Annotated in this window: 44 protein-coding genes and 1 tRNA gene; 20 read left to right on the forward strand and 25 right to left on the reverse strand. The window is 50.5% G+C overall.

The window, feature by feature from the left end:
• Positions 1 to 1,107, forward strand: a 1,107-nt coding sequence (locus KK078_RS12345) for a hypothetical protein (RefSeq protein ID WP_254090585.1), incomplete at its 5' end; no start/stop codon positions are given.
• Between the two features lie 131 nt (positions 1,108 to 1,238).
• A complete protein-coding gene (locus KK078_RS12350; RefSeq protein WP_254090586.1) occupies positions 1,239 to 1,688 on the forward strand; it encodes a hypothetical protein in 450 nt (149 codons plus the stop codon).
• A 12-nt stretch (positions 1,689 to 1,700) separates the two neighbouring features.
• Here the strand turns inward: KK078_RS12350 and KK078_RS12355 are convergent, their stop codons facing one another.
• Complete coding sequence (locus KK078_RS12355; RefSeq protein WP_254090587.1) at positions 1,701 to 2,447, reverse strand: LuxR C-terminal-related transcriptional regulator; 747 nt, start codon at positions 2,445 to 2,447, stop codon at positions 1,701 to 1,703.
• A 245-nt stretch (positions 2,448 to 2,692) separates the two neighbouring features.
• Here KK078_RS12355 and KK078_RS12360 point away from each other — a divergent pair, with 245 nt between their 5' ends.
• Both KK078_RS12360 and KK078_RS12365 read left to right on the forward strand, forming a co-directional pair.
• Positions 2,693 to 3,208 (forward strand): DUF1772 domain-containing protein, encoded by a 516-nt coding sequence (locus tag KK078_RS12360; RefSeq protein WP_254090588.1) that lies wholly within the window; start codon positions 2,693 to 2,695, stop codon positions 3,206 to 3,208.
• 4 nt (positions 3,209 to 3,212) lie between these two features.
• Positions 3,213 to 5,546 (forward strand): ABC transporter permease, encoded by a 2,334-nt coding sequence (locus KK078_RS12365; RefSeq protein WP_254090589.1) that lies wholly within the window; start codon positions 3,213 to 3,215, stop codon positions 5,544 to 5,546.
• 27 nt (positions 5,547 to 5,573) lie between these two features.
• Here KK078_RS12365 and KK078_RS12370 read toward each other — a convergent pair whose 3' ends face one another.
• Together KK078_RS12370 and KK078_RS12375 are read right to left on the reverse strand one after the other, a co-directional pair.
• Positions 5,574 to 7,364: a CocE/NonD family hydrolase gene (locus tag KK078_RS12370; protein WP_254090590.1), complete on the reverse strand. Its 1,791-nt coding sequence runs from the start codon at positions 7,362 to 7,364 to the stop codon at positions 5,574 to 5,576.
• A 314-nt stretch (positions 7,365 to 7,678) separates the two neighbouring features.
• Entirely contained in the window at positions 7,679 to 8,452 is a 774-nt protein-coding gene (locus KK078_RS12375; protein ID WP_254090591.1) for a LuxR C-terminal-related transcriptional regulator, read from the reverse strand.
• Positions 8,453 to 8,621: 169 nt separating this feature from the next.
• On the opposite strand from KK078_RS12375, the gene KK078_RS12380 reads away from it, so the two are divergent.
• Both KK078_RS12380 and KK078_RS12385 read left to right on the forward strand, forming a co-directional pair.
• Positions 8,622 to 10,139 (forward strand): hypothetical protein, encoded by a 1,518-nt coding sequence (locus KK078_RS12380; RefSeq protein WP_254090592.1) that lies wholly within the window; start codon positions 8,622 to 8,624, stop codon positions 10,137 to 10,139.
• Entirely contained in the window at positions 10,136 to 10,687 is a 552-nt protein-coding gene (locus KK078_RS12385) for a YceI family protein (protein WP_254090593.1), read from the forward strand. Before KK078_RS12380 ends, KK078_RS12385 begins: the two co-directional genes overlap by 4 nt.
• A 134-nt stretch (positions 10,688 to 10,821) precedes the next feature.
• Here KK078_RS12385 and KK078_RS12390 read toward each other — a convergent pair whose 3' ends face one another.
• From KK078_RS12390 to KK078_RS12445, 12 genes are all read right to left on the reverse strand, one after another.
• Positions 10,822 to 11,583, reverse strand: coding sequence for an alpha/beta fold hydrolase (locus tag KK078_RS12390; protein ID WP_254090594.1), 762 nt, complete (start codon positions 11,581 to 11,583; stop codon positions 10,822 to 10,824).
• A 107-nt stretch (positions 11,584 to 11,690) separates the two neighbouring features.
• Positions 11,691 to 12,563 (reverse strand): helix-turn-helix domain-containing protein, encoded by an 873-nt coding sequence (locus tag KK078_RS12395; protein WP_254090595.1) that lies wholly within the window; start codon positions 12,561 to 12,563, stop codon positions 11,691 to 11,693.
• Positions 12,564 to 12,714: 151 nt separating this feature from the next.
• Positions 12,715 to 13,074 carry a DUF4844 domain-containing protein gene (locus tag KK078_RS12400; protein ID WP_254090596.1) on the reverse strand — a complete coding sequence of 120 codons (360 nt, stop codon included), beginning with the start codon at positions 13,072 to 13,074 and terminating at the stop codon, positions 12,715 to 12,717.
• Between the two features lie 1,604 nt (positions 13,075 to 14,678).
• Positions 14,679 to 14,798, reverse strand: a complete 120-nt coding sequence (locus tag KK078_RS30930; protein WP_449508538.1) for a hypothetical protein — start codon at positions 14,796 to 14,798, stop codon at positions 14,679 to 14,681.
• Between the two features lie 59 nt (positions 14,799 to 14,857).
• Complete coding sequence (locus KK078_RS12410; protein ID WP_254090598.1) at positions 14,858 to 15,988, reverse strand: hypothetical protein; 1,131 nt, start codon at positions 15,986 to 15,988, stop codon at positions 14,858 to 14,860.
• A 150-nt stretch (positions 15,989 to 16,138) separates the two neighbouring features.
• On the reverse strand, positions 16,139 to 17,509 hold the full coding sequence (locus tag KK078_RS12415) for an alpha-amylase family glycosyl hydrolase (protein ID WP_254090599.1): 1,371 nt from the start codon (positions 17,507 to 17,509) through the stop codon (positions 16,139 to 16,141).
• Positions 17,510 to 17,537: 28 nt separating this feature from the next.
• A complete protein-coding gene (locus KK078_RS12420; RefSeq protein ID WP_254090600.1) occupies positions 17,538 to 19,193 on the reverse strand; it encodes a SusF/SusE family outer membrane protein in 1,656 nt (551 codons plus the stop codon).
• Positions 19,194 to 19,202: 9 nt separating this feature from the next.
• Positions 19,203 to 20,807, reverse strand: coding sequence for a RagB/SusD family nutrient uptake outer membrane protein (locus tag KK078_RS12425; protein WP_254090601.1), 1,605 nt, complete (start codon positions 20,805 to 20,807; stop codon positions 19,203 to 19,205).
• Positions 20,808 to 20,825: 18 nt separating this feature from the next.
• Positions 20,826 to 23,783 (reverse strand): SusC/RagA family TonB-linked outer membrane protein, encoded by a 2,958-nt coding sequence (locus KK078_RS12430; RefSeq protein WP_254090602.1) that lies wholly within the window; start codon positions 23,781 to 23,783, stop codon positions 20,826 to 20,828.
• 482 nt (positions 23,784 to 24,265) lie between these two features.
• Positions 24,266 to 25,864, reverse strand: a complete 1,599-nt coding sequence (locus KK078_RS12435; RefSeq protein ID WP_254090603.1) for a DUF6377 domain-containing protein — start codon at positions 25,862 to 25,864, stop codon at positions 24,266 to 24,268.
• A 121-nt stretch (positions 25,865 to 25,985) separates the two neighbouring features.
• Positions 25,986 to 26,363 (reverse strand): VOC family protein, encoded by a 378-nt coding sequence (locus tag KK078_RS12440; protein WP_254090604.1) that lies wholly within the window; start codon positions 26,361 to 26,363, stop codon positions 25,986 to 25,988.
• A gap of 354 nt (positions 26,364 to 26,717) precedes the next feature.
• Complete coding sequence (locus tag KK078_RS12445) at positions 26,718 to 27,470, reverse strand: DUF899 domain-containing protein (protein WP_254090605.1); 753 nt, start codon at positions 27,468 to 27,470, stop codon at positions 26,718 to 26,720.
• A 154-nt stretch (positions 27,471 to 27,624) separates the two neighbouring features.
• Here KK078_RS12445 and KK078_RS12450 point away from each other — a divergent pair, with 154 nt between their 5' ends.
• Complete coding sequence (locus KK078_RS12450) at positions 27,625 to 28,614, forward strand: GlxA family transcriptional regulator (protein ID WP_254090606.1); 990 nt, start codon at positions 27,625 to 27,627, stop codon at positions 28,612 to 28,614.
• Between the two features lie 4 nt (positions 28,615 to 28,618).
• Here KK078_RS12450 and KK078_RS12455 read toward each other — a convergent pair whose 3' ends face one another.
• Both KK078_RS12455 and KK078_RS12460 read right to left on the reverse strand, forming a co-directional pair.
• Positions 28,619 to 30,727, reverse strand: a complete 2,109-nt coding sequence (locus KK078_RS12455; protein WP_254090607.1) for a PAS domain-containing sensor histidine kinase — start codon at positions 30,725 to 30,727, stop codon at positions 28,619 to 28,621.
• Positions 30,728 to 30,826: 99 nt separating this feature from the next.
• Entirely contained in the window at positions 30,827 to 31,216 is a 390-nt protein-coding gene (locus KK078_RS12460) for a response regulator (protein ID WP_254090608.1), read from the reverse strand.
• A gap of 134 nt (positions 31,217 to 31,350) precedes the next feature.
• Here KK078_RS12460 and KK078_RS12465 point away from each other — a divergent pair, with 134 nt between their 5' ends.
• A complete protein-coding gene (locus KK078_RS12465) occupies positions 31,351 to 31,818 on the forward strand; it encodes a hypothetical protein (RefSeq protein ID WP_254090609.1) in 468 nt (155 codons plus the stop codon).
• Between the two features lie 10 nt (positions 31,819 to 31,828).
• Here KK078_RS12465 and KK078_RS12470 read toward each other — a convergent pair whose 3' ends face one another.
• The 4 genes from KK078_RS12470 to KK078_RS12485 form a co-directional block, all read right to left on the reverse strand.
• Complete coding sequence (locus KK078_RS12470; RefSeq protein ID WP_254090610.1) at positions 31,829 to 33,289, reverse strand: serine hydrolase domain-containing protein; 1,461 nt, start codon at positions 33,287 to 33,289, stop codon at positions 31,829 to 31,831.
• Between the two features lie 100 nt (positions 33,290 to 33,389).
• Complete coding sequence (locus tag KK078_RS12475; RefSeq protein WP_254090611.1) at positions 33,390 to 36,152, reverse strand: WG repeat-containing protein; 2,763 nt, start codon at positions 36,150 to 36,152, stop codon at positions 33,390 to 33,392.
• Positions 36,153 to 36,241: 89 nt separating this feature from the next.
• Positions 36,242 to 37,516, reverse strand: coding sequence for an ATP-binding protein (locus KK078_RS12480; RefSeq protein WP_254090612.1), 1,275 nt, complete (start codon positions 37,514 to 37,516; stop codon positions 36,242 to 36,244).
• Positions 37,517 to 37,558: 42 nt separating this feature from the next.
• Positions 37,559 to 37,631: transfer RNA gene (locus KK078_RS12485), tRNA-Lys, on the reverse strand.
• Between the two features lie 202 nt (positions 37,632 to 37,833).
• Between KK078_RS12485 and KK078_RS12490 the strand changes: the two genes are divergently transcribed.
• From KK078_RS12490 to KK078_RS12530, 7 genes are all read left to right on the forward strand, one after another.
• Positions 37,834 to 38,124 carry a hypothetical protein gene (locus tag KK078_RS12490; protein WP_254090613.1) on the forward strand — a complete coding sequence of 97 codons (291 nt, stop codon included), beginning with the start codon at positions 37,834 to 37,836 and terminating at the stop codon, positions 38,122 to 38,124.
• An 85-nt stretch (positions 38,125 to 38,209) separates the two neighbouring features.
• Positions 38,210 to 40,465, forward strand: a complete 2,256-nt coding sequence (locus KK078_RS12505; protein ID WP_317195899.1) for a TonB-dependent receptor — start codon at positions 38,210 to 38,212, stop codon at positions 40,463 to 40,465.
• 296 nt (positions 40,466 to 40,761) lie between these two features.
• Complete coding sequence (locus KK078_RS12510; RefSeq protein ID WP_254090614.1) at positions 40,762 to 41,136, forward strand: CHC2 zinc finger domain-containing protein; 375 nt, start codon at positions 40,762 to 40,764, stop codon at positions 41,134 to 41,136.
• A 158-nt stretch (positions 41,137 to 41,294) separates the two neighbouring features.
• A complete protein-coding gene (locus tag KK078_RS30460; RefSeq protein ID WP_262898667.1) occupies positions 41,295 to 41,504 on the forward strand; it encodes a helix-turn-helix transcriptional regulator in 210 nt (69 codons plus the stop codon).
• A 31-nt stretch (positions 41,505 to 41,535) separates the two neighbouring features.
• Positions 41,536 to 42,726, forward strand: a complete 1,191-nt coding sequence (locus KK078_RS12520) for a hypothetical protein (RefSeq protein WP_254090615.1) — start codon at positions 41,536 to 41,538, stop codon at positions 42,724 to 42,726.
• Positions 42,727 to 42,734: 8 nt separating this feature from the next.
• A complete protein-coding gene (locus KK078_RS12525; protein WP_254090616.1) occupies positions 42,735 to 45,101 on the forward strand; it encodes a hypothetical protein in 2,367 nt (788 codons plus the stop codon).
• 385 nt (positions 45,102 to 45,486) lie between these two features.
• Positions 45,487 to 47,181 (forward strand): hypothetical protein, encoded by a 1,695-nt coding sequence (locus KK078_RS12530; RefSeq protein ID WP_254090617.1) that lies wholly within the window; start codon positions 45,487 to 45,489, stop codon positions 47,179 to 47,181.
• A 114-nt stretch (positions 47,182 to 47,295) separates the two neighbouring features.
• Here the strand turns inward: KK078_RS12530 and KK078_RS12535 are convergent, their stop codons facing one another.
• The gene (locus KK078_RS12535; protein ID WP_254090618.1) at positions 47,296 to 48,195 is read right to left on the reverse strand and encodes an Abi-alpha family protein; all 900 of its coding nucleotides are present in this window, start codon (positions 48,193 to 48,195) and stop codon (positions 47,296 to 47,298) included.
• Positions 48,196 to 49,064: 869 nt separating this feature from the next.
• On the opposite strand from KK078_RS12535, the gene KK078_RS12540 reads away from it, so the two are divergent.
• The 5 genes from KK078_RS12540 to KK078_RS12560 all read left to right on the forward strand — a co-directional run bounded on the left by KK078_RS12540 (position 49,065) and on the right by KK078_RS12560 (position 55,234).
• Positions 49,065 to 50,246, forward strand: a complete 1,182-nt coding sequence (locus KK078_RS12540; RefSeq protein ID WP_254090619.1) for a caspase family protein — start codon at positions 49,065 to 49,067, stop codon at positions 50,244 to 50,246.
• Between the two features lie 68 nt (positions 50,247 to 50,314).
• Complete coding sequence (locus KK078_RS12545; protein WP_254090620.1) at positions 50,315 to 51,634, forward strand: hypothetical protein; 1,320 nt, start codon at positions 50,315 to 50,317, stop codon at positions 51,632 to 51,634.
• Between the two features lie 22 nt (positions 51,635 to 51,656).
• Positions 51,657 to 52,727: a ComEC/Rec2 family competence protein gene (locus KK078_RS12550; protein ID WP_254090621.1), complete on the forward strand. Its 1,071-nt coding sequence runs from the start codon at positions 51,657 to 51,659 to the stop codon at positions 52,725 to 52,727.
• 97 nt (positions 52,728 to 52,824) lie between these two features.
• A complete protein-coding gene (locus KK078_RS12555) occupies positions 52,825 to 54,183 on the forward strand; it encodes a patatin-like phospholipase family protein (protein WP_254090622.1) in 1,359 nt (452 codons plus the stop codon).
• Positions 54,167 to 55,234, forward strand: a complete 1,068-nt coding sequence (locus tag KK078_RS12560; RefSeq protein ID WP_254090623.1) for a ComEC/Rec2 family competence protein — start codon at positions 54,167 to 54,169, stop codon at positions 55,232 to 55,234. Before KK078_RS12555 ends, KK078_RS12560 begins: the two co-directional genes overlap by 17 nt.
• A 27-nt stretch (positions 55,235 to 55,261) precedes the next feature.
• Here KK078_RS12560 and KK078_RS30810 read toward each other — a convergent pair whose 3' ends face one another.
• The 3 genes from KK078_RS30810 to KK078_RS12570 all read right to left on the reverse strand — a co-directional run bounded on the left by KK078_RS30810 (position 55,262) and on the right by KK078_RS12570 (position 56,802).
• The gene (locus KK078_RS30810; protein ID WP_394370562.1) at positions 55,262 to 55,585 is read right to left on the reverse strand and encodes an ATP-binding cassette domain-containing protein; all 324 of its coding nucleotides are present in this window, start codon (positions 55,583 to 55,585) and stop codon (positions 55,262 to 55,264) included.
• Positions 55,586 to 55,664: 79 nt separating this feature from the next.
• Positions 55,665 to 56,459, reverse strand: coding sequence for a reverse transcriptase family protein (locus tag KK078_RS12565; RefSeq protein ID WP_254090624.1), 795 nt, complete (start codon positions 56,457 to 56,459; stop codon positions 55,665 to 55,667).
• Positions 56,460 to 56,511: 52 nt separating this feature from the next.
• Positions 56,512 to 56,802 carry a helix-turn-helix domain-containing protein gene (locus KK078_RS12570; RefSeq protein WP_254090625.1) on the reverse strand — a complete coding sequence of 97 codons (291 nt, stop codon included), beginning with the start codon at positions 56,800 to 56,802 and terminating at the stop codon, positions 56,512 to 56,514.
• Positions 56,803 to 57,671: the final 869 nt, after the last annotated feature.

Consider the following 57,671-nt stretch of genomic DNA (forward strand, 5'->3'; position numbering starts at 1 on the left):
TTACGTGACAGCATCTACATATTCAAACAAACCGACTATGCCCTGGCCGGCACCACCCAAACCCCGATCAACAACCACCTCACTGCCCACAACAACTACGGCCAGCCGATGTACGTAAGCGTAAACCAGTTTTACTCGGAACTGTTCCACGAGCTCCACCACGTATACCAACGCACCGCTATCAAGGGGCTAAAATTCGACAACCCCGCCGAGCTGCTGACATATCCCGAAGACCCGCACAACGACGCTTTGAGACAATACGAAAACGAAGCCCTCTTGGAAATGCTCCTCGGCCCCGCCGACAACTTCAACGACAACCTGAACAGGTTCCATACCTGCCGTACGCTGCGCAAGGCGATCATCGGTGAGAAATATAGCAACTACGAAAAGAGCGTCGAGTCTGCCGAAGGGCCTGCTACCTACTGCGAGTATGCTTACATGAAAAAGTATGGCACAACAGCAGCTGAGCAGGAATTTATTCACAAGCGCTTCTATTACTCGCTGGTGGAACCTACCTACGGACGGGACGGCCTGCGCAACAAGCACCTGCTCAGCGGCATGGCGCAATGCATCATCCTGACCCGGTGTTTTAAGGGCTGGCAGAAAGAGTACTATAATTCCGGCATGCAGCTGAACGACTTCTTTTTCTCAAAGCTCCCGGGCAGACAGGTAAAGCTGCCTTCCCTTGCCTCGTACGAAGCGAAAGCGGAATACTTCACTGCTCAGGAGAGAGAGAAGCACAGTAAGAATCTGGAAGCCTTCAATAATCAGGCTGGGCGTAAAATCACGTTGATCTTCAACACGCAGCCCGAGTTCCGCGGGTTTGACCCGATGCATGCCGAGGCGGTGAATGACAGTCTGATCATTCACTCGACGTTGTTCAAACTCGGCAAAGGCGCGAATAGCTTTACCGCAATTAACCAGCCCATACTTGCGCGGATTAACAAGCAGGTATGGTTTGTGAAGCAGGTAACATTCTTTGTTCCGGAAAATACCGTGAAGTTTGAAAATGGCTTATTTACTTGCGCAAACGAGGCGGTATCTGTGCACTGGAAGTATTTTAAGAGAGACGAGCGCGAAAACGAATATATCATCACGACTGAATAGTCAGTCCCCGCGCCACGTAAAAAGAAACCAGTTTGTAAGGAACATGATCGCAGCCCTTGATTGATTCTTTCGAGCTATTTGACTGCCCGCGTACCGGAGCGACCTTGCAGCAAAATCTAAAACATAACACTATGTCTGCATCGAAATCCGGTCATTTGAATTTTCATATTTTTTGCGCGCTGTCGTTCTTTAGTTTCGGCACAGCGATGATGGATTACTTTTTAGTGTATCCGTCACGTGCCCTTGTGGGCAACGAAGAATTTGTCGCGTATCACGCATTACTGGAAGCTGCCATTCTCCCCGTCAGCGTAGTACCATTCTTCATCATCACGATACAAAATGTGTTTTTGTTCTGGTCGAGACCGGAAAATATTGAAAAAGGACTCGTTGTGGTCTCGCTGGTTTTTCTCCTGCTGGATTGGGCCTCGTCGATCTTTTTTCAGATTCCCATGAACCTGCAACTGAACGAAGGGAAGAACATGGCGCTGATTCAAGAAGTGATTGACTCGAATTGGGGAAGAGTGTTCTTTGAGTCCACGCAGGCTTTTTTTGTTTTGATCATGATGGTAAAGGCCGAGTAGCGATAATGTTCGTCATACGATGTTCTTCGGTCTTGCAAATCGCAGAAGTTCCATCGTGTTCTTGACGTGTGTTTTCCTGAACAAACGTTGTTTGTGGTTCTTTACCGTGAAGATGCTTAGCGAGAGTTGGTCGGAGATCTCGGCATTGCTAAAACCTTTGTCGATAAGTTTTATGATGTCCATTTCGCGTGCTGAAAAGTCTTCTTGACGATCTCGAAGGATATAGCGTTTGATTCTGACCTTCTTGCTGTTGAATAGCTGGTATACGTCCAGTGTCGCCGTCACTTTTTCAGCCGTTTTCGTATAGGTACAAAAGTGGGCGTAATTTCCGCTACTGGTTTTTATGACAACTTTTTCGTCTTCGATCGCGTGATATTGTCCATCGGGGCCTTTCATTCTATAGATCAGCGTAAACCGGAGCTGACTGGGATCGTACCCTGCGCTGTGCTCATCCATCAATCGTTGTACACCAGACATGCTCGCTATATCTTCCGGGTGGATGAGATCGAGGTATTCGCTCATGGTAAGAAATTTCATTCGCTTCGCAGCAATGCCCCAGAATTCCTTACAGTTCTTGCTCACATAAAATGCTGCTTCGTGATGCTGCCGGCAGATCTGTATCACTTTGTCCGGATAGAACTGCTCGAGCATATGAGTGTATCCCATGATCGTCTGGAGGTCTGTTTCTGTTTGAAAAAATTCCTTTGCCGGGGTCCGGGAAGGGGATGCCTTCTCATCAGAAGCCTGTCTTTTTTCCATGCTTGTTCGTGTAATCAACTAAAGATACGATTTCCGTTCCAAATTGTTTAGGAGCTATTTTCGGGCCTGGATCACCTCTTCGGCACCCATCCGGTTCGGAGCGCGCTTCCGGCTGGTAGTATCGTTCCGGCACGTACCGACGCCGGGAATTCAGTTGATGTTCACACGCGCGATTCTGACTTATAAATTAGCACTAAAGAACTATTGAGCGAGGACAACGCCGGTGCGTGTTTTGTGACAAAAACATGATGCGTCTATCATTGATAAGTTTGTTCCTGGTGATTCTGCTGACAGGATTTAACGCAGGAATCGGGTTTGGAAATGCCGTTGGTTACATGCCGGGGTTTGAAGATACACCTGCCGCCCATGCGCTTTCGTACTGGCAAAATGCAGATCATTATTTCCGTACGCGTATGCCCGCTTTCGGAAATATCATGTTGCTTTCCCTGGTGCTGGCGATTATCTTTCAGAGCAGGAACTTTAGAGAAGTGGGCTACTGGCTATTGGTATGTGCGTTGTGTTTCTCCATCGGAGACCTGATTGTAATTCTCACCTTAAATCTTCCATTGAATGAGACGATGCAGAAGCTCGATCCCGCACATGTAAATGTGGGCCAGTTCGAATCTCTTCGAAGAAACGCCCTCAAAGCATATCATCTCCGATCGTTTCTAACCATCGGAGCCTTTGTGCTGGCCAATCTCGGAGCATTGTCTTTAACAAGAAAAGTGGCTGTCGAAAACTTTCCTCAAAGAAAAACGTGACCCTATGATACGGTATAGCATAATCTTTGCTAAACGCTTGTTTTTTCGGAATCTCTCTTATTCACTCCTTGCACTGGGCAGCCTGTGCGTAGGCATCACGTGCGCGCTGATCATCTTCCTGTGGGTCCAATACGAACTGCGCTACGACCGCCAGGACCCCGCGGCAGACCACGTGTTTGCCGTGCTGAACAATGAGAATATCGACGGAGATATCGAAACTCAGGAAGAGACTGTTGTTCCATTGCTGGATCTGCTGCCGGACATGCCGGAAGTGAAGGCGATGACACGACTGGACAACACCCGGGAGCAACTTACAAATGATACGATTACCGTTACACGACGCGGAGTCTTTGCCGACAGCACCTTCTTTGACATCTTTCCGAGCCCGTTCCGCGAAGGATCGCCGGTGGGCACACTTAAGGACAGTAGGTCGATCGCGCTCTCACGTGAGCTGGCCCGGTTACTTTTTCCACAGCAGCAGGCCGTAAATCGTTTTGTCGTTCTCGGTGCACGCGGTGAGTATAAGGTAACAGCTGTGTTCGAAAATTATGCACCCAATAACAGCCTGCATTACGTTAGCTTTGTTGCATCCTGTCACGCACAACCACATGAAGCAGAAGCGCGGCAGAATTATTATGTACGGCTGCATCGGCCCGAATTTGCCCCTACGGTAGAGCAACGCATCGATCGAACGTTCAAAGCGTATTTCAAGAACGATCACGTAAAAGCAAAACTCTTCTGCCTGACTGACTGGAGACTGCACTGGAATTTTGAGAACGGCGAGGTCTCCGGTGGACGCATTGTCTATGTAGTCTTGTTCGCGACAATTGGCGTGTTCATTCTGGTGATGGCCTGCGTGAATTACATAAACCTCGCCACCGCCCGGGCATCCAGGAGGGGGAAGGAGATCAGTATCCGCAAGGTGAGCGGCGCCCAACAGAAAACACTGATCCTGCAGTTTCTGATGGAGAGCGGCGGCCTTTCGTTTGCCGCCACCGCGGTATCCGTGCCATTGGTATCCCTGGTTTTGCCTTTTTTCAATTACATTTCTCAACTGCCACTCACCCTGGATCTGCATCAACCAGCGTTGTTAGCGGCGCTGGTTATTATCCCCATCTTGACCGGCATTTTAGCCGGCGCCTTTCCGGCTTTCGTAATGTCGTCACTCAGACCTGCGGCAGTGATAAAAGGTAACTACGCGATGCTCCTGACTGGCGCAAGCTTACGACAGGGGCTGGTAGTTTTTCAATTTGTGTTATCCGTCATGATGATCTTTGGATCATTGGTGCTGTGGCAGCAAACTGACTTTCTGGTAAAGAGAGAAGTAGGGTATGATCGGCATAACGTGATCAATGTCTGGCTGCCCGGCAGGCCATTTCCGATGGAAGCCCTGAAGGATCAGATCACACAGCATGCCTCCATCGTGGGTGCGGCCTATGGTGGAGCAAGCCCCATGGAGATCAATGGTTATGCGGATGTAACATGGGCCGGCATGCCAACCGGAAAGAAAATATACTTTTATGGTGCCTCAGCAGACTTTGATATGATCGAGGTTTTAAAGATAAAGACGATCGATGGTCGGAATTTTTCACGCGCCTTCCAATCTGATTCGGCTAACTATGTGGTGACGAAGCAGGCCGCCGAGCTGCTGGGCTTTTCAAATCCTATAGGCCAGAAGATCACCTATACGATGTTTGGCGAAAGAGAAGGCGAGATTGTGGGCGTTATCGAAGACTTTCACAATGACGACATCCATCTGCCGATGGCTCCGGTCATCTTCAGCATCGGCAAGCGACATGAGCTTACCAATCTTTTTGTACGCTATCGGGAAGGAAAAGCTGAGGAAGCCGTAGCGCATGTAAGAAAGGTTTTCCATCAGGTTGTGCCCGATGAATTGCTCGACTATTCCTTTCTTGATCGCGATTTTCAGGATCAACTATACCAGGAGTACTTCGTAGGAAGATTGTCACGCACGTTTACAGTAGTTTCCCTGGTCATCGGATGCCTCGGATTGGCCGGTCTTTCACTCTTTCAGAATGAGCGGCGCGCCAAGGAAGTCGGAATCCGCAAAGTGCTCGGGGCCTCCACACGCCAGGTGATCTCTGTATTGTTGCGGGATTTTGTAAAACCGGTGGGCCTGTCATTGGCCATCGCATTACCGCTGGGAGGCTATGTGATGCAACGATACCTTGAACGTTATCCTTACCGCGTTCCGCTGACTATTTTTACGTTCCTCATCGTAGCAGGCATGTTAGTTCTTTTGGTGCTGTCGGTCGCCATGTCCGGTGCGTACATTGTTGCCACGAAGAATCCGGTTGAGAATCTGAAAGCGGAGTAAGGACCTGCCGTCCTTACTCCCATGGAACTACTGCGCCGGATGTGCGCCGGGAAAATAGATCCTGGACCCACGCGAGCCGCCACTATGAACTTTCAATTTTCCTTTCCGGGAATCACGCAAGGTTTCCATAAACTTGTGTTTTCGACTGCTATAATTCTTTTGTGTCGCTGCCTCATTGATAGGCCGAAGCACTGCCCGTATTTTAGATCCCCTGGCAATGCGCTTTGCCATAAAAAATGAATTATCGAGCATGAAGCGCATGACCCGCCCTTCTTTCAAAAGCTCTATCCGATCACCTGCCACACTTAACCGCTGCCCGACAAACGACAGGGGATAACTCTTTCCTTCCGCCGTTACCTCGTAGTAACGGAGCTCGACGTCGGCGTCATAGATGCCTTCGACACTTAAGTAAAGGTCCGCTACCGGCGATCCGATCAGATCGAATGCTTTGTCAAACCTGGGAGAATCGAAGACAAGTTGAGGTGTCTGATTCAAATAATTTTCGTTACCGCCCGCAGCGATCGGAAATTCGTCACTAAACGGCATCACGCCGCGGTGTGTATAGTCATTTTGTATGGTGTCGACCAGCTGGGTCGGATCGATGTCAAGACTCAATGCCGATACGTCCTTCGAGGCCCCCGACAACGCATGCCCGGACATGTAAAAGGCAAGCGTATCGTGGGCCATCGCCGCCAACGACGGACTGTGACGCCAGCCGTCACCGATCACATAAACATTCACTTTGTCTTTTAACAGCTTGGGCAATGGGCTTCCTTTCAGAACGTGGTTGTACCAGTCTACATTGAGCATAGTTTTGTTGACATAGGCGGTACTATCGAACGTGTAATAGTGATAACGACTAAAATGCCGGCCAGTCTGCGCAGTAAAATGATCATATGGACCGATCAGCAGGTAGTGCCTGTTATCGGGGCGATTTTTTACGTGCATATTATAATAATAGAAAGCACCGCGCTGATCAGAATCGAAGTAACCGGTTATCGTCAGAATAGGAACAGTAATGTTACTGAATTCCCGATCGGTCGATGGGTATTGGGATGACCAGTACGAGTCGAACGTAGGATGTCTCAACCATTCCTGATAGTTTGCATTTTGCTTACCGGCCACCGAATCTAATTTTGTCGCTGCAAGCCCGCTTCGGTAATGGGTATTGTAAACACTCCGCCACATTGCGGAATTATCAAAAGAACTGTCGTCACAATATGCGCCATCGATAAATGACAGCCATCGCAAAGCATAGTTCATGGGGATCCCATTCAATATCGGAAAGTCCTTTCCGGGCGCCGCCGCCACCATCGGGATAATGGTTTTTAGTGCAGGGTGTGGTGTTTTCATCGCAGCCCATTGTGTAAAGCCCAGATACGAGCCGCCACCCATGGCCACCTCGCCGTTACACCAGGGTTGTTTACTTAACCAGTCGATCACCTCGTATGCGTCCCGGCCATCGTGTACAAAAGGCTTTTTGGCGCCCTCTGATTTGCCCGCCCCCCGGGTATAGATCATCGCAAAAGCATATCCCTGATTTGCCGCCAGCTGAAAAATAGACGTGTTGGTCTTCACGTCCTCCGGACGTGCATAACAATTGAACATCAGCACCACCGGCACGCGTTCACTTGTAGGAATGGACACATGTCCGGCTAATTGTGTACCGTCTCCGAGCTTTATCCGTACATTTTCGATCACCTGGTAAGGCCGCTGTTGCCCGGAGGCAACACCGGTAAAACTCAATAAGAAAAAAAGAAATGAATATCTTCTCAGCGCCTCCGTCGGGCGCTCCTTACGATTGTAGTCCCTGTTCATTTTGTTTCTTGGTAATTTGTTTTAGTGCTGTTTATTTAATTTGGTTCTCTAAAAAAACGAGGCAAAGATGCAGATCGGATTTTTCTATGTCATTAGTACTTTAGTGTCATTTTAACCAAAGCACAGCACGTCACGTAGATACAGAAGGAATTGGTCCAAAGGCGCTACTGGGCCTGAGGAATAGAAAAAGTATTCTTGCGGAAAGGACTGGATGAAGCGTCGGCCACACGGAAGGAACTTCCGGTCACATGGCAAACGGTGGCACTGCTCACGGAAGCCACTTCGTTTATCAGTGTACTATTACTGGCGAAATCTTATGATATCGCTGACCTTTGCACATAGTTGGCCAGCTCGACGCTGTTCCTGACGTTTACCTTTTTAAACAACATTTGTTTGTGATTCTTGACGGTATAAATGCTGATGCCCAACTGCTCTGCAATTTCTCGGTTCGAGAATCCTTTGATCACAAGCGTTGCAATATCGTTTTGTCTGGGGGTGATATCCTTATCTTCCTGCTGCGGATTGTAGGTATGGATCTTCCGGTAATTGCCATTGATCCTTTTGTATACCTCCATCTTTACGTGATAGAACTTTTCTTCCTTCGACATATCCTGGTACACCATCATGAAGATGTAATTTTTCTCCCTGATCCTGACCGCAACCTGCTCGTTTCTGATATGAACATACGTACCACTGCCGTTCCTGATCCTGTAATGAATGGCAAAACGATGAAGCTCAGGGTCGCCCGGCTTTTGGGCTTTGATAAAGCCGAAACATTGCTGCACCGCGGGGAGGTCGTGCGGATGGATCAGTCCGAAAAAATCCGGCAATGACATCTTCACAAGCTTCGCCCATGCGTGTCCCAGGATCTGCTCACAGCTCTGGCTGAAGTATTGAATTCTGGCATGCGATACCGGGCACAAGCCCAGGCCGCTTCCCGGAAAGAGCTTTTCAGCAAATTGTAAATGGCTGAGAATGATCTGCTCATCCTCTTCTATGGCAAATGCCGGAACGGGGTGCGAAGATATCTCTTGTCCCGCAAACAGATCTACGAAAGCCTTCGATGCAGTTTCACTATTTATTCTCATAACCATCCATTGAAAGATCTTACCTGAACGCGTTCTCAGTAGCCTGTAAACGCTGGCAATCCCGGCTGGGTTGTGTACCCGCCCCATACATGAAAATTGATTCTTTGGTACTATACCACGGGCACCCCCACAAAACGACATTTGTGCCAAAAAAACAAAGTTGTTGCTGATGAAAAAGATCTGGATTACCGCTATGGCCTTCCTGGGTGTCACCTTATTGGTTTCGTTCACCCATCATTTTGAGATCGATATTCCCAGAACCTGGGATCTGAAAGCCATCAAGGATTTTCACTTACCACCTCCTGATACTTCTGTTGAAGTAAACTATGCGCCCGAAGCCTATTATTATGCGTTACCTGAGCACACCATCACAAAGGTTTATCCGATGTACATCCGGGAAGCCGAACGACCCGGTTATCTGGATTCTTTACGACAACTGGACCCCGAGCTTGTCTTTGACCCTTCGAGGCTAAAGACCCAGGAAGACTGGATAAAAGCCGGCGAGCTGGTTTTCCACTGGCCGGTCGCCTATACGCCTGTCAGCGGCAAGGTTTCAGGAATCGACTCCAGTCTCTTCAGAGGCTCAAAGGGAAGGATCACGAAAGAGGGCATCTACCCGTTCAGCAGCTACGTGATAAACGAAAAAGGCAGCCTCCTCGTAGGCTCACTATCGTGTGCATCGTGCCATACCCGCGTAACGAAGTCGGGAGAGGTGATCCCCGGGGCGCAGGGCAATGTCTATAACAATGTCAGGTTTGTAAAAATGATCTTGTCCGGAAACGTTCCTTTTCCGTTTTTTCAGGAGGCTACATTCAAGCTCACCCACGCTCCGTGGGCGCCAAAAAGTCTCGCCAGCAAACCTTCTACCGTGGAGGAGCTTGCTGATTTTTTTAACGCGGGCAGGCCCGGGGTCTCCGACCGCCAGGGCACGGCATACCAGTATCCCGCCATTATACCAAGCCTCATCGGTATCAAAGACATCCGGTACCTCGACCGCACCGGTCTCATGAAACATGACGGCCCGGCTGACATGATGCGTTATGCCGCATTCAATCAGGGCATGGACATGCTTACCGCTTATAACGGATATATTCCGGGAGGGAAAAATGCCAATGCACAATTGCCGGCACCCGCGGAATGGAGTCATCCCTTCGGCTACACCGGAAAGCGCTATAGCGACGAGCAACTTTACGCACTCACCCAATACATCTACTCCCTCCAGCCACCGAAGAATCCGGAGACATACTCCCGGAAATTAATCGCCCGTGGCAAAGCGATATTCAATCAGTCCGGCTGTGTCACCTGTCACACGCCGCCGCTCTATACCAGCAACAAGCTTACACCCGTCAATGGATTTGAACCACCGCAAGACCACTTTGACAAATACGATATCTTTAACGTTTCCGTGGGAACAGATTCTGTTACGGCATTGTACTCGCGCAGAGGAACGGGCTACTACAAAATACCTTCCCTGAGAGGGGTCTGGATGCAGGATGCATTTTTTCACAACGGCAACCTGACTACGCTGGAAGAAGTTTTCGACCGCAAGCGCCTTATGCCCGGCTATGTGCCATCGGGATACAAGCCACCCCATCGGAAAACGATGGCCGTGAAAGGACATCCATTCGGGCTCGACCTGAGCGAAGCCGATAAAAAAGCGCTGATCACCTTTTTGAAAACCTTATGATGCCAATGTCCGTGACGCTGCATTTTTTTGCAGCACTGTACCTGGTAAGTCATACCATACATGCACAAAATAAACCGGCCGCCACCACAGAGTCCCTTGTGCGCTTCAGTATCTTGAATGCTGGGATCGAAGTAGAAGGCACGATGGAAATATCAAACGCCGATATTCTTTTCAACCCAAAAGACCCCGCGCAGAGCACCATTTCAGCCAGCGCAGATCCCGCCACGATCAATACGGGAATCCCGATACGTGATGCTCATCTAAAAAAAAGCGACTATTTCAATATTGAAAAATATCCGGACGTCCGGCTGCAGTCCACAGGATTCCGAAAAGCGGGGCGCAGATTCATCGGATATTTTGATCTCACCATCAACGGTATAACTAAACCGGTGATCCTTTATTTCACCTGTAGCGCCAACAACAATGTCCTTTTATTCAATGGAACCCTGGATATCAACAGGCTGGACTACAACCTGGGGGAAAAAAGTATAATACTGCACGAACACGTAAAAATTCGGATTACATTCTCGGACAGGACAGCATTCTAACTGCGACTGAATCAGACACCGCGTTCGATTTCCGCGAGACCATTTCAACAGTAATTCTTCCAGATCCGAGCGCCATGCAAATAGCCGGTTAGCACGTAAATCACTAACCGGCTATGTCCCAGCGTTTAATGCGATTATTGTATCGCGTTTAAGATCTCCACAAGTTTTTCAGGCATGGAGAAAAAAGGAGAATGGCTGCTTGCCAGCGTATACACTTTCTTACATGGCACATGCGTCGACAGGAATGTCTTGTCCATATCCCTGCCTTCGGTGCAAAGAATATAGTATTTTGGTATCTTCCCGTAAACGTCGTCTGTCAAACGAACTGGAGTTGCCAAAGGAGCAATCGGTTCTTTTGAAATCCGGGGTAGTGCAAACTCTCTATCCTCTTCGGAACAATCGTGATAAAAGATCTCTGCCGCCATCCCGGGATTTACAAAATTTGTTTTGTGATCCTCCGAAATGATAAGATTCTCGACAAGGCCGGGCTTACGTGAACGAGGGGTCAAACTTTTCAACGTCGCCTCCACCAACGCGAACAGCGATTCCCCGTCCCTGGGAAGGAATGCATCGAGATAGACCAACGCCGCGATCTTTTTCCCGCCAAGCTTTTCCGCTGCTTGTGAAATTACGATGCCCGACATGGAATGTCCAACCAATATTACCGGCCCGTTTTGATCCTCGACAGCCTTCACTACTTCGTTTACGTAGTCGTCCAAACCGATATCCGATGTACGCCCGAGATCCCGTCCGTGCCCCGGAAGATCGATCGCTATGGCTTTATGCCCCCGGGCTTGTACCAGCGGAATCACTTTATCCCAACACCAGGCGCCATGCCATGCTCCGTGGATTAGAAGATAAGTTTTACCAGATGGAGAAAATGCTTCATTCGTCATTGTTACTAAAAGTAATGGTAGAAAAATAGATTGACTTCACACTGAAATAAATGTGAAGCAAAATTGAACGTTCTCTACCAATAACAGGTGGTAAAAAAAAGACATTCTTAACCCGGGAAGACAGGTGACTCAGCACGACTTTTATAAATTTCAGATGCCAGGCCAAGCCGTCGCTCAGGCGAGTTGCTTTCCAGGCGGTGGAAGTCGTTAGGTGTATGCTTTGTGAATTCTTTATAATCTTTGATCAGGTGCTGATAATCGAAATATCCGCAATCAAACGCTATCTGCAACCAATCCCTATCCGGGTAAGCATTTTTTATATTGAATGCTTTCGTGAAGCGAACGATCCGCAGGTATGTTTTAGGATTAACGCCGGTCCGCTCATAAAACTTCCTCGTGAATTGTTTGGAAGATAAGCATGACTCCGCCGCGAGCCAGTCGAGAGAGGCCTTGCCACCGGAATTTATCATCAACCTGCTTACGGCATCCAGCCGGTGAGCATCTTTCCGCGCATGGCGTGCTACGGCATTCATAAACCGGTCGGCTATCAATATCATCTGGTCGTAGCTCACGGCACTTTGCAACTGCTCAAGCACTAAGCGGATAGTTGCTGAAAAGATCTGCTCAGCATCAAGATATTTGTCGGTTAACTCAAAGGAAGAAATGCCGGTGAGTCGAAACAATGCCGTTGGCTGAAAAACGATGTTGAATGTTATAAAATTCTTGCCCTGCAGATATCGATTAATAACCGAGGTTTGTTGACCCGCAAGGACTACCGGAAATTTATAGTCCATTTTGGGGCCATTACCCAATTGAACAAGCTCCCGCTCGCGAAGAAAAAAGTGCAGGCATACTTCCGGCCTTGGCGCGTAGGCTTTAAAGACAGGCTCCGGCATCTTCACAAAGTCAAAGTGAACGATCCGGTAACACCGCACAAATTCTCTCAGCGATGGATGAGGTGCAAAATCTTTCAAAATCATCCCAATGAAATTAAGGCATAACTTGAAACGTAAATCCCTAAAATCAGTTTTCGAATGTGTGCTGAAACGCGAAATAGGTTACACAACTTTCTCTAAGAAGAACGATAAGCCGAGTCAAATTCAAGAACTAGCGAAAGTTACCAAACCCGCATCATCCTACATCAAAACCGTACAGCCACGTATTTAAAATGCCACCGGAACTTTCCACCCCGACGGCATCCATCATTTGTTGAAAATAAAGGCCAACGCGCTCACGATCTTCTGTATCTATATAAAGACCTGACTCATCAAAATAAGACAGCCCTTTACGTATGGCTTCCCGATAGGCCTCATCGCCGCCGCTATGTACTACGTTTGTAAATTCATCGATCCCCTTATTAACCAAGCCTGTCAAGGTTTCTTTATCAGCCTCATCGGCAATGCCCGGATAAAAAATGTTCATATCCTCCAGGAACTTCTCGTCCATCCGGAGCTGACGCAAATTTGCAAGTGACTCTTCTTTCGATTTCATAGAATATTGATTCTTTACTAATTATTTTCCTTTATCACAAATATTCTTGAACACTTTAACAATTTATTTTTACCGATGCTATTTGCGGCCATTGGAAATAAAACCATCCCCGCCAGGGTTTCGACTCTCGAACCGTTCGATCGACCAATTCCCGGATTTCGTTGTCAATTCCATCGACAGGCCCCGAAAAGATCGGAGCCATGTCCGTCAAATTCCAGGATATTCAATAGATATCCAATAGTTTATAAAGTTATTATTAATATATACTCAACCATTATATAGCTATTCAACATCCTTTGCATATAGCTATTTCCTTAAAATTTAATTTATACAATTGATTGACCGAAAACATCCATCGCCTATCTTCGGTCCAGACACCGCTCGTTAACCGCGGCTGTTGGCTAAAATCCTCTCGTTACCTTAACTAATCGACTATGCCATTTCTCGAAGGACCTTTCGCTTTTACCGGAAAACTGGACATGCTCAGCGCGTATCGCATGCGCGGCGTGGACGGGATCGTTATTCGCCGCAAGGGCGGCCCGAGCCGGGAAAAAATTAAGACCAGTCCCAGCTTTAAAAATACGCGGCACACCATGTCCGAGTTCGGCGGCTGCTCGCGCCTGGGCAGCTATGTGCGCCTGGCAATGCACTCTATCCGGCAGCTCTCAGACTATAATTTCGGCAGCGACATCAACAGCATCATGCGCCAGGTACAGCTGCGCGACGATACCGGCGCGTGGGGACGTCGTAAAATTACACTCTCCGAGCATGCCCGGATCCTCGAAGGTTTCCAGACTACGAAGAAAGCTCCCAGCTTCGACTCCATCATACGCACACCGGTATACTATACCATGGACCGGGCCAATCGCGCGGCGCGCGTGGAAATCCCGGAGCTGCTGCGCGATATTAATTACTTTCCGCAAAACAACCATGCTATGTTCCGCCTGACGATTACGTTGGGGATTGTGCCCGACTTACGCTACGATGTACCGGAAAAAGAATACCTGCCGGCGAAGTGGTATGATCAGGCGTGTTATGCCAAGTCTGTGTCGACAGCTTGGAACCCTTCGCTGGAAGGGATGGGAAGCACAGCGTTGGATTTAGCGATGGATATGCTGCCCCCTGAAGGTGGGTGGACGCTGATGCTGGCGATTGGAATACAATACGGGTCGTTTCGCGAAAATGGGAAGATTGATGAAGTGAAGCGGTTTGGGGCGGCGAAGATATTGGCGCTACGTGGGAAGGACGGTGCATCTGCAGGTGGTGCCGACGACGGTGGGCATCAGGAGGCTGAAGTGGACTTTGTCGATGAGGTTGTGACAGAGGATGCTGTGACGGAGGATGTCGCCGCGGACGGAAATGAGGTGGAGCAGCGCGGGTATCGGGAACCGGAAGTGCGGTATGTATATACGATGAAAGATGTTGCGGGCGAAAAGAGAGAAAGTATTGTTTATTGCTACACGATTTCGACTTCTGATACGCGTGTAGCGACCACAACGGACGCGGACGCCGGAGAATTGAACGATACGAAAGATCAATCTTTACAGCTTGTGGAGTCTGAAGGCAGTCGGAAGACCGCGGCCGTCCGCCGGTGGTCAGACGAGTTACCCGTAAGTCTGTCGCGTCGCCACTTCATGCACGTCGATTCCGTCAAAGAAGATCTCGCTAATGACGGTGTCGTCGTATTTGGCTCCTTCGTAAACCTCCAGGATTTCAAACTTCAGGCTCCACGGTGGGAATGCTGCGAGCTTTTTGCCATCGACGCGATCGGCGTTGCCGACGTCTACGGTACCATGCGTTTTAACGGTCCGGCTACCTTACATTCGTCGATGGTGATGGGCAGGCTGGCTTTGCCGGCGGGGTCGCTCCAGTGGCCGGAGAGGTAAAGAATGCCGGAAGGGTTGTGGTGCAAATTATAGGCGCCTTCTTTGTATTCGCGGTCGATCTTTATATTGAATTTGCCGGTGGGGCGTTTGTTGACCGTTTCGATCAGCGTGATGGTTTGGGGAGTGTGCTTGCCCGTGAGGATCAGGGGCTGGAGCTTGTCGTCGTAGTAGTAATAACCGGTGACTTTGTCGGATCTGGTATCCAGGTTGATGGCCATGGTGAAGGCCTGCCGGGCGTCGATCTTTCCGAAAAGATACAGGTTGGTAGGGATCTGCCCTTTCATCTTTTGATTATACAGACACTTGTCGACACCGTACCGGGTGGTGTAAGCATCGTCCAGCAGCACCTTCTGCCCCATCGGACTGAGGTGTTGTCTGAGCGAATCCACGGGCATGGATCGCATGATGTCGGGAGCACAGGCTCTTACCGCGTGGGGGAAACAGTCGTTGGTGAGCGAGAAGTAAAACCAGCCGTTCTTGATCTGATACCAGTCGATATCGTAATAGCTGCAGTAGGGGTCCATGTCGCCGGCACAGTCCACGGCCTTCTGAAAGGCGCCTTTAACAGACGTCAGCCAGTAGCGGTTCAGGAAGTCGGTGTACCCTTTCAGGGTGAACAAGGCTTCGAAGGGTATGTCTTCATTCTGGATGTAGTCGCCGGTGCGCAGGTCGAAGAACATCTCTTCTTCTACGTTGGTCGGGTAGGCTCCGTAGTATTCCCCGGCAAATGCAATGAAGAGCAGGTCGTCTTTTACTTCCGACCGAAAGCTGACGTCGTACCACCGGAACTCGGTGAGCTCCTTTTGGTCGAAGCTGTTGATCATGAACCGGTCCAGCAGAAAGGAGTCGATCTTTGCGACCACCTTGGTGTAGCGCCCGGACGTGTCGCGTACGCGGGGGAGTCGCGAAACGACGCTGTTGTCGATGGTTTCGGTTAGCGTAACCGTGTCGACCACAATAGCGTGCTGGGCCTGTGTGCCGATGGTTGCGAGTATGAAGGTCAGAAAAAGCAGGTTGCGCATGGACATTTGGGGCTGCGGTTGGTAAAGATACAAAAACGGGTGAGATGCAGCGAAGGATAAAAAATGGTCCGGGTTTCCCCGGGCCAGGCCGGGGTAACAGTGTGAGTGTGAGCGCGAAGAAGAGACGGACGCCCTTCTTCGCGCTCGCGCTCACACTCACGCTGCTTTCAGTACCAGGTACTGGTAGGGCGCCAGGGCGACGGTCGTCGTAAGGGTAACGGGGGTGCTGGTGAGGGCGTTGGTCCAGGTGGTGTTTTGAACGGTGGCGTCGAGGGGGTACGTGATGGTGGTGTTACGGGTGTTGACCAAGACCAGGTACTCGTCGCTGCCGCTCGTGCGTTTGAAGGCGGCGATGTCGTTGTGCGTAAACGATGTTAGCGTGCCGGTCGTGAAGGCCGGGGAGGCATGGTATACCGCGAACAGTTTTTCGTACTGTTGCTGCATGGACGGATTGGCGGTCCAATCGATGGGATTACGGGTGAAGAAGGGCAGGTTGGTCTCCTGGCCAACTTCCTGACTGCTGTACAATAACGGCACGGCACTGGTAAAGATCGTGATGACCGATGCGGACAGGGCGCCGTCGTTGCCGTGGAAGAGGGCGACGGGCGTTTCCTCGTAGGCGGATACGTCGTGGTTCGTGGTGTAGCGCAGTTTGTGCGCGCCGGCGGGAATGCTGTTGTATTCGGCCTGGTGGGTGGTAAAGATGGACGTGGCGGCTTTGCCGTCGCGGTAGACTTGCTTGAGGTTGGTGTAGAAGTCCCACGCGTAGTTCATCTGGAAGCCGGCGGTGAAGTTGTCGGCTTTGCCGCCTTCGGCCAGGTAGATGAGCTTGCGGCCTTTGATGGCTTTGAGCTCGTCGAGGGCTTGTTTCCAGAAGTCGGTCGGCACGAAGTCCACGGCGTCGCAGCGGAAGCCGTCGACGTTGGCTTCGAGTACCCAATACTTCATGGCGGCGATCATGGCCTTGCGCATGTCGGCGTTGTCGTAGTTCAGCTCGGCCACGTCGTTCCAGTTGGTGCCGGGCGGGATGATGATCTCGCCGGCGGCATTCTGCGTATACCACGATTTGTTTTGCATCCACGGGTTGTCCCACGCGGTGTGGTTGGCCACCCAGTCGAGGATCACGGCGATGTTACGGTCGTGCGCCTTTTGTACCAGCTCGCGCAGCTTGTCGAGGTTGCCGAACTCGGCATTCACCTCGAGGTAATTTTTCACCGAATACGGTGAGCCCAGGCCCCCGGCGGAGCGCACCTGTCCCACGGGGAAGATCGGCATCAGCCAGAGGGTATTGATGCCCAGGGCCTTGATCTTATCAAGCCGGTCGATCACCCCCTGAAAGTTACCGGCCTGGCTGAACGCCCGCAGGTTGACTTCGTAGAGCACGATGTTCTGCGGGTCGGGCACGCCGGCAAAGGGTACGCCGTATTGTTTGGGGCCATCGTCAACTGGTTCGGGTTGCGGGGCATTGTCTTCGCTGCCGCAGGCCAGCAACATGCAGGCCATGAAGCAGATCTTTTTCATCATCATCAAAGTCATGGTTATCAATACAAAGAGCTTATGGATTTTTCAGTACGGTATAGGTATAGAGATAGGGCGCCGCGGACCGCGTGAAGTCGACGCGGACGGTATAGCTACCCGGCTCGGAAATGGTGATCGCGGCATCGGTCGTGGTGAGCGTGCCTTGCAGCTGGTCGCTGGCGGGGCCATAGTTCACCTCCCATCCATTGTTGGCGCGGAACTTCAAGGCGCCGTTCACCAGGTTGACGGTCTTGCTCCACGTTTTGCTGGCGGCATCGTAGGTCATCGGCGTAGAGCTATCCCATCCCCCCGGCGTGGCGGTGCCGATCAGCCCCCACGTATCGATCTTCTTCAGGTCGTACGTCAGCGCTTCGATATTCACCAGCACGCGGTAATACCCTGTCTGCGACACATCGATGCCGGCCGCGGCGCCATCTGTGCTCAGTACATTCGCGCCGGCGCTGCCATAGTTGACGTGGCCCCAATCGGGAGCGGAGGTAAACTTGATCCAGGTCGGAGCCGGTATGTTTACATACCCTTCAAAGATCTTGTCGTTGGTGCCGGGCAGGGCATAGAGCGTGAGCGCATCGGGTTGTGACGGATCGCCGCCGGAGGCCTGGTAGCCACCGGGGACCCACAACGTAGTGGGTGTGCCTACGTCGGAATTGCGGATGACCTGGTACGTATACTGATACGGTGCCGCGCCCCGGTTGAAGTCGAGCACGACGGTGTAGTTGCCGGGTGAGTGTATGTTGATGGCCGCGTCGGTCTGAGCCAGGGTGCCGGCGAGCGCATCGCTGTCGGCGGGGCCGTAGTTAATGTCCCACCCGTCGTTGGCGCGGAACTTCAGGGCGCCGCTGCCCAGGTCGGTCGTGACACGCCAGGTGTGCGTAACCTTGTCGTACTCCATGGCCGTGGAGCTGTTCCATCCGCCGGCGGTGGCGGTTCCGATCAGACCCCAGTTCGTTTTTGTTAGCTGATAGGTAAGGCCGGTGAGTTCGGCGTTGACTTTGTAATATCCCTCTTCCGCCACGGAAATAGCCTGGGCACTTCCGGCCGCGGCCAGTGTACCGGCCGATGCCCCCTGGCTATACGTTGTGCCGGGGCACGTCGGGCTTTCGGCAAAGCGGAAAGACTGGTCATTCTCCAGGTATACATATCCTTCGTATAGCGCGGGCGTCGTGGTGGCATAGATCGCCGGCGCGCTTTCGCCTCCGGCCAGCCACAGGGCGACGGGCTGCTCGCTCCACGGTGTGATGGTAAACGTACGCACGTCGGAGGTCTGCTGAAATTTGCCGTTGAGCGCCGACGTGATGCGGAGCTGTACCGTGGCCTCGCGGTGCGGGGCCAGCTTCAGGTCGCCGACCAGCTTGGCGTTGAGCTCGGACAGCGTCACGGTAAAGGTGTTGCGCGAGGTTGATCCCAGCGCGACGGGCTGCGCAAAGTCGTGGCAGGCGGCATCGACCTCCAGGGTATAGGTCACTTCGGTGGTTACACCGTACGCGGCCTTGTCCCACCGGATCTCGAGCGGTTCGTTCAGGCTTTCTGTGGTGATCGGCCGCCCCAGCTCGGTGGGGGAAGTGGTAATGACGGCGGGCGTGGCGTCGGCTGTCAGTTGCACGCGGGTCTCGTCTTTTTCACACGCTGTGAAGAAGAACAAAGCGCTACAGATCAGTATCGATATTCGTTTCATGGCGTCGGCTTAATATTCGGGATTTTGGTCCAGGTTGGTATTGATGGCACGGTCCACCAGCGGGATGGGGAAGAGATCGAAATGCGCCGGGGTGGCAGCGCCGGCTTTGACGTTGCCTTTCCAGTCCCACAGGTAGTCGTCGCCGGTGAAGACGCCGAAGCGGATCAGGTCGGTGCGGCGTTGTGCTTCCCAGTGAAGCTCGCGGCCACGCTCGTCGAGTATGAACGGCAGCGTCAGGTCGCCGTCGGCCATGTTACCGCTGTTGTCGCCGTAGGCACGCTGGCGCAGCAGGTTGATATAGTGCACAGCGGTAGCACGATCGCCACCGGTGCCCCCGCGGAGCACGGCTTCCGCATACAGGAGGTATACATCGGCCAGGCGGAACAGCGGGAAGTCGGTATCGACAAAGGTGTCGTTCTTGCCACGTGCGCCCGTGGACGTGACGTTGCGGAACTTACGGCTGAGGTAGCCTTCGCGAAAGTTGGTGACGTTGGTGATGTCGAGCGTCTGGCCGTCGGTGAAGAACAGGGCGCGCCGGTCGGTTTCGCCGGAAGGATCGGCAAACTTGTTTACGAAGGCGTTGGTAAAGCGGCTGCCTGCCCAGCCACCCGACGCAGCGATGCCGATGTCGTTCACCAGGTCCAGGTCGCCGCCGGCGGCGGCGTGTATGATGAACGTCATGCCGCCGTAGCTACGGCCGTTGTCGCCGTCTTCGGCAATGGGAAAGATGATCTCCTGGCGCAGGCGGTCGTTGTCGGCGAGGAACAGGCTGCTGTAGTCGTTCGCCAGGGAGAACGCGCCGGCGTTGACGATCTCGTTGCAATAGGCAATGACTTGTGTATAGTGGTCGGTGCCGGCGTTGTCCAGGTATACACCGGCGTTGACGTGCAGTTTGGCCAGCAGCATCCAGGCGGCGGCGCGGTCGGCACGGGCATATTCGTTCGTACCCGGCGCGGCCAGCGCCGGCAGGATGGCGGTCAGCTCCTGATCGATGTACGCAAACAGGTCGGCCCGTTTGATCTGCGGCGGCAGGTAGGCGCCCGGCGCGTCCGCTTCGGTAACAAAAGGCACGTTGCCCCACAGGTCGAGCGCGAAGTAATAATACAGCGCGCGCAGGAACCTGGCCTCGGCAATATACTGCTCCACCTCTTCGCGCAGCCGGGCTTCCAGGCCGTCTACGCGCGCGGATGCGGCCCGGATATATTCATTGCAATACGCGATATTGATAAAGACGCGCTGGTAGAGCAGCTGTACATAGAAGTTCTGCTCCGACCAGTTGTGCGAATGGTATTCGATCAGCGAGGCATCGCCCCAGGCGGAGATGCATTCATCGGTCGTGATCTCCTGCGCGCTCCAGTACATGCGCATGAACGACGTGGTGCCTTCGTCGGGTGCCGACAGCTCGGGCTGCCCATACTCCCCACGTTGGCCGGTCAGGGTCATGGCGCCGTAGAGCTTGGCCAGGAATTCTTTGTAGGACGCGGGATCTTTGAAGACCAGCGTGGCGGTCGACACCCGGGTGTTCAGGGGCTCGGTGTCCAGGTCGCCGACGCAGGAGGCCAGCAGGGCGATGGAGAGCAGGGCGGCATAGGCCCGGAATATAGTGCGTTTCATAAGCGTGTGGTCTTGGGGTTAGAACTGACAATTCAGGTTCAGGAAGTAGGACCGGGTGCGGGGAAAGAAGTTGTTGTCCAGACCGCCCGACACTTCGGGATCGAGGCCTGAATAGCGGGTGATCACAAAGGCATTCTGCACCCCCACCCCTACGCGCACCTTGAGGCGCTCGCGATACAGGTTCTCCCAGGTGTAGCCCAGGTTGATGTTGTCCATGCGGAAGAAGGAGGCATTCTCGATATAGAAATCGGAGAAGCGGGTGTTGAGGCCGGTGGCGAATTTTGTCTTGTCGGCTTGTGTGCTGACGTTGGCCAGGAACTCCTGCGAGTTGTACAGCGACTGGTACGTGCTGTTGGCGGCCACGTTGTTATACACATAGTTGCCGAGGTTGGCGCGGCCCATGAAGGAGAAGTCCCAGTGCCTGTAGTTAAGCCGCGAGTTGATGCCCATGTACACGATCGGGTCGGGCTGTTTGTAGCTGTACAGGTCGCCGGTGTTGACGGAGCCGTCGCCGTTGCGATCGACATATACATCTTCCACGGGCTTTCCCTGCGCATCGTACACCTGCTGATACACATAGTAGGCCGAACGGGGATACTCCACGCGGTGCGCCTGGATGGTGCCCGCCGTGGTACCGCCCACGCCGCCCGTCGGCACGAAGAAGTTCAGGTCGTTGTTGAGCGTCAGCCGGGTCACTTCGTTCTTGTTATAGGTGATGTTATAGCCTGCGGTCCACTGCACGTCGTCGGTGGCGATCACGTCGGCCTGGATGTTGAGCTCGATGCCGCGGTTTACAATGCTGCCGATGTTGCTGATCACGCTGCCCGTAAAATTAGTACCGGCCGCCGGGGCGATGTAGGAGATCAGGTCGGTGGATTCCTTGCGGTATACGTCCAGCGAACCGGTGATCCTGTTCTGCCAGAAGCCGTAGTCGATGCCGGCGTTCCACGTCTTAGCCGTCTCCCATTTGATCCGCTGGTTATAGCCGTCGGGGCGCAGGGTGTTATAGTAGACGTCACCGAACGGATAGCGCGCGGCGTTGTCGCTGCGGGTATAGGTGGCGATGTAGGGATAATCGTTGCCGACGATGTCCTGCTGGCCGGTGACACCGTACCCCAGGCGTAGCTTCAGATCCGACACGGTGCGGCTGTTCTTCAGGAAGCTCTCCTGGTTGATCTTCCAGCCCAGCGCTACCGATGGGAACAACCCCCAGCGCACGTCTTTGTCAAAGCGCGACGTGGCGTCGTTGCGCAGGGTGGCGGTAAGCATATACTTGTCGCGGAAGGTATAGTTGGCGCGGCCGAAGAAGGACAGCAGGTAATATTCTGTTTCGTAGACGTTGACGCGGGTGGCGGCTTCGCCGGCGCGGGTCATGGTCGAGTCGGCCCCTTCGCTATAGAAGTGTGCCCACGAATACCCGCCCATGACATCGAGCTTGCCGGCCCGCGACGGCAGCTCTTTACTGTAGTCTACATAGAAGTCGAGCAGCTGGTTTTTGGCGGTGGCCTCGTAGGGGTTCAGGCGGCCCTGGGCTACGGCGGGCAGGTATATCCACTGCGTACTGTCGGCCACGTTGTTGTGGCCGGTCGTTTGCTGATAGTCATAGCCCAGGTTGAGCGTGGCGCGCAGGCCTTTTACAAAGGGTGCGCTGTATTCAAACCGGGCGTTGCCGATGCTGCGCTTGACGATGGAGGTGTTGTCGGTCAGGTCGAGACGCGCCACGGGGTTGCCCGGCGCCAGGTCGATGCTGGCACCGTTGCGGGTCCACGTGGTATACCCGCGCCAGCCGGGGCTGTAGACGGGCTTGGTGGGATCGTAGGCGATGGCATCGCCGATGGCGCCCTGATCTGCAAAATTGTTGGTGTTGTACATGCCTTTGACGTTGACCGCGATCTTGAGCGCGCCGTCGAACAGGCTGGGGTCGAGGGCGATGGAGGCGGTGGTGCGCTCGAAGTTATAGGTCTTTAAGATCCCGTCGGTGTTGTTATAGCCCACCGACACCCGGTACGGTACTTGATAGGCCGTGCCCGACACGGTCAGGTTGTGATCCTGGCCGACGGCGGCGTCTTTATAGATCTTGTCCTGCCAGTCGGTGTTGGCGGTGCCCAGCAGCGCGAGCGCCTGCGGGTTGGCGGCATACCGCTCGCGCACCAGCGCGCGGAACTCGTCGGCGCTGTAGACGTCTACTTTGCGCGGCGCGGTGGCGACTGTAGCGGTAGCGTTATACGTCACGGAGAATGCGCGGCTGCCGCGCTTGGTGGTGATGAGGATGACGCCGTTGGATGCGCGCAAGCCGTAGATGGCAGTGGCGGAGGCATCTTTCAGCACGGTGAAGGTCTCAATATCGTTGGGGTTGATGGTCGACAGGATGTTGGGTGAGCCGCCCAGGTTGGTGTTGGAGATCGGCACGCCGTCGATGACGATGAGCGGGTCGTTGCTCGCGCTGAGGGACGAGCCGCCGCGGATGCGGATGGTCGATGTATTGCCAGGCGCACCGCTGGTGGACGTGATGGCCACGCCGGCCACTTTGCCCATGAGCAGCTCCTGCGGCGAGTTGACCACGCCTTTGTTGAAGGCGCGAGCGTCTACTACTGCCAGCGACCCCGTGGCGTCGGCTTTTTTAACGGTGCCGTAGCCCACGACCACCACTTCGTTGAGGGTGGCGACGTCGGGCTCGAGCGCGATGGTGAGACTTGTCTGGCCGGCGACGGGTACCTCGGTCGTGGCGTACCCCACGAACGTGATGACGAGCGTCGCGTCGTCATGCACGGTGATGCTGAACTTTCCCTGGGCATCGGTGACGGTGCCGTTGAGGGTACCTTTTTCCAATACGTTTGCGCCGGGAATGGTGGCGCCGTCGTCGGTGGCCGACACGGTGCCCGTGACGGCGACGGTGCGGGTCTGTGCCCAGGCATGGGAGCCCAGCAGGCAGAGCAGCAGCAGTACCTTGCCTGTGAGCCGAGAGATTCTGTTCATACGGTTTGGGTTAGATGGTTGTTTAGCGTTGCGCAATCGCTGGAGCGAGGGGTACGTTTCAAACGTTTGCACGAGAGAACAAAGAACGCGGCCCGGGGCGGGTCGCTTCAACTCGTCGGAGTAAAATCTAGAAAAAAGATGGCGTGTATAATGGTTAATTTGCTGTTGTACAACCGTTTGTGGAGCGGGTGGGGCGGGGAAAATCTTGGGGTTTTAAAGGCGTTTTTTGCGTGCTGTCGGAGACAGTACCGACGGGCGGGATTTTCGCGCATGACAATTTCGAGGCACGCGCGCAAATTTGTTACGCTCCTTCAGGGCTTGAATCATCGTATTATCGGTTAACCCAGCCTCCGCTGTCGCTTCAGCCTGGCTGATGTGTGACGCCCTTTCAGGGCTAGTTGAAGTGAGAAACGCATTTAAATACTCTGCATAAACCATCACCAGTCGTACCATCGACGGTCGTTACGATCGCTGGTCGTTATTTATAGCGCGCGGATGGCCATGATTTGTTTGTCAAACTCGTCGTTGGGCAGGATCGATTTGTTGCGGAGGCGGGTCTTGTAGGTGTAGATGGTCGTGACGGAGTAGTCCAGGATGCGGGCGATCTTTTCGTGATCGTGGATGCCCATGCGGATGAGGGCGAAGATCCGCAGCTCGGTGTTCAGCAGCTGGCCCTCCTTTAACACCAGGCGGTCGTCTTCTTTAAAGAATGTGTTGAAGGCGTGGACGAAGTCGGGGAAGAGCTTCAAAAAGACCTTGTCGAAATTGTGGTAGAGGTCTTCACGCTCCTTTTTAATGTTGATGCTTTCGATCGTGAAGCGCATGTCCTCCAGCTTTTTGGTCATGAGCTTGAGCTCCAGCGCTTTTTTGAGCGCATCCAGGCGTGTGATGTATTCGGCCGTGGTGGTAAAATAATACCACACGTACTCTTCTTTGATCTTGTTGGCGTCGCGCAGCTGGTGATTGGTTTCCGTCAGCACGTGGTTGGCGTCGGAGATGGTCTTTTCGGCCGCCCGCAGTTTTTGGAATTGCTTGTAGATGATGATGGCAAAGCCGATGGTAACGACCGACAGCAGGGTGATGATGGTGGAATAAAACATCAGGATGCGCCGCCGCGACTCGACCAGACTGAGCTGTTTGCCTTCGATGATCGGAAATACGGCCGCCACTTGCACCTTGCGGTGGCGTGCACCGTAGTAGTTGGCGTCTTCCATCGCGATCTTGACATATTTATAGGCTGCGTGCACGTCGCCTTCCTTATACAGCATATCCGCCAGGTTGAGGGTGGCGAGTGTTTCTTTGGTCGACGCGCGGATGTCGGCGATGGCCGCGCGGATCAGCATCTCTTTGGCCCTGGCCGGCTCGTTGCTGTAAACGTAAATAAAGCTGAGCGTGCTGGCGGCCACGGCAAACGCTGCGTCGCCGAGGTCGTGTTGCGCGATGAGCTCTTCGAATGCCCGGCGGGCCGCGGGTATTTCGCCGAGGTGCAGGTGTTTGAGCCCTTTCATCAGCCGGTACAACGGTTGGTCCGTGCGTACCAGGGCCATGGCCGAGTCGATGTAGGCATTTCCCTGGCGGGTGTATTGCGCGCTGTAAAAGTTGTCGCGGTTGAAGTCCGACAGATCGTAGCTGGTGCGGGCGCGGAGAAAATAGTACGCCGCACGCAGGCTGTCCGTGAGACCGGGCGTGTGCAACGTGCGCAGGGTGTCGAGCGCTTCGTTGAACAACCCCGACGAGACCAATATAAAGCCGAGGTTGATGCGCGCGGCGGCGATCTTGCCGGGGTCGTGCAGGTAGCGTGCCAGGTGTTGCAGCTTGCGGGCGTAGATGAACGCGGAGTCGTAGATGAACGACTTATACTCTTCGTAAATGGCGTTGTACAACGCGTACTGCCGCACGGAGTCGTTCTTGCCGAGCTGTCGTCTATAGCCTTCGATGCGGGCGAGTTTTTCTTTTAAAAATACATCACGCTTTTCGATGGTGGTGTTGAGCTGCTGCAACAGGCTGTCGATATCGGGGGCTGCGTGGGCATTGCTCAGGGACACGACGATACAAAAACCTATTGTCAGGAAAAACCGCATAAAGATTGGATAGAGTCTGGATCCACTGCGGTCCACCGGCGGGTAAAACGAAGCAGCTCAGACAAGGTAGCAAGCTTTGCGCAAAGGGACAAGTGGCAAGAACGGATGGCTACCCGTCTGCTCACTCCTTGGGCGGCGTGCCGACGATGAACACCGTGCCGGCGGGATCCTGGATCCAATGCATGTCTTTGGGAATTTCCTCGAACTCGTCACGGGTATCGACGCCCCTGGATGCCAGGTACTCGGTGGCCGCGGCGACGTCGGGCGTACGAAGCTCGAGCCATACTTCACTGTGCGTATAGTTGTCGACACAGTCGAGCCACACGATGTTGCCCCCGAACTTTACTTCGTGTGTGCGTGATACGGTGGGGTTGGTGATGGGCTTCTCGACGATGTCGAGCCTCAGGATGTCGCGGTAGAAGGCTACTGTCGCTTCGTACTTGTTCCTGGGAATCTTGAGGGCGATGTTGACGCCGCCCTGGAATGTCGGTCCTTGCATGGATATCGGGGGTTGTGTTTAGGGTGCTAACGGATTTTGTCCGGGAGTGTTGTGTATTGACGTACAAAGTGTGATTTCTGCCGGGGGTGATTTTTGGGGGTGATGCGTGATGTAGAAGAGGCCGTTAACGGTGGCGATACAGGTCAGCACGCAGACGGGGCATTTGGGGATGAGTAGGGCCAGGGGGAATAATATTGCCAATGCTGTGCGACGCGTGCTTTGTTTTTTGAGAGTTGTGGGGTTGCAACAGTTCATAGGTAATCCAGGTTACGACGTTACCATATACAGTGTGAGTGTGAGAGCGAGAGCGAAGAAAAACGGTGTGTTCGCTCTCGCTCTCACGCTCACACTGTTTTAATGGCAGCAGTTGCTTTTTGTCATGATGGTTTCGTATTTATCGTGGTGGCGGACCCAGTCGGTCAGATCTTTGTTGGGGCCGTTTTCGTCGCGGCCTTTGGGGGTCATGTCGAGGTATGCGTATGCACCCACGAGGGATTCGTCGCCGCGGCCGTAGGATGAGTAGGTGTGGTAGACTACGCCGCTGTCGTCTTTGTAGAAGACGCTGGTGCCGGGCAGCTCTTCGCTTTCGAACGGGATCATGTTGTAGTTATAGTATACTTTTCCGCTGGCGTCCGACTTGGGGAACGACACGTGGAAGTCGAAGTTGAAGTCGCTTTCGTACGACGATACCCACTTGAATTTCCAGCCCATGCGTTTTTTGAAGGCTTCGATCTCGGGCAGCGTGGCGCGTGATACCGACACGAAGCTGACGTCGTGGTGCATGAGGTGCTGGTTGGCGCTGTCGGCGTGGTCTGCTTTGAACGAGCAGCCCACACAGCCTTCTTCCCAACCCGGACCGAACATAAAGTGCTGAATGATGAGTTGGCTGCGGCCGTCGAACAACTGGCTGAGCGTTTCCTTGCCGTGGGGGCCGTCAAAAATGTATTCCTTATCAACTTTTACCCAGGGCAGAGCGCGGCGTTGACGCGCGAGCTCGTCCTGGAGGCGCATAAGCTCTTTTTCCTTTTCGAGGTATTTGCGGCGGGCGGCGAGCCACTGCTCCTGGGATACCACCCGGGGCCCGGGCTCTGATCGGTGTATGTGCATGGCTTTTTTGTTTTTCGTTCCTTCAAATTTCGGCTTGAATCGAAGAAAATGGGATGCGTATAAACGCCGAATTAAAGGGGTTTTTGTGCCACGTGAAATCGTTTATCTTTGTTAGTACCGAAATACCCGTATAACCCCTACCACCCAAAACGCCATGAAGAAGATATCCTTACTGGTTTACGAAGATGCCATTTTATCATGTGTCACCGGGACGCTGGACATGCTTGTGCGTACCAACCGCATGCTGGAGTCCATGGGCAAACCTCCTGCCTTTGAAGTGTCGCTGGTTTGCGAGAAGAAAGAAAACAATCCTCTGCTCATCACCGCCCCCGGAGTACGCTGCAAAACGTTGAAGGAGGTCACGCATACCGACCTCATCATTGCCCCTGCTTTTAACGGCATGCCGGAACCCATTCTGCAAAAGAACATGGCCCTGGTGCACTGGATCGAAGTCATGCACAACCGCGGCGTAGAAGTGGCCAGCCTCTGCTTTGGCAGCTACTTCCTGGCGGAAGCCGGCGTGCTTGCCGGTAAATCCTGCACCTCGCACTGGATGGCCCTGGACGATATGCGCGAACGGTACCCCGAGGTGAAGATGCTTTCCGACATGGTCATTACCGATCAGGAAGGGATCTATACCAGCGGCGGCGCCTTTTCGTCGCTCAACCTCGTGCTATATATCATCGAAAAATTCTGCGGCCGCGAAGTGGGCATCCTGGTGAGCAAGATGTTCTCCATTGACATGGACCGCACCAGCCAGTCGCACTTTGCCGTATTCCAGGGTCAGCGCAAACACGACGACGAAGATATACGCCGCGCGCAGATGTTCATTGAAGAGAACTACCACCGCCAGATCTCGGTAGAAGAAATTGCCGAGCAGTCTAACATGAGCAAGCGCAACTTTATCCGCCGCTTCAAGAAGGCTACGCAGAATACACCGCTGGAATACCTGCAGCGTGTAAAGATCGAGTCGGCCAAGAAGGCGCTCGAGCGCAGCAGCCAGGATATCAGCTCGCTGATGTACGACGTGGGCTATAACGACGTGAAGACGTTCCGCATGATCTTCAAGCGCATTACCGGGCTGACACCCCAGGAATATCAACGCAAATACAACCGGGCCGCGGTACTGGCCAAGGCCGGATGATCGGTCAGGAACTGTGATGCATCTGTGGATTGTTGTTGAAGTCGGGCAGCAGCAGGTGAAAGGTCGTGCCTGTGCCTACCTGTGACTCGACGTAGATCGCGCCGCCGTGGTTGTTAACAATGCGGCGGCACAGTGCAAGGCCGATGCCCGAGCCGGGGTATATTTCGCGGCCGTGCAGCCGTTTAAAGACTTCGAAAATCTGTTCCGCATACTGGACTTCAAAGCCGATGCCGTTGTCGGTTACGGTGACGTGGTAATACTTGGCAAACATCAGCGGGTTGGTGATGTGCGGTTGCAGCGCTTTGTAGTGGGCGCGCTTGCAACGAATATCGATCACAGGGGCGGTGCCGCTGGTGGTGAACTTCAGGGCGTTGCTGATGAGATTATAAAACAGCTGGTTCATCTGCAGGGGCACTGCCTCGATGACCGGTAGCGCGTCTACCCGTATCGTGGCTTGTTTTTCGTCTATGGTCAGCTCGAAGTCGGTAATAATGTCGGCCACCACCTTGTTGAGGTCTACCGGCATCATGAGCGACTCGGATTTGAGCAGGCGCGAGAAATCCAGCAGGCCCTGAATGAGCAACGTCATCCGCTCGGACGACTGCTCGATCTTCGCCACCACGCGATGGCTTTCGGGTGGAAGGCCATCGTGGGTGTTCAGCATACTGCTAAACATCCGGATCTTGCGCAGCGGCTCTTGCAGGTCGTGGCTGGCGACGTAGGCATATTGTTCCAGCTCGGTGTTGGAGTGTACCAGGCTGCGGTTGGCATCGGCCAGCTCCTCGTTCGTCGCGGCCAGCTCTTCGTTGGTTGCCTGCAGCTCTTCGTTGCTGGCGGCAAGCTCTTCCGTGCGGTGCTGGATCTGTTCCTGGAGGTCGGCCTGGAGCGCGCGCAGCTCGGCTTCGGTTTGTTCCAGCCGTTGCTTGGCGCGCGTCTGTTCGGTTACATCGGTGGCCACGTCGAGTATAGCATATACCTGGCCGGCAGTATCGAACAGGGGCTGATAGGTGAAGTTGAAATAGAACGTGCGCAACTCGCCGTCGACAACCAGGTCGGCCTTGGCCTCTTTGGAGTGATACGCGACGCCGCTGGTATATACCTGGTCCAGCAGTTGCAGGAAGGGCTGGCCCTCCAGTTCGGGCAGCGCATCGCGCAGGCGTTTGCCGGCGATGGAGTTGCCCTTGCCCCACAGGCGGATCATGGCCTCGTTGGAAAGATCGATGACCAGCTCAGGGCCCAGCAGGATGGCCATGGCGACGGGGGCGCCTTCGATCAATCCGCGAAAGCGGGCTTCGCTGATGCGCAGCTCGTCGGATGCTGTGGCCAGCTGATGTATGTCCATGCAATAGCCGGCGTGGCCGGCGTAGTCGGTTTCGTGATAGTACGGATCGCCTACTGCACGGCACCACACCACGTCGCCCTTGGCTTTGCGCAGCCGGAAGAGGACGTCGTACTGTGTGCGGGTTTGAATGGCGTTTTGAAAAGCTTTTATACTCGGGTCGCGGTCGTCGGGATGCAGGGCGGCGAGCCACCCGGTGCCGAGCAGCTCATTGTAGGAGATGCCGGTCCACTCGATCAGGATCTTGTTTACATAGATCAGGTTTCCCGCGGCATCGGAAAGCCAGAGGCCGGTGGGCGAACTGTTGGTCACATTGCGAAAGAGCTCTTCGTACTGCTGCGTGATGTGGGCCGTGACCTCGTGCTCTTGTATAAAGTGGGTAATATCTTGCACGGTTCCCTGCAGACGCTGTGGCGCGCCGGCGGTGTCGAAGTATACTTTTACTTTTGATTCTACCCAGCGGACCTGCCCGTCAGGCAAGAGCACGCGGTAGCGGATCTCGTAATGGCCCCGGGGGATGGGCTGCAGCATACGCTGGAGGGTTTCGTCGACAGCCTCGGCATCGTCTACATGCAGCAGGGATAAAAACCGTTCGTAGGGAAGAGTGTCGCCGTCATAGTCGAACAATGTCTGACAGCCGGCATCCCACGACACCACGCCACGAGCCGGATCGAGCTCCCAGGTGCCGATGCCGGCCAGGGTAAGGGCTGTCTGCAAACGTTCCTGCGCGGCATAATCCAACGATGTATTACCGGCACTTATATCCTTCTCCATAACAGGGAAGGCGGTAATTAAAAGTATGCCATGGGGTTGTTTCCGGCCCATCGGGCCGATAAACATAGAAGATTGGCGGCCGGATGGCCGGTGTACGGGCTAGCCGTGCGTGTTGAAAAAATCGCGGAGCACGCCGATGAGGGCGGGTATGTTGGGTTGTTTCCTGATAAAGGCAGACACATGCGCGCCGCCCGCCCGGGCCTGGTGGTCGGCAGGAATGGATGTGGAGTATATGGCGATGGGGATGTGGGCGAGGTGCGGAATCCTGCGGATCTCCTGCAGGCATTCCCAGCCGTTGAGCTGGGGCATGTTGATGTCTATAAAGATATAGTCGGGCACAAAATTCTCGCGCTTGAGCTTTTTCACGGCAGTACGGCTGTCGTTGCCATAGATAAGTTGCACCCCATTGTTGAGCTCGGTCAACGCCATTTCGAAAAAGTCCTGCTCATCGATGTCGTCGTCGATGAGGTAGCATATTTTGTCCTCCATTACGCCCTGGGATCCATTCCACAATAAAGTCGAAAGGTAGGGAATCGTCCACAGTCATTCAAGTGTTGCCTCAACCCTTGCGGGCGGCGGGCAGACTGGAGGTTGGTGCGCTTTTTTAGTGTTGGCTTTGCACTATGGGCTACGATCTGATGGTATTCAACAAGGAGTCCGCGCCAAGGAGCCGGGCACAGTTCATGCAATGGTATGAAGAGCAGACTACGTGGGTGGAGAACCACGGCAACGTAGGGCTGGCGCATGTATCGCGTTCCCTTCGGGGTTGGCTGTCTGACATGGTAAAGGTTTTTCCGGCGGCCCGCGGCCCGTTCGCACACACCATGTATAACAACCTGGCGGACTACAGTATCGGTAAGGATATTATCTACGTTTCATTTTCCGACGCGGCGGCTAAAGCGGCCTATACCACGTCCCTGGCACTGGCCGGCAAATATGAGGTCGGCTTTTTTGATGTCAGCACAGAGAACGCCGCCATTCTCTTTCCGGAAAACGGCCGCCTGCTGGCGCTGCCTGCCCGCAAGAAGGAACCGGCGCCACGCAAGGGCTGGCTGGGCGTTAACTGGCTAAGCCCGGCGCGCATTCGCTGAATTTCCCTTTTTATTCTTTTATAAATTTCAGATTGGTGGCGCGCGGCGCGGTGAGTATAAAACCGTCGACGCGCCCCAGGCTGTTACGTTGAAAGTCTATTGTAACATTTTCCTGGCCCTGATACGGGAAGGAAATGCGTTCATACTTTTTCCACAATACCACTTTCATTTTCGGATTGGTACCCACGACAAACCACAACGCCCCGTCTTCCATAAAGAAGGAGTACGTCGCCAATTGTTCGCGACTGTAGTAGGTGCCTGTAAACTCGCGCAGCGCCTCGCCGGACACCACGGCCGACGAATGGGTCACGCCCCCGCTCGCTTCATCCACCGACGGTACCGCCGGTACGGTGCGCGGACGCTCGCCAAACACATACACGTCTGCTATATCCTGCGTAAGCTTTTCCGGATCGATGGCATCGGTGTTTGTCAGACAGATGATCGTGATCTGTTTGGTGGGGAACCGGAGCATGTCGCCGCCATAGCCGAGGAACGTGCCGGGATGTGTCTGCACGGGCAGCCCGCGGTAGTGGCTGCGGATGATGCCTTTGCCGTAGGGCACCGCGGTACCATCGGCCAGCGCGCCGGGCTGCAGCAGGGCGCTGCCGAGGCTTTGCGTAGCGGTGTCGTAGAAGATCTGATCCCACACGACCAGGTCCGTCAGCATGGTATACAGGCCACGATCGCCGACGGACTGTCTCCGGCTTTTGTAGGGCAGGTAGCGGGTGCCGGGCTTTTTATAGCTTAGTGCCAGGGGCTTGTTGCGCCAGCGGCGGGGATCGTCGTCGAAGCCCGTGCCAGGCATGCCCATTGGGCCGAAGAGATGGCGCGCGGCGTATACGGGCAGCGTGGTGCCAGTCACGCGCTCGAGTATTTCGGCGAGTAGTATATAATTCGAATGGCTGTATACGCACCGTTGACCAGGCTCGAAGTCGAGTGCTTCCTGGCGCACGATGGTCTTTAGTACCTCCTTGTTGGTGAAGGTCTCTTCCAGGTTCTTTCCGCTAATCCACATGAGCACGAGGTAATCGCGGATGCCAGAGGTATGGTAGAGCAGGTGATCGATCGTGACGTTTTTGCCGTAGGCGGGAAACTCGGGAATATACCGCTGCAAGTGATCGTCGAGGGAGATCCTTTTTTGTTGCGCCAGCTGCACGATGGCGGCGGCCGTGAATTGTTTGCTCAGCGCAGGGGACTTGTATACCCGGGTGGGACCGTTGGGAATGTGTCTTTCCAGGTCCGCCATGCCATAGCCTTTTTGAAACACCAGCTTGCCGTTGTGAACAATGCCGACAACGGCACCGGGCCGGTTGCTGCCCGTATGGTCTTTCAGGAGCAGGTCGATGCGGGCTTCGAGGGAATCCTGTGTTTGCACACACGTGGCCGCCCGGCTGCGGGCCGCATACGAAAGGGCCACCGCGGCGGCGATCAACAGGCGCAGTTTCGATATGGCGAGGCGGGAACGAGGCATGACGCTGGGGAAAAAGCTTTCATAATATACCAAAAAGCTTTTAAAAAGTATGCCCATCACGCGGAGCATAATGGGCATACTGCAGCGAATGGCTTGCGATCTATTTTTTTACCGGGCTTACGACCTTGCCCGTGAGGTCTACATACCCTACTTCATCCAGATCTTCGCTTGAGCGGGCCGTGGCCAACCCTTCTGCGAACGGCTCGAGGCCGGCGAATTTCAGGGGTATGCGTACGGTGCCTTTTTTATCGATAAAGCCCCACAGGCCACCGTAGGCCATGGGCTCGCCGGTCATTTCGTCGTAATATATTTCGCCGCCCGTGTTGCAGCGAATCAGGTCCTGGCCGGTATACGGCTCGATCCAGCTATACTCGAAGCCAGTGAGCATCATGCCTTCTCCATTTACGATCGCCCACTTGTTGTTCTGGATGGCATAGAACAGCCCACCTTTTTGAACCTGGACTTCGTTCAGGAGTGTGCTCGAAAACAGGATCTTACCACTGCTATTGATCACGGTCGACGGACTTGCCGCGTCGCCGCTGGTGATGGCGCACAGGCCGTCGATAAAGCCCTCGTAATTGTACGTAATGGTCGGGTCGGCCTCTACCCGCGTCGCGCCTTTGCGGTCGATCACAAGCTCCGGAGTGTTCGGTTCACGCTGCACGATCGCGACGTCGCCCTGAAAGTCCCGCACGGCGGCGTATGCCGGCGCGATCACGTTGTTGTTTGTCTTATCGACAAAGCCCCAACGGCCGTTGCTCATCACCGCGGCAAGGCCCCCGGCGAAGTTGCGCAGGCCTTCGTAGTCCGCCGGAACAACCAACGTACCGGCTTCGTCTACCGCGCCCCATTTGTCGCCCGACTGTACCACTACCAGGCCTTCGGTGAAGGGTGTTTCGGCTGCCTGATCTTTATATACTACACCGTCGTATTCCGGATTCACCAACCACTTGCCCGCGGTGCTCAACACGCCCACCTTGTCGTTTTGCGAGGCTGTGGTAAAATGGATGTCATACCAGGCTGGGATAAAACCGGCCTCCATTTCGTCGAGGCTGATCGAGAACGGGCCTTCGTATACGACTTCACCGGCGGCACTGAGCAGGCTGTACTGTCCTTCTTGTCCGGCCAGGAAGTTATCGCCAAAGGGAATGAGCCGATCGTATTTCGCTTCAATGACCGGTTTGCCCGCTTCGTTTACCAGGCCCCACTTGCCGCCGTCGCACGTATAGTATACCATTTCTTCACATTCACCCTCGCAGAGCGAATAGGTGGCGGTGCCGCCTACGTTCACCAGCGCCGTGCCTTTGCGGTACGGCATGATCAGCTCGTAGGTAGCCGGCACGAGGCTCGTTCCTTTTTTATCGATCAGACCCCACTTGCCACCGGTATAGATATACTCTTCCTCGCGGAAGGATGCCCCCTGATTTACGCGGGCGATGCCGCCTTCAAAGTCGGTCGCAAAGTCGTACTCGTTGGGCACTGCCTTGGCGCCATCCTGGTTGATGAAGCTAAACTTATTCCCTTCCGTGGATACATAGGTGTACTGACCACCGTAATAGTACGGGCTTTCGTTGGCCGGTACCGCGCCCAGCTTACGGCCGGTCTTGTCTATATAGATCAATTCGTTCTTTACTTCTACAATGGCTTTGCCTTTGGCAAAAGGCCAGGTCGTGGTGAATTGCGGCGGCACCACAAATTCTCCGCGCGTGTCGATATAACCGGCAGTGGCCCCGACGTTGCGCAGCCGGAGCAACGAGCCGACAAGATCGATGTGGGTATATTCGGCCGGTACGATGTCTTTCTGGGTGGCCAGGTCGCGGACGCCCATGCCTTTGCTCGATTGATAGATCACCACTCCCTTTTCGACACGTTGAACGTCGAGATTCGGCTTGAGCACCCAATTGCCGGTCTTGTCGATCACGCCGGTGCCCGCCGCGGTCGAAACGATGGCATATCCTTCTGCCGTGAAGTTACCGGCAGTCTTGAAGCGGCCTTTGAACGCCGGCTTGCCTGTTTTGTCAATATACTGATAGGAGTTCTCGGCTACGGCTACCGCTGCCAGTCCGTTGCTGAACGGCCGGCGGTCGGGAAAAAAGTTCTGGTCTACCGGCACTACCTGCGAGTATACCCAGTCTCCTTGTTTGTTTATATAGCCGTACTGATTGTTCTTTCTGGCAGCCGCTATTCCCTCGAAGTACGGTGCCAGCTCGTCAAACGACGGTTGCACGACCCACTGCTCTTGCAGGTCGATCATACCCAGCTTGCCTGTTTCGGAGTCGGAGGCAGGTGCAAAGGTGCCGCCGTTAAAGTCGAAGACCGCCGTGGTGACGCGATCTTGTACAATAAGCTGGCCGTTGTCGATGGTGGCGTACCGCGCGGCGCTGTTATAATCAGGCTGGTCTCGTACCACGGCCACGCCATCTTTAAATGCCACTACGCTCGCGAACGTCTGATTAAAGACCACGCCGGCAGGATCTACAAACGTCCAGCCGCGGCCCAGGCTGTAGCCGTCAAAGGTGACATCGGCCACGGTGGTGTCGGTCACATTCACGCGCGCATAGCCCCCCTGGAAATCGTCGGCGTAGGCGAAGGATGGTTTGATGATCACTTCGCCGTCGAGATTGACATAGCCGTAACGGCCTTTGTCTTTGATCCGGCCGCGGCCTTCGGCAAAGTCCCACGCATAGTCAAAGGCGGGTGCCACAACGACCTTGCCGCTGGCGTCCATATAGCCCCAGCGGGAATTTTCTTTGACGGGGAAAAGCCTGTTTTCGGCTTCGGTAGATGATTTGTTGGAGTTACAGGCACTGAGTACCACTGCCAGGCAGCAAATTGCCAGGAATGCGTAGAGGTTCTTTTGCATAGAGGATATAAGGAAAGTGACACTGAATACAGGCTGAAGGAAATGGGTGACTAGGCTTCGTAAAATTATATTTTTGTTACTTTGCCATACTACAGGAGCTCTTCCATTATGTCTGTTAATGGAATCGCCGTAATACCTGCTGCAACGGGAAAACGTTCACGACCTGGGTAGACGACATACCGATGGGTTGCGCCGATATCTTCACACCCCAGATAAAATCCCTTAGAGACCGATGGCGATGTAGAACGCTTGATTTCAATCGCGATCTTCCGCCTGACGTTCTGCTCTATTACCAAATCAATTTCAGCACCCGCCGACGTTCGATAAAACCAGGCCGTGGCGCCCGTGGGCAACGCCGATAATATATTTTCAATGACGAATCCCTCCCAACTTGATCCGACGACCGGGTGCCCAAGCAGATCATCCTGCGATTTGATATTCAGTAGCGCGTGCATCAGCCCGCTGTCACGGATATAGACCTTAGGTGATTTGACCAGTCGCTTTCCAATATTACCTGTCCATGGACGAAGGGTGCCGATCAAGAGCAAATCTTCTAACAACTCCACATAGCGTTTTGCCGTCGGGGCCGCTACTTCGAGTCCCGCCCCGAGCTTAGCAACATGGAGCTGTTCGCCCTGATTATGTGCCAGCATGGTCCAGAGGCGACGCAGGGTTACAGCGGGTATGCGCGGCCCAAATTGCGGCACTTCCCGTTCGAGATAGGTGGCGATAAAATTTTGCCGCCACCGCAGGCTTGCATCATCTGTTTTAGCCAGAAAGCTGTCTGGAAATCCGCCGCGCAACCATAAACGATCTTGTTCCGTCGTCGGAACTTCCAGGGCTAAAAGCCCCGAAAGCTCACAATAGGCAATACGACCGGCCAATGTTTCAGAAGATTGCCGGAGAAGCTCCAGCGAAGCTGATCCTAGAATTAAAAATTGCCCGACCCGATCACCTTCCCGCCTTCTGCGATCTATTACACCGCGCAAGACGCTGAATACCTCCGGTACACGGTGAATCTCATCAAGAATGATAAGCTTGCCTTTATGCAGCTCAAAATAGGCTTCCGGATCGCTCAACTTTGCCTTATCGGACGGGCTTTCAAGATCGAGATAAATAGGGCGTGGACTCAAGCGTTTTGAAATTTCTTCCGCCAATGTGGTCTTTCCAACCTGACGTGGCCCCAGAATGCCGACGGCCGGAAACTCGTCTAGCATTTGCATAATCTGATCCTGAAGCTGTCGATAAATCATCCTTGCAATTATAACACTTAGTGTTCGATTTGCAAGGATCGAAAATATGAAATTATTGATTTTTAAGAAAAAAACCGGCTTTTTATCTTGTTGGGGGAATAGTGCCTGCATAAAAAAAAGACGACCATTTTTGATCGTCTTTTTTTATTTCAGTGACCTCGGAGAGATTCGAACTCTCGACCCGCTGATTAAGAGTCAGCTGCTCTACCAACTGAGCTACGAAGTCATTTTTTGGAGGCGTAATGTTACGTGTTTTTTCTGAAAATCCACGGATAGGACAATACGTACTCTCTGTATTTGAGGTTTCATTTTTCCGGTATTTGAAGTGTCCGCCTGTCCGAACGCTATGGCATCACTGGGCAAAACACGGAACCAAGGTGCGCTGGGCCATGTTCTGTTAGCAGTATTAGCACTCTATAAATATAATCATGTTCCGAGGTTTTGATATCCGTCCGGAAGAGCGGGTTATACTGACGGCCCGCATCCGCCAACGTTTGAAAGAGATGCTGCCTGCGGGGTGGCAGATCAGGCAGGTCGTGGAAGTGCCTTGTTCGGACGCCGGTTGCCCGTTGCGGATCACCCGCATGAACGTAATAGACCCGGCGGGGATTGAACAATCCTGGAGCCTGCACGCGCCCCTTAGCCTGGTGACAGCCAAAGAAGTGGCCCAGTTGCTTGAAAAACACGTTTCCGGTTCCTCCGCCCCTCCCCAGGGCTAAAAAAACACCGTCTCTGTTGATGTATTGAGAATTATTGATTAGCCTTACTAAATTGAAAATTTAGACAAGCCTAAAAAATAATCTTATGAAATTTAAATATACCCTGATGGTATGGCTTATTTCTTCGATCGGTGGCCGCCTGATGGGACAATCGTTTGGCGAGATCCGGGGTACTGTTACGGCGGGCACGCAAGCCGCGCCGGGCATCCATGTAACACTGGCGGGTAAAGGGCTCGGCACGGTTACGGACGAGCAAGGCCAGTATACGCTGCCCCACGTGCCGTATGGCAACCATACCCTCATCGTTTCGGCGGTGGGTTTTAAGACGGTACGGCAGCCGGTGACGGTGAACAGCGCTACCGCCACGCGGGATGTATTCCTGGAGGAAGATATGAGTACGCTGGATGAAGTGGTGATCACCGGCACGATGAAAGAAGTATCGAAGCTGGAGTCGTCCATTCCGGTAGAGGTTTATACGCCGACGCTCTTTAAGAAAAACCCCACGCCCAACATCTTTGAGTCGCTCAATATCATTAACGGTGTACAGCCGCAGCTGAACTGCAATGTTTGCAATACGGGCGACATTCACATCAACGGACTGGAGGGCCCCTATACCATGGTGCTGATCGACGGCATGCCGATCGTCAGCAGCCTTTCTACGGTCTACGGGTTGGCGGGGATCCCTAACAGCATGGTGCGGCGCATCGAGGTTGTAAAAGGTCCGGCCTCTACGTTGTATGGCTCGGAAGCCGTGGGCGGCTTGATCAACATCATTACCAAGGACCCGGCGTCGGCGTCGCGGATGCAGCTGGATGTATTCGGCACCAGCGTGGGCGAGCTTAATGCGGACGCTTCTTTTTCTTTTAAGGCGGGCAAGGCTACGTCGCTGGTGGGTATCAACCACTTCCGGTACGACGAGCGACGCGACATTAACGACGACAACTTTACGGACGTGACCCTGCAGCAGCGCATTTCGGTCTTTAATAAATGGGCATTTTCCACGCCCACCGGAAAGAACTCGTCGCTGGCGTGGCGTTTCTTTTATGAAGACCGGTGGGGCGGCGAGCTTCAGTATGAACGCCAACACCGCGGTACCGATATATATTACGGCGAATCGATCTATACCACCCGCTGGGAGCTGATCGGCAGCCATGCCTTGCCCGGCCGCGAAGCGTTTACAGTAGACTACTCCTACAATTACCATCACCAGGATTCGTATTACGGCACAGTGAAGTTCCTGGCGGACCAACAGGTGGCTTTCGTCCAGCTGCGCTGGAATAAGGTGACGGGCATTCACGATCTGCTGGCAGGTATCCCGTTGCGCTATATGTACTACGACGACAGCACCCCCGGCACCGCCCGCACCGATGGCGGCAACCGCCCCATCGACACCGTGCTGCCAGGCATCTTCGTACAAGATGAAATAAAGCTCAGCCGACAGTTCACGATCCTGGCAGGGTTGCGGTACGATCACCACAACGTGCACGGCTCTATTTTTACACCACGCCTCAGCTTTAAGCTGTCGCCCGACGATGTCAGCGTTATTCGCCTGACGGGAGGCAGTGGCTACCGCGTGGTGAATTTGTTCACCGAAGATCACGCCGCCCTGACGGGCTCACGACAGGTGATCATTCGCCATGCCTTGCAACCTGAGCAGTCGTGGAACGGCAACCTGAACTATACACGCAACGTCACCTTCGCCCGCGGCTTCCTGACGCTCGATGCCTCGCTGTTTTATACATACTTTTCCAATAAGATCGTCGGGGACTTCCTGACGAATGCCGACGCAATCATTTACGACAACCTGGACGGGCATGCGATATCGAAGGGCATTACGCTTAACGCCGACGCCAGTTTTACCAACAGCTTGAAGATCATGCTCGGCGCCACATTTATGGATGTCTATCAACAGAGCCGCGTGAGCGGACGCGAAGAGCGCCAGCCACAGCTGCATGCGCCGCGCGTCTCCGGCACGGGCACGATCAGCTATACCTTGCCGAACGGGCTTTGGAGCGTCGACCTGACGGGACGTGCGAACGGCCCGATGCACCTGCCCGTGCAGCCCAATGACTATCGACCGGAGATGTCACCGTTCTATGCCTTGCTAAACCTGCAGGTGACGCGCACCATTGAAACCAAGGGTGCGGCGCGTTGGGAAGTGTATGGGGGCGTGAAGAACTTGTTGAACTACAAACCGGGTGATCCACTGATGCGGCCTTTTGACCCGTTCGATAAGAATATCACGGTCGACAACCCGAACGGATACACGTTTGATACGGCGTACAATTATGCACCGATGCAGGGAGCGAAGGGTTTCCTGGGGGTACGGTGGATGTTGTAAGTCGCTTCGCGCTCAGGCGGGCTTTTTTATTTCCGGGTGCTGTTAAGCGGGGCGCTTGGACGTGTATATCATTTGTTACCTGCGGTGATCCAGGGGCGGGGGGACTTCAAAGCAATCAAGCCTTCCTGATCGCTTCGCGCTCAGGCGGCCTTTTTTATTGTTTTGGTGGCCCCTTCTGTACAATTCTCGAACCACTTCTTAGTTGATTTGAGGCGGCTCGCAGGGCTAATGATCTAACGATCAAGGACCTGCGGGCCGCGTGTCTTTCATAGACCGATCAAACAAGAAAGTGAAATATGGGAACGTTAACCTGTGCAACAGCACGGCAGATTGATCTTGTATACTATCTGGCGTCTCTTGGCTACACGCCCGCCAAGATTAGAAATAATGACTATTGGTATCTCTCCCCCTTCCGGGACGAGAAAACCCCGTCATTCAAAATCGACCGTAAACTAAACGTCTGGTACGACCACGGCGAAGGGACCGGCGGCAACCTGATCGACTTCGGCACCCGGTATCTGAATGCTCGGTGTCCGATCTGCTCCACAAGCTATCTAACCAACGGCCGCAATCAAAAACACGGCGACCTGCACCTCCTGGTCATCCGGGATTCCGTAGAGGTCCAAATTGAGGTGTTGAAGATTCATGAAAGTTTTTTATCCCTGAAATGATATGTAAATCGTATTGAAAGATACGTATTAGATATATTATAATGTATAAAACGTATTAAATAAAATTTTAAGATATTGGCGATCAGATCGTTGCGATTTGAAAAAAGACAGGGATAATCCTAAATTAGGATCATTTGATATGTAAATCGGATCAATAAATGCCCGGAAAAGTGAAAATCAACCGTCTGAAAGTTGTCTTAGCCGAGAGGGAGATATCGCATAAGGATTTTGCCAAGAAAATGAAAAAGGCACCCAATACCATAACGCGGATATGCAATAATGAACAGCAACCGTCATTGGAAACTTTGCGGAAGATGGCAATTGCGCTCGATGTTGATATCCGGGAACTCTTGCACCCAACAAAATAATCCCATAACATTAGGTAACTCCAAAATACCAATGCATAACGTAATAGATATCAAGCCGACTTCAAAGCTCGAAGACGTCGACCTGTACTACGTTGAGCTGTACCGATATATTAAGCAGAACGCAACAGTACACGTGAGGTTGCCCCGGGCAATAAAAAAGCACTACTTCGGACTTGTTCCTGCATTGATACAATTTGCATTTACTTGGGTGCGATACGGTATGTCCGGGAAATTGATTTTACCGATATCAGCAGATGCCAACAGATCAGAGATTGATGAATTGTATGAAAATGAACTCATATATCCTCTCTTAGCACTTGTTTGGAACAAAAATGAGCCATATGATAAAAGTGGAACTGTCAATCTGCGGTCAACTTTAAGAAAAAAGAACCTTTCGGTATTTGAGAACATGAAGAAAGTCAAAGCATTCAAAGGATATAAAATCCCACTGATAAGTTCGGATCACTTACCTGGCGGTGTTCTCCCAATTTTCGAGAGTAACAGTGAATTTAAAAACGAGGACGAAATCACTGAAAGCTTAAAGCCGGCAATAAACGAAATGCTCAAATACTCACTAAGCTTAAAAATCGAATACAACGACGTCCTAAAAGACCTAAAAGAAATTACATATGAGTTGATGAAAAACACATTTGAATGGGGACGGACTGATGAAAGCAACATCGCGTTAGACCCCAATCTAAGGGGGGTAATATTCAAATTCTATAAGAATCGTCGAAGGACACTGATTTCGGATTTTAAATCTAATCCAGGAGTATTGACCTATTTAACTAGCAAATCGCTTAAAGAAAATACACAAGAAGAGCTGTCTTTTATCGAACTGTCTGTATTTGATAGTGGGGTAGGATTTATCGATAAATACAAAGCACTAAACTATGACAACCTAAAAACGGAGGTAGACATTATCAAAACATGCATGATAAAACACAACACTTCCGCAGCCGGCATTGAAAAAGAAGATAAGGGCATAGGATTAGATAGAGTACTAAAAACACTTAATAGAAAAGGATTTCTAAGAATAAGAACTGGTACGCTATGCTTGTACCGAGACCTAATTACTCATGAGTACACGGAAATAGAAAAGGGCAACGTTGCCAAAATGGAGTTATTCGATTGGAAAAACAATAGTAACGACAAATTCGCCAAACTCCCAAAAACAATTGGTTCAGTGATCACGATACTTTATCCCCTGTTCACGCAATAAGAATAAACATGAACAATCATTATATCTACAAGTTTAACTATACAGAAAAGGAGAGCGGGGTAGATACAGTTGTTTCGGCTACAGTGATCTTCTGTGATAGAGATCAAATTAATCAAATAACGTTGGCAGCAGCGATAAAGAAATTTTATGAACACAATGCGCAAAGTGATAAGATCTTTGTCATTGCTAGGATCGGAATGGAAGCAGTTATTACTAAGACGTTCGTTGAGGAACTAGATACCACCTTTAAAGGCATTCCAAAACGTCAAGAAACCCACCTGATTGACAACCTCTTCTTAGCGACATTCAAACAATCAGGAGATCTAAATTTAATCTACCCGGTTTCAAGAAAAATTCCTACAGGCTTTTTAAAGAATTACATAAACGAAGGCTTACAGTCCATCTTTATAAGCCGCGGGGGACTAATATCGTCATCGGGAAGTTCTCATCACTATGTATTTCCTTCAGGGAAGCACTGTGACAAATTTCTAAGAACGGGAAACATATTACTATTCAGTTCAGAAATATACTTCATCGCTTTTTCGCTCCTTAAACATTTCGATTTTAATCAGCACACTCAAATATACTGCGACACATCAACAATAAACAGTATTGCTTTTGCACTAACCGACCTAGTCAACAGATTTCAAAAAGAAGAGAATAGAAAACAGATACCTATCGAAAGCTTTAGTTCATATGATGGATTATATAAAAATGATCTAGGATACAAGAAAAACGCATTTCTCTTGATTTCGGCCTCCACTTCAGCAAACATAATAAACTATATATTAGAGAACCATAGCGAAATCGAACGAAAGAACATCGTTGTTCTATATTATCTTGGCAAAGATAGATCTCTCAATATCGCCGATAAGATTGCCTGTAATCTGACTTTCTCAAAAACCAATCCCAATGGAATAATATCCTACCCGACTTTCAAATCGGAAGATTGCGAGTTCTGCCAAAGAGGCTCTGTACCTGTAGAGGTAAAGGGATATTCATTCTTACTCGAACAACCTAAAATAAATAGGATCCTATTTAATATCAAGGATCCCGATCGAGGGCTTTCTAAATTTGTCGAGCAGTTTAAATCACAAAAGAAGAGCAATACTATTTTAAAGGTCCATTACAAGGAAAACAGCAATGATAAATATGAAATATACATTGACTATTCAGAGATACTAAATGGCGTACAAAATAACCGCTACGAATCATATCGAGCAAAATTAAACGCCTATATTAACCAATACATCCCCAGCAACACAAAATACATAGTTCATCTTGAAGATACCGCATCCAAAGACCTGGCGAATTATATCTTGAGTATTGTAGAAAAAAACTATTTACAAAAAAACAGGCCTAAAAAAATTGCCCAAGACCAATTGAACCAAATTGACAAAGGGAGTGAAGGTGCTGTCGTCGTCGTTGGATCGTGCATCACAAACGGAAAAAATTTGTTATACATAAGTAGAGCGTTAAGAAACTATCATTCGCTTAGAATTATCTACTTTGTGGGTATAACAAGAACAAAGAATAAGGAATTCCTTGACAATCTCAAAAAGAATCTTAAACAAGGAACCTACGGCTCTGAATCTAGCACTTTTATCGAAGTCGAATCCATATTCTGCGAAAACACATCGAAAAAATCCTCATGGAGTATAGAAATTGAATTTTTGAAGGACTTTATTTCCTACCTTAAAAATAACTTCGCCAATAACTCGAAAACGAGCCAACAATATCTATTCGAGCGTAAGAATAAGATTGAAACGGGTGGGGGTAATAAAAGCAGAGGTCTCTCCGAAGATATATTCTATGCGCGAGTGGTTTCTGGAAAGTACCAGCCCTTAAGAATAAGAAAAAACTTTGCGTTTTTTGACTTCTCGAATTATGTCGACGACGTCACCCAATCCGAAATCTATTACACGATATCCAGCATTATAAATAGTCTTAGAACTAGTGATAAAACCGATAGAAATCTTCGACAAACTGCGTATGTTAGAAACATCATTGAACCAGGGAACTTCAATCGATTCAACGACGGAATAATTCAAGCCTCAATCCTTAGAGCTGCTAAATCTGATGAATTGATCTATTCAATAGATGCGGATTTATCCTCGGAAATGCGTGGGATTTTGCAAACAGTTATAAAATATCATAAAGAAGAACAGGGGGAAGCATTACTAGAGTTTTTGTATGCGATCGCGAGTAAAAAAATGTCGTTAAAAAGAGACGATCTTATAACCGTAATCAATACTCTTGAGAATGAATGCACTGATAAAATATTCATCCATTTTGGCGCATTCATTAGAGCAAGAATCATTGAGTCCGAAAACACAAAAAACAAAAGAACAAAAAGAGCTAAAAACACATTTTAGAATGTGTAAAGCTATTATTTCGAGACAATTGATCGGTCAACGTTTTTTTCTTCTTTTTTTCGGAATACGTGTAATTGTAATGGACTCAATAGAGTCAAGCCAGAGATAAACTCCATATCCAACTAATAACGCAAAAGCGTATGGAGAAGGGTGATTAAGTATTGACTCGATGTATTCTTGCATATCCATGATCATCAAAAATTTACAATTCTCAATGTTCCGAACTGGCCATTGAGTTTGATAAATTTCCAATGATTCAACAAGAATCTTAAGGGGCTAGAGAGTTCGGATTCTCCTGCCAGCTTTTGCTTTGATCAGCTTCAATGCACGAATTTAGAAAAATAAAGTATTTTCCAAGTTGACATAGATCTACCTCCAGAGTGTTATGGAATCAGGAATAATTCTCGATGCATCAGCTATCATGCAGCTGATGACAAGCGAGCATATTGAGAATTTTGAAAACGTGGCTATTTCAGAATCACTAATTCTGGACAATCCGCCTTCAATACCGGCACTTATGTTCATCAACTGTGTATTCCACAATTGGTTTGTGCTTGCCAATTACAAACATCCGATTAGTCTCAATTTTATAAACTGTGAATTCAGAAAAGGCGTATTCATTTCAGGTTTAGAAGGACGAAATTCATCCCAGCGATTTCACTTCAAATCCTGTATTGCAGATACGATACGTTTTGATAAGAATTTTATTAGTTCAGGAATTGAATTCATCAATTGTCTATTCCAGACTCTGGAAATTTATGAATCCGAAATACGCGGCGAATTTTCGTGCACTGATAGCGAAGTCAACGAAGTAACATTTAACTTAAGCAAAATCGCAAATGCAACATTTCATGGCATGAAAAAAGTTGAAGAATTCCAAGCATTCACTTGCGAGTTCTTCGATTTGTCCATTCGTTTCAGTAATCTAAAGAAGGTTAGCTTAGTTGATGTATTTTGCTGGAGAATAGGCATATACGGTGCAACCATCGAAAGTCTTTGGTTCTATAATGTTATTGGACTGCAACATCTGATTAGCAGCTCTTTCTCTAAAGGTTGTTTCATTGAAGGTTCTTTAAAAACCGATCGACCTAAACCGGGAGGAGAATTAAGAATAGAGCAATGTGATCTAAGTGGAGGCCTAACTATTAAAGGAGATGCGTTAACATTTTTGAAAGCAACACTTGATTGCGCAAACTTTCTAAACGGTGTGGTTTTATTTGATGGTTGTTCGGTTGACTCCCTAATTTTTAAAGGCACAAATACCAAGGGCGACATCACCTTAACCAATGTCGACCTGAAAGCCCTGGAGTTTTCGGGCTTTATTAACAAAAGTGAATTGACATTTATAAACTGCTCTGTCAGTTATTCACCGCATGGTGAGTTGCAAATATTAGATTCGGATCTAGGTAATGCAAAATTTTTTAATCACGACTTCTCGAGATATAATTTCGTTAAAATCAAGCATTCCCTACTCGAAGAAATTAAATTCGCTTCATGTACTTGGTTTTCATTTGACCAATTACGATCCCATATGAGCAGTGAAAATGTTTTACTAAATACAAATGAACAAGGCAGAGCTAGGAGGGAAGCATTCCGTCAATTAAAACAAGCTTCAGAAAAACAGGGAAATCGAATTCAATCACTAGAATTTCAAGCTCATGAACTGAAAGCTCTTGAGCAGGAGCTTTCATTCACTAGAAAATTCTTATTCGAGGATAGACTAATTCTATTGCTTAGTAAAACGAACCGTTATGGGTTATCTTGGACTGTAGCGTTTTCGTGGGTATTTGGTCTGACGATCGCATTCTACATCCCAATGGCCCTTCTTGCATCAAAAGGAATCTCTTGGCTACCTCCATACAGTATTACGGCGGCATTTAAGAGCCTATGCAGCGTACTTTGGGATCATATTGGCATCTTTCTTCAAATGTTTAATCCAGCGCATAGTCCAACCTCACTGCTGGATAACAAAACAAATCTTTCGCCTTGGTATTTTCTACTTGACGGAATACATAGGATCGTTGCCGCCTTTCTGATCGTTCAACTAGTCTCTGCGTTTAGAAAATACGTAAAGTCATAGTGAACTTGGAGGTAAAAGCAAGGTTGTTTGTTGCTGGCTTCCTCCCTTAGTAGTATCAAATCGGGGACTTTCTCCATTAAGTTTAGACAAAGCCCTGCTATCAAATTTATACATCTATTCTTCCTTTTTTTTTGAATTTTTCCTTTCCGTACATGCCTTAATAAATAATTCACCAAGTTCCGTCAGAATATGCTGTTCATACCCGGTTGTGATTTCAACTTCCGCGTCCTCGAGACGAATATATTCGCTATAAGGCGCGATACGAATTTCATGCGGCTTAACATAACCATAAGTTTTCTCAATATATCGGATTAAACCTAGGCGAACAAGATTTGCTAGCTCATATTCTTTCATATCTCCGTTAAGTGGCTCCGGAACTTGCATAGCTAGAAGTATATTCACTTTTTTGTCTTTTAAAGCTTTCAGCTCCTTATTGAGGCGCCATCTATTCTGGTGTACCGAAGACTCATAAATTTCATTTTGAATATCAGCTTTTTCTTTACCCTCTCCATCAGTAATGCGTTTAAGGATATCTTCCTTCCGAAGGAACTCAGTTCTATTAAATTCCTCAAGTTCTTCGGCATAAATCGCCTTTCTTTTATCTATTGAGTCCATTGTAGATTCTAAAACTAAAAATTCATTGGTGGAAATTTGACTTAGAATGTATGGGAAAACGTGATTCTCTATATTCTGCGCGGAATCAACCATATTAGTAAGTAGTATCGCCCATTTGTCCTGCAATAATTCCTCTTCCTCGAGGCCTGCATATTCGAGTAGTGGCGTTACCACTTTCAATGAGATTTTTTTTGGATTGATTGAGTTCTTTTCGCAATAAGCATTTGCCTTGTTGAGCATTTGAATTTGATTCTTAAATCTCCACATCCGCACTTTATCTTGCCACAACAAACCTACTTCTTCTACGGACGGACTGATTAATTTACCCAGAAAACTCTTAGCGAGATCCAGGCTTTTTTCGCCGATTGACGACGTCAGATCAAATTTAATTTCACTCATAGAATAGGTATTTATAGGTCAATTTTTCTTTTCGAAGAATGTAATGAATATATAAAAATATCACCGGATCCTATTGTCCGAGGCAGAGACATCGGCATCCGCCGGCCAAACACCTGTTTCAATCAAATGCATGCGATCATTGTGGGAAAATTCTTTGATGCATAATCCATTTGTTAACCTTTTCCGAAATTCTATTTGAATCTTGATCCGGGTAGTATGCATTTATATATTCTAAAAATTTTTCTTTCGTATCCGTTGCGCTCCACTCCATTATGGTCATATTAAGCAATGGCCATCTCTTGATTTTCTGCATAAAGCCATATAGCGGCAGATACGGTGGAGCATAATAGAAAGAATTTTCAATGAGTTCAGTATAGAACGCCTTATCAAATGCCCTTTTCATATCGCGAACAACATCAAAAGTAACTCGAAGTCTAGCCCCTTCGCACAAGAGCAGCTAGCCGAAGTGCTGAACCTGATTCGAAGCGGTGACACCGCGGAGCATGGCATGGGCTATATCAATCCGGCCGTTTATGAAAATTCTAAAAGTATTTTGTTGGCGGGATTGGATTCTGCGAGCAGTGAATACAATAAGATTCAAGGTGTAAATACATCTTCTATTTTCGACGACAGCATTGTGAAACGGATTCCAATGAAAGAAAGGACTTTTTAGGGCCTGCAAGTGTTTGCTGGCGAGGTTTTTGAAATGCCTGTATGTTCGAATGGCGCAAACGTGAATGAAGTGCACCTGGAAAAGAATCCTGAAACGGAAGATTTTCTCCCTTGCCAGACCCAGGGATATTGGCAATTCCTGATTTTTTTTCTAATTTTAATCAGAGCCCGTCTTCACCGATTGTAAAAATGGGTGTGTGACGGGCTTTACTTATGTTATCGACTTTTGTCAGTATATATCGAACCTAAATTCAATGCTCATTTTTGACCAGGTTGACCCCTCAAAAGCACAGCTCCACGTGCTGATCATTGGCGTTGGCGTGTATCCGTTTCTATCGGGTGGAACGTCGCAGAAGAATCAGATTGGTGCACTCAATCAGATTGGGCAACTTACATCCACGGTTCATTCGGCTGAAAAGTTTCGTGAAACGGTGTTAGCGCTCCAGGCAACCAATAGCTGGGCACGGCCGTTGGGGAGTGTTGAAATGCTCGTCTCTGCATTGCCGGGAACACCCCAGAAATATACTGCACCAACCCGTGATAACGTGGAGGAGGCTTATAATGCCTGGAGTGATAGGTGCGGTAGTCAAAAAGAGAATATCGCTATCTTTTATTTTGCGGGGCATGGCTTTGCAAAAAGGCAGCACCATCTTCTCTTGGAAGATTTTGGAGAGAATACCAGGCTTCCCTGTAAAGGAAGCTTCGAGTTCAACGACACACGGCAGGCGTTTAGTGCGAATCCGGCACAAACGCAGCTTTTCTTCATCGACGCCTGTCGCAAGGTAGACAGAACGCTGATTGACTACGAGATGACGTCTTCCGCGCTCGACACGATAAAGAACAATTCGGTTGGGTGTGCCTATGATCTGACAATCCGGGCGGCAACGCACAACGAAGCTACGTATGGAGAAAGAAATGGTCTGGCCCATTTTACAAAAGCGCTGGTGCTGGCGTTAACCGGACAGGCTTCCGTTCCGATAAAAGGAAAGTGGACCGTAGACATGAATTCCATTGCGACCAATATCAATAAAATTCTTGACCACATAGAAGTCTCCAAGCGTTCGGAGAAGGGCTGCCAGGTGTATATGAATAGGTCTACCCCCCTCATTACACTGGCGTCTGCTCCCGAAGCGCTGCTGCAGGTAGTATGTGATCCCGGTGCGGCGCATGAGATTGCCGAACTTCATTGTCTTACAGACGAGGGCGAACCGTTTACCTACCGGCAGCAACCGTCGCCAGATCCGTGGATGGTAAAGCTGCCTTGCGGGCATTATCGCCTCCGAGCCGATTTTAAAACACCGGGGTACAGCCATAAGGCACAACCCACGTTAGTCCTGCCGCCTGTAACGGAAGAAAACTTATCCTGTAGCCAACCATGATTCGCATTATAATTTCAATCACGTCGTCAAATTGGGATTCATCCAGAATCTATAAACATGTGTCGGTGATGGACTCCGAATTGAATACTGTTTATTCACGGTGGTTTGATGGAACCGATCATCAGATCGAGCTTGAGAATGGAGGGCTATATTCAATAGAGTTGACGTTGCCGTCGGGCAAAATTTTTAGGCGAACATCAATGTTTGACAATCACTCGACTCCGGTAGTTCAATTTAATATTGCATTGGAAAGCCCGGATAAAGCCTCGGAATGGGCGTACTTTTCCAGGAAGCTGGCAAAACCGGTTGATCAATATGTAGAAGCATTTTCAACGCGTTCCATACTACATGTCAGTCTTGTTCATGATTGGAGGGCGGCGGGTAGATCAGATCAAGGGCTATATTCGGAGCCAACCGGGAAATTGGACTGGGGATTAAACTGGGCGGGAACCGATCCCGTCAACTCCAACGTTCTTTCCGTTGAGACCGTCATCCTGGAGCGAAGTTTTCAACAGAGTCCCTATAATTTTAATGTCAACACAGTTGACGGGAATGCGATTTTGCAACTCAGTGGTCCTGCGGTTGATCTAAAGATTGTTCATCTGCCGCCCCGTAGTAGTGTAAAGTGCCTAATTAAAAGATCGGATAGGCCGGTAGCAGAAGACCACCCCTACGATGTTACGATTGCCACGGACAACCAGTCCGCCGATATCATACTACAACTAATGTCAAGGAATGATATCAATGAAGCCGAAGCGTTGATCGGTTATCCTCAGATAGCAGAGGATTTGTTATACAACAAAGTAGAAGATCCCACGAGTGCGGCTGTGGGGGGGTACTTTTTGTTAAGAATTGGTGATCTCGAAAAACTGCATAACTGGCCAACGAACCTGGCGAACTGGTTTCCCTGGTTTCCCGATGGCTGTATTATCGCGGCGTGGCAGATTCTGAAAGAGGCTGCAAAAAGAAATGTTGCGCCCGATTTGAATGCTGTCGCTGATCTGCTGTTTCGTTCAACGGATCGGGGACGACCGGTGTATTCCGAGGGGATTAAACTATTGTATGAAGGATTTCGGCTACTTTCGTACAATACCGGCCAGTTGTCCGAAGTGAACAATTACTTACTATCAAACAAGGCAGGCCTGGTGAATCAATTGTATGCTGATGTTGACGTTTCAAGCCCCTATCTGACAATCGTACGGTCGGTTGACCCGATAAACCTAGATTCTCCGTTCGCGTCGTTAGCATCCGGAACTTCCTCGCTCACCACTGGCGCGCGCGTTGCACGACAGACAAATCTATGGACTCCGCACGACGGCTTGACGACAAACATGAGCGCAGCTAAAAAGATTAACATAAAGCCGAAAGAGTTGGGCGCATCCGGATAACACATAGTGGGTATAACGATTGATGAAAATGCTAACGATTACAGTTCTTCCCGCACGATACGGTGATAGCATTCTGATCGAATATGAAAAATCCCCCGGTACAGCGGGGCGTATTCTTATCGACGGCGGGACGAGCGGCACACGAGCCGATATAGTGAAACAGGTTACGCACAATGCTGTCAGGCATATCGAGCTGTGCATCGTCACGCACATCGATCGCGACCATATAGAAGGAATATTGAGTTTACTGGAGGCGCCGACACAAAGTTTTTCAATCGGCGAAATTTGGTTTAACGGATATAAGCACCTGATCGACGATCCGAATTTTGAAGTCTTAGGTGCAGTGCAGGGAGAGCGGCTTACCGCTGCCATTTTAGCAAATCGTATTGCCTGGAATCAGTCCTTCGACGGAGGACCAGCCGCGATCGCTGACCAGTTGCGTCTGCCAGTGATGCTATTGCCCGGCGATATGAAGATTACCTTGCTTTCTCCTACACAGGATCAACTGGTCGGATTGATCGGGAGTTGGGAGACCGAAGTTATCGAAGCCGGTCTGATACCCGGTTACGGTTACCTGGCAGAGCCCGAGGAGGATGACGATACTGAAATGTTTGGGTCTGATACGATCGATATAGAGGCATTGGCGCTGGAAAAGTTTGAGGAAGACGATTCCCTCTCCAACGGCAGTTCTATTGCTTTCCTGCTGGAATACCGGGGAAAAAAGATGTTATTTACGGGAGATGCGCACCCGTCGCAAATAATGAAGTCGCTCGATACACTGTACGGACAGAATGACGTGGTGATTGATTTTTGGAAGATTTCGCATCACGGCGGGAAAGGCAATACGGGCCCCGAGCTGGTAAAACGAATCACATGCTCCCAGTACATTTTCTCTACAAGTGGAATAAAGTTTCCGCACCCTTCACGGGAGACGATCGCGTGGATACTAAAATACAAGCGCGGCCATGCTACGTTATACTTTAATTATAGATCGGACTATAACAAAGTCTGGGACGATGCAGACTTAAAAAGTGAGTATGATTATGAAACTGTTTATCCGGCACATACTCCCGGTATCAAAATTGAAGTTTAATGATACATGGCTTGTGTATGATAACTCCTATCGTTCTATCCCATCCAGGGAGATATAACGCTGAGATTTTTTATTTCTAACCTGTAACAACGTTACCATGTTCCAAAACAAGAGAATAGGGCTTGCCCTCTCCGGTGGCGGCTATCGTGCCGCTGCATTTCACCTGGGCGTGCTCCAAAAACTGCATGAGCTGAAAGTACTCCCCAACGTGGATGTGCTGTCGACGATTTCCGGCGGCTCGATCACGGGGGCCTACTACTGCCTGGCGAAGAAAGACTATAAAACGTTCGAAACCGAGATGATTCAGCGGCTGTCGACGCAAAGCGTCATCAGGCGGGTCATTTTCTCGTGGGTTTTTATTCGTTCTGTCTTACTGGTTCTTTTCTTTCTGGCGGCGGCCGGCTATCTGCTGTACACGCCGTATCCCTGGCTGTCTTTTGTGGCCCTTAGTATCTTTTTATGGGTCTCGATGAAATTTCAGTTTCAGATCTTTCCGGCCAGCAAGGCGGTAGAGGATGCATACAAAAAGATATTTTACGAGGGGAAAACGCTGAAAGACCTTGACGACAAAATGCCGGTCATCGCCATGGGCTCTTCCAATATTCAAACCGGCCGGCCATTTACCTTTGCGAAGAAAAAAATGGGAGATACTTCCTATACGTACGCGAAAGGTCAACGGACGGAGGTATTTTTACCGGGCGATTTTCCCATAGCCCGCGCGGTAACCGCTTCCTCGTGTGTTCCGTTTGCCTTTAGCCCCGTTACGATCGCCCCCGAGTTTATCATCGGGGACCACAAAGTCGATCCGCAGCTTATCGATGGCGGTGTATACGACAATCAGGGCGCGCACAAGCTGACACACCCCGAAAGCGAATATGCCTGCGACCTGATTATTGTAAGCGATGCCGGCAACAGGATGTTTCAGCATACGTATAAAAATACAATTGCCCTGTTGGTGCGCACCGTAGATGTTTTTATGGCCCGGATCAAGAATTTTCAGATGACGAAGAATTTATACAGCCAGGGTGCCCAGCGTCCTTTTCATATAGCCTACCTGGGGTTGAGCTGGGATCTTACGCGCTCGATTCAAGGATTTATCAATGCCATGGTGGAAAACAATGTGCCCACGGCAACCCTCGATGCGCACGCGCTTAAATCGGAGTGGCGTGCAAATCCCGAAGACCACAGGAAGGATATCGACGCCCATCTTAGTAGTCGGGTTAAATTTAAGGAAATAATGGCCAGGAACCTTACCCAAGATAATATGAAAATTGCGCAATCTGTGTCGACCAATTTGACGGCGTTGTCGGACGAGCAGATCGAGTGCCTGATGACCCACGCAGCCAACATGGCTGAAATTCAGATCCGGTTGTACCTGCCCGAGTTGATTGTCGGGGAGACCGGCGAAGCACCAGCAGGTGAAAATCTAAATTCAGATCATGGCACTGGAAATTGAAATCAAGGTGCTGAATGTAGGAGATGGCGATGCGATCATCGTCTATCTCCACGATGCACAGCGGCAATTCGTTATGCTCATTGACGGAGGCGAGCGGAAGTACCTTGCTGACCTCTTGGTGGAGCTGGAAGTGGTTTTAACACAGGCGGGAAAAAATGCGCCAGACCTGGTGATTTGTACCCATTTTGATTCGGACCATATCCGGGGTGTAGCGGCAGTGGTTGAACACTACCACACGATCGGCCGTGACGTAGGAGAGGTGTGGATCCATGCTCCAGGGCGATCGTTGGTCAAAGAAGCTGCGAGCCTTCTGGAAGCAAGAAACCGCCTGCGGGCGGTGGAGGAAAGCCGTGGTTCTGGCGCCGTTCGGCTTGCGAGGTTAGGTGACACCTTATTGACTGACGGATACGATGCCCGTCATGACCTGTTACTCGAGAGCCTTAACGAAATGTGCAACCTTGTTGAGTTTATGAATGAGAAATTGATTCACTGGTATCGGCCCTTTCCCGGAATCAAAATTCCGGGATTTCCGGAGATCGAGGTGTTGGGACCGTCCCGGGATTATTTTGAAGAAAACTCGCCTTTCCCGAACGATGTGAAAGAAATGCTGAATCATGAGTATTCCGCCAAGAACTCAGAGCTTCAGATCATCAATGAGAACCACCAGTTGAACCGGGACGAAGAGAATCCGTGCGACCTCCTGGATGCTGCGTCAAAACGGGGATTGTCAAAGGCAAATTTGACCAGTGTAATTTTGCTCATCGATATCGAGGGGGAGAAATATCTCTTCACGGCAGATGCGGGTGTCAAGTCTTTTGAATCGCTGGACGAGCCTGAGAAAATCGAGAACCTCCATTGGCTGAAGGTACCGCACCACGGGAGTATAAAAAATCTAACCAGCGAATTGATCGAACGGATGTCGCCCCGGTACGCGTACATCAGCGGAGACGGATACATCAGTGATCACGTGGTGGGCTGTCTGGAAGCCCATGGCGCGGAGGTTAGGACCACCCGGGATGAAGGGCTACTTCGCTGGCCGCTGGAAGACTGACCAGAAGTACGACATCTGGTTTGGGGCTTAGCGCCGCCTCGGAGCGGAACTCGCGATAGTCCCGATCCTATCGGGGGCCCCGGGACCGTTCGTGCAACAAGCAAGGAGTCTCTGACTCCGTTTGAAGGAAATGTGCACTTGTGGGATGCATTCAGGGCTTGCGAAGGTTGGCTTCGTTAATACATTTTGATAATTGAAAGTTTGAAGCTGAGACATCGAATGATATGTATAGTCCTTTCCGGATTGGCCGCCAATTTTACCATATGCATTATTATGATATAAGATGCCATCAAGAACGCTACTTTTGCCACAACCATTTGGACCGACTAAAGCAACGAGGGATGCATGCAGGGAATCTAATTAATTAACTACGAAATGTCACACAAGCCCCTAGTAACGCTGATCTTCTCTTTATAAAGAATGAAACGGATTATTGCGGATTGGCTTTAATCCCGTGCTTCATGTTTTTGTTTGTATTTCGGACATTATTCATATATAAGTTGAAGCCGTTGTGCTCAACCGTCACCTTGGCTTTTTCCTTAATTTCCGCAGGAACATCAATATAGTTATTCTGAATAGATATACCGGTAACAGTCTGTTTATTCCCGTAATCAGTTTTCCGATAGCTAATTCTGTGACCGTTAGCCGATATAGTCCGAAGAAGTTCATTCAACTCCGTCCGAAAGTCATGGGGCGCGGAGAAGGTAAGATCATCTACAAATCTGGTATACGTAATCCCTTTTGCCTGGCAGATAGAAAGCAATTTCTGGTCAATTTCAAGAAAGCAAAAGTTTGCGAGAGCCGGGCTCGTAGGAGTTCCTTGAGGTAATTTTCCCTTATGCGTCGTAAGTCTGGTAAGCCAACTGGCGACATGATTCGTATATCCAAGGGACAAAAAAAAGGAATATACAGAGTCTGAATACACATTTGGGAAGAAGTCCATTAGGTCAGTAACAAATCTGTACTTTTTCCCCTGATGAATTTTAGCATTTGAAATATTGCTTTTTCCTTTGACAGCACCCTGCATGTGTCCTGGAACAGGCATGGTATCCAATACGTATTTTTTTATATTACGTTGGATTTTTTTCAAAACCTCTGTACTCGGTGTTATCACTCTTTTTTTGGGAGTGCCATCACTGTACTTTTTGACATTACCGAACTTGTCCCTTTTAAGCGACTCATATTGATAGTAATAGGCGTCGATGTTTTCGATGATGTCTTTCAAGGTCTCTCTATTGCATCGCAACAGAGAAGAAAGATACTTAAACTGCCGGGCTCTAAACAGCAAAGAATCCAAGGATCAGTGATTTGATTGATGGTTCAAGTAAAGAAAAAGCTTCACGTTTTTCAGGTGCTACATCACCCTCTTCTATTGATAGATAAAAAAGAATTGGCAGAGGCACTTTCAACACACTACTAATCTTCTTCAATACTGAGATCGTCGGCTCTTTTTGATTATTCTCAATTTGAGAGAGATATGTCTGAGTGATTTCACACTCTCTCGCAAAATCTTCTTGCGTAAGTGATTTACTTTTTCGCAAGCTTTGAATTTGTTTGCCAAGGTCCATAAGCTAGCTTCGTTTAATTAAAAAAAGAGAAAGTGTTCGAATGTCTGCGCTGTAATGTCTTACATCAACCCATCAAAAAAATTGCGAATGTCGTCGTGGAAGAATCTGGCGAGTTGTCCGATGGCTTTCGCAATCATTATTGTTTGCGTTTGCCTCGAATCTTCCAGCTTTACTTCTTCAAGTAGATCGACGACATCTCTCAAAAGTTTAATGTCATCATTCGAAAGAGAACACCGGTTCGTTGTGATAGACTTGATTCCTTGAATCAGTCGATCAATGTTTTGATCTTTATTGTACATATTAGTTACAGGGATTATCCCTTGCTCCAATAGACTCCCTAACTAAAAGTGTAAGCGATGTTCTCGTGCACTTTCCTTTTACTTGCTCCATTAATATCCTTAATCATCACATTATGGTCCGCATACTGGTACACCTAGTGTACAGGTGATATGTCAGAGTGTGAAGAATTGAGGTGACCTAGTCAAGCTTTTCGTGCCATGACCAGGTCGAGAGACGCCACGCTCACGTTGTCACATTAGAGCGGGCAAAGAACCCATAAGGGTTGCCAATGCTTATAAGGGCAGAGGCTGTAAGGTCAACTCCTATTAGCTTCGGGGATCAAAACAGCATTTCAATGAACTTCTGATGTAAATATACGGACAATATTACTATTGGTTAATATTTTAACAGATAAAAAATACAATTAACTGATTATCAGATTATTAATTTTAACCAAATTTCTGACAGAACTATTTCCGGCTCGTATACTGAGATTACTAACACGAAAATGGATAGTAGGTGTCTGGTAGTCAAAAGTTCGCCATGATGTTTATGCAGTGGCCTCCGGGTGTGCCAGCGAGTCTTGTGTC

This window comes from Dawidia soli, from assembly GCF_018598185.1.
In the GTDB taxonomy this organism is placed as follows: Bacteria; Bacteroidota; Bacteroidia; order Cytophagales; family Cyclobacteriaceae; genus Ohtaekwangia; species Ohtaekwangia soli.

Excerpts from the sequence above, each read along its gene's own strand:
- KK078_RS12550 (WP_254090621.1), top strand. The coding sequence starts at position 51,657 with ATGAAAATGCTAACGATTACAGTTCTTCCCGCACGATACGGTGATAGC.
- KK078_RS12440 (WP_254090604.1), bottom strand. The coding sequence starts at position 26,363 with ATGCAAGGACCGACATTCCAGGGCGGCGTCAACATCGCCCTCAAGATT.
- KK078_RS12570 (WP_254090625.1), bottom strand. The coding sequence starts at position 56,802 with ATGGACCTTGGCAAACAAATTCAAAGCTTGCGAAAAAGTAAATCACTT.
- KK078_RS12480 (WP_254090612.1), bottom strand. The coding sequence starts at position 37,516 with ATGCAGGCACTATTCCCCCAACAAGATAAAAAGCCGGTTTTTTTCTTA.
- KK078_RS12455 (WP_254090607.1), bottom strand. The coding sequence starts at position 30,727 with ATGGAGAAGGATATAAGTGCCGGTAATACATCGTTGGATTATGCCGCG.
- KK078_RS12450 (WP_254090606.1), top strand. The coding sequence starts at position 27,625 with ATGAAGAAGATATCCTTACTGGTTTACGAAGATGCCATTTTATCATGT.
- KK078_RS12420 (WP_254090600.1), bottom strand. The coding sequence starts at position 19,193 with ATGAAACGAATATCGATACTGATCTGTAGCGCTTTGTTCTTCTTCACA.
- KK078_RS12435 (WP_254090603.1), bottom strand. The coding sequence starts at position 25,864 with ATGCGGTTTTTCCTGACAATAGGTTTTTGTATCGTCGTGTCCCTGAGC.
- KK078_RS12410 (WP_254090598.1), bottom strand. The coding sequence starts at position 15,988 with ATGTCCATGCGCAACCTGCTTTTTCTGACCTTCATACTCGCAACCATC.
- KK078_RS12370 (WP_254090590.1), bottom strand. The coding sequence starts at position 7,364 with ATGAACAGGGACTACAATCGTAAGGAGCGCCCGACGGAGGCGCTGAGA.
- KK078_RS12360 (WP_254090588.1), top strand. The coding sequence starts at position 2,693 with ATGATGCGTCTATCATTGATAAGTTTGTTCCTGGTGATTCTGCTGACA.
- KK078_RS12355 (WP_254090587.1), bottom strand. The coding sequence starts at position 2,447 with ATGGAAAAAAGACAGGCTTCTGATGAGAAGGCATCCCCTTCCCGGACC.
- KK078_RS12490 (WP_254090613.1), top strand. The coding sequence starts at position 37,834 with ATGTTCCGAGGTTTTGATATCCGTCCGGAAGAGCGGGTTATACTGACG.
- KK078_RS12350 (WP_254090586.1), top strand. The coding sequence starts at position 1,239 with ATGTCTGCATCGAAATCCGGTCATTTGAATTTTCATATTTTTTGCGCG.
- KK078_RS12560 (WP_254090623.1), top strand. The coding sequence starts at position 54,167 with ATGGCACTGGAAATTGAAATCAAGGTGCTGAATGTAGGAGATGGCGAT.
- KK078_RS12365 (WP_254090589.1), top strand. The coding sequence starts at position 3,213 with ATGATACGGTATAGCATAATCTTTGCTAAACGCTTGTTTTTTCGGAAT.
- KK078_RS12525 (WP_254090616.1), top strand. The coding sequence starts at position 42,735 with ATGAACAATCATTATATCTACAAGTTTAACTATACAGAAAAGGAGAGC.
- KK078_RS12545 (WP_254090620.1), top strand. The coding sequence starts at position 50,315 with ATGGACTCCGAATTGAATACTGTTTATTCACGGTGGTTTGATGGAACC.
- KK078_RS12375 (WP_254090591.1), bottom strand. The coding sequence starts at position 8,452 with ATGAGAATAAATAGTGAAACTGCATCGAAGGCTTTCGTAGATCTGTTT.
- KK078_RS12385 (WP_254090593.1), top strand. The coding sequence starts at position 10,136 with ATGATGCCAATGTCCGTGACGCTGCATTTTTTTGCAGCACTGTACCTG.
- KK078_RS12555 (WP_254090622.1), top strand. The coding sequence starts at position 52,825 with ATGTTCCAAAACAAGAGAATAGGGCTTGCCCTCTCCGGTGGCGGCTAT.
- KK078_RS12395 (WP_254090595.1), bottom strand. The coding sequence starts at position 12,563 with ATGATTTTGAAAGATTTTGCACCTCATCCATCGCTGAGAGAATTTGTG.
- KK078_RS12510 (WP_254090614.1), top strand. The coding sequence starts at position 40,762 with ATGGGAACGTTAACCTGTGCAACAGCACGGCAGATTGATCTTGTATAC.
- KK078_RS12505 (WP_317195899.1), top strand. The coding sequence starts at position 38,210 with ATGAAATTTAAATATACCCTGATGGTATGGCTTATTTCTTCGATCGGT.
- KK078_RS12460 (WP_254090608.1), bottom strand. The coding sequence starts at position 31,216 with ATGGAGGACAAAATATGCTACCTCATCGACGACGACATCGATGAGCAG.
- KK078_RS12390 (WP_254090594.1), bottom strand. The coding sequence starts at position 11,583 with ATGACGAATGAAGCATTTTCTCCATCTGGTAAAACTTATCTTCTAATC.
- KK078_RS12415 (WP_254090599.1), bottom strand. The coding sequence starts at position 17,509 with ATGATGATGAAAAAGATCTGCTTCATGGCCTGCATGTTGCTGGCCTGC.
- KK078_RS12475 (WP_254090611.1), bottom strand. The coding sequence starts at position 36,152 with ATGCAAAAGAACCTCTACGCATTCCTGGCAATTTGCTGCCTGGCAGTG.
- KK078_RS12530 (WP_254090617.1), top strand. The coding sequence starts at position 45,487 with ATGGAATCAGGAATAATTCTCGATGCATCAGCTATCATGCAGCTGATG.
- KK078_RS12520 (WP_254090615.1), top strand. The coding sequence starts at position 41,536 with ATGCATAACGTAATAGATATCAAGCCGACTTCAAAGCTCGAAGACGTC.
- KK078_RS12430 (WP_254090602.1), bottom strand. The coding sequence starts at position 23,783 with ATGAACAGAATCTCTCGGCTCACAGGCAAGGTACTGCTGCTGCTCTGC.
- KK078_RS12400 (WP_254090596.1), bottom strand. The coding sequence starts at position 13,074 with ATGAAATCGAAAGAAGAGTCACTTGCAAATTTGCGTCAGCTCCGGATG.
- KK078_RS12465 (WP_254090609.1), top strand. The coding sequence starts at position 31,351 with ATGGGCTACGATCTGATGGTATTCAACAAGGAGTCCGCGCCAAGGAGC.
- KK078_RS12535 (WP_254090618.1), bottom strand. The coding sequence starts at position 48,195 with ATGAGTGAAATTAAATTTGATCTGACGTCGTCAATCGGCGAAAAAAGC.
- KK078_RS12445 (WP_254090605.1), bottom strand. The coding sequence starts at position 27,470 with ATGCACATACACCGATCAGAGCCCGGGCCCCGGGTGGTATCCCAGGAG.
- KK078_RS30460 (WP_262898667.1), top strand. The coding sequence starts at position 41,295 with ATGCCCGGAAAAGTGAAAATCAACCGTCTGAAAGTTGTCTTAGCCGAG.
- KK078_RS12470 (WP_254090610.1), bottom strand. The coding sequence starts at position 33,289 with ATGCCTCGTTCCCGCCTCGCCATATCGAAACTGCGCCTGTTGATCGCC.
- KK078_RS12380 (WP_254090592.1), top strand. The coding sequence starts at position 8,622 with ATGAAAAAGATCTGGATTACCGCTATGGCCTTCCTGGGTGTCACCTTA.
- KK078_RS12425 (WP_254090601.1), bottom strand. The coding sequence starts at position 20,807 with ATGAAACGCACTATATTCCGGGCCTATGCCGCCCTGCTCTCCATCGCC.